The organism is Mesobacillus sp. (assembly GCF_047739415.1).
Taxonomy (GTDB): Bacteria; Bacillota; Bacilli; order Bacillales; family Cytobacillaceae; genus Mesobacillus.
The window spans coordinates 1-41,950 of sequence record NZ_JBIQOE010000294.1 but is presented as its reverse complement, the minus strand read 5'-3'; the positions used below and the strand labels follow the sequence as shown (position 1 = coordinate 41,950).

Annotated in this window: 48 protein-coding genes; 35 read left to right on the top strand and 13 right to left on the bottom strand. The window is 41.1% G+C overall.

The genetic code is table 11. The annotated features are described in order from the left end of the window. Positions 1 to 390 precede the first annotated feature (390 nt). Genes pdhA through lpdA form a run of 4 tightly spaced genes read left to right on the top strand, consistent with a single transcriptional unit; the run spans position 391 to position 5,322 of the window. Positions 391 to 1,506 carry a pyruvate dehydrogenase (acetyl-transferring) E1 component subunit alpha gene (gene pdhA, locus ACH0QE_RS23985; RefSeq protein WP_415802968.1) on the top strand — a complete coding sequence of 372 codons (1,116 nt, stop codon included), beginning with the start codon at positions 391 to 393 and terminating at the stop codon, positions 1,504 to 1,506. A gap of 3 nt (positions 1,507 to 1,509) precedes the next feature. Continuing rightward, entirely contained in the window at positions 1,510 to 2,487 is a 978-nt protein-coding gene (locus tag ACH0QE_RS23980) for an alpha-ketoacid dehydrogenase subunit beta (RefSeq protein ID WP_102262045.1), read from the top strand. 51 nt (positions 2,488 to 2,538) lie between these two features. Beyond that, positions 2,539 to 3,909, top strand: coding sequence for a dihydrolipoamide acetyltransferase family protein (locus tag ACH0QE_RS23975; protein ID WP_415802967.1), 1,371 nt, complete (start codon positions 2,539 to 2,541; stop codon positions 3,907 to 3,909). A gap of 3 nt (positions 3,910 to 3,912) precedes the next feature. Next, a complete protein-coding gene (gene lpdA, locus ACH0QE_RS23970; RefSeq protein WP_415802966.1) occupies positions 3,913 to 5,322 on the top strand; it encodes a dihydrolipoyl dehydrogenase in 1,410 nt (469 codons plus the stop codon). 144 nt (positions 5,323 to 5,466) lie between these two features. Here lpdA and ACH0QE_RS23965 read toward each other — a convergent pair whose 3' ends face one another. After that, positions 5,467 to 5,844: a small peptidoglycan-associated lipoprotein gene (locus ACH0QE_RS23965; RefSeq protein WP_415802965.1), complete on the bottom strand. Its 378-nt coding sequence runs from the start codon at positions 5,842 to 5,844 to the stop codon at positions 5,467 to 5,469. A 539-nt stretch (positions 5,845 to 6,383) separates the two neighbouring features. Between ACH0QE_RS23965 and ACH0QE_RS23960 the strand changes: the two genes are divergently transcribed. Next, complete coding sequence (locus ACH0QE_RS23960; protein WP_415802964.1) at positions 6,384 to 7,256, top strand: polysaccharide deacetylase family protein; 873 nt, start codon at positions 6,384 to 6,386, stop codon at positions 7,254 to 7,256. Positions 7,257 to 7,372: 116 nt separating this feature from the next. On the opposite strand, the gene ACH0QE_RS23955 is transcribed toward ACH0QE_RS23960, so the two are convergent. Then, positions 7,373 to 7,807: a DUF1885 family protein gene (locus ACH0QE_RS23955; RefSeq protein WP_415802963.1), complete on the bottom strand. Its 435-nt coding sequence runs from the start codon at positions 7,805 to 7,807 to the stop codon at positions 7,373 to 7,375. A gap of 159 nt (positions 7,808 to 7,966) precedes the next feature. Between ACH0QE_RS23955 and ACH0QE_RS23950 the strand changes: the two genes are divergently transcribed. Together ACH0QE_RS23950 and ACH0QE_RS23945 are read left to right on the top strand one after the other, a co-directional pair. Next, positions 7,967 to 8,266, top strand: a complete 300-nt coding sequence (locus ACH0QE_RS23950) for a DUF3055 domain-containing protein (protein WP_214738618.1) — start codon at positions 7,967 to 7,969, stop codon at positions 8,264 to 8,266. A gap of 252 nt (positions 8,267 to 8,518) precedes the next feature. Next, complete coding sequence (locus tag ACH0QE_RS23945) at positions 8,519 to 8,641, top strand: GapA-binding peptide SR1P (RefSeq protein WP_023615067.1); 123 nt, start codon at positions 8,519 to 8,521, stop codon at positions 8,639 to 8,641. A 199-nt stretch (positions 8,642 to 8,840) separates the two neighbouring features. Here ACH0QE_RS23945 and ACH0QE_RS23940 read toward each other — a convergent pair whose 3' ends face one another. Then, on the bottom strand, positions 8,841 to 10,310 hold the full coding sequence (locus ACH0QE_RS23940) for an aminotransferase class I/II-fold pyridoxal phosphate-dependent enzyme (RefSeq protein WP_415802962.1): 1,470 nt from the start codon (positions 10,308 to 10,310) through the stop codon (positions 8,841 to 8,843). Positions 10,311 to 10,532: 222 nt separating this feature from the next. Between ACH0QE_RS23940 and ACH0QE_RS23935 the strand changes: the two genes are divergently transcribed. Together ACH0QE_RS23935 and ACH0QE_RS23930 are read left to right on the top strand one after the other, a co-directional pair. Then, positions 10,533 to 11,492, top strand: coding sequence for an NAD(P)H-dependent flavin oxidoreductase (locus tag ACH0QE_RS23935; protein WP_415802960.1), 960 nt, complete (start codon positions 10,533 to 10,535; stop codon positions 11,490 to 11,492). Between the two features lie 108 nt (positions 11,493 to 11,600). After that, the gene (locus ACH0QE_RS23930) at positions 11,601 to 11,888 is read left to right on the top strand and encodes a UPF0223 family protein (RefSeq protein ID WP_415802959.1); all 288 of its coding nucleotides are present in this window, start codon (positions 11,601 to 11,603) and stop codon (positions 11,886 to 11,888) included. 174 nt (positions 11,889 to 12,062) lie between these two features. Here the strand turns inward: ACH0QE_RS23930 and ACH0QE_RS23925 are convergent, their stop codons facing one another. Beyond that, positions 12,063 to 12,683: a YktB family protein gene (locus tag ACH0QE_RS23925; protein ID WP_415802958.1), complete on the bottom strand. Its 621-nt coding sequence runs from the start codon at positions 12,681 to 12,683 to the stop codon at positions 12,063 to 12,065. A 163-nt stretch (positions 12,684 to 12,846) separates the two neighbouring features. Between ACH0QE_RS23925 and ACH0QE_RS23920 the strand changes: the two genes are divergently transcribed. From ACH0QE_RS23920 to ACH0QE_RS23910, 3 genes are all read left to right on the top strand, one after another. After that, the gene (locus ACH0QE_RS23920; RefSeq protein ID WP_415802957.1) at positions 12,847 to 13,041 is read left to right on the top strand and encodes a hypothetical protein; all 195 of its coding nucleotides are present in this window, start codon (positions 12,847 to 12,849) and stop codon (positions 13,039 to 13,041) included. Between the two features lie 313 nt (positions 13,042 to 13,354). Further along, complete coding sequence (locus tag ACH0QE_RS23915; protein ID WP_415802955.1) at positions 13,355 to 14,158, top strand: inositol monophosphatase family protein; 804 nt, start codon at positions 13,355 to 13,357, stop codon at positions 14,156 to 14,158. Next, positions 14,152 to 14,613, top strand: coding sequence for a GNAT family N-acetyltransferase (locus tag ACH0QE_RS23910; RefSeq protein WP_415802954.1), 462 nt, complete (start codon positions 14,152 to 14,154; stop codon positions 14,611 to 14,613). The genes ACH0QE_RS23915 and ACH0QE_RS23910 overlap by 7 nt, the downstream gene beginning before the upstream one ends. Before the next feature lie 110 nt (positions 14,614 to 14,723). Here ACH0QE_RS23910 and ACH0QE_RS23905 read toward each other — a convergent pair whose 3' ends face one another. Further along, on the bottom strand, positions 14,724 to 14,909 hold the full coding sequence (locus ACH0QE_RS23905) for a YlaF family protein (RefSeq protein WP_415802953.1): 186 nt from the start codon (positions 14,907 to 14,909) through the stop codon (positions 14,724 to 14,726). 152 nt (positions 14,910 to 15,061) lie between these two features. On the opposite strand from ACH0QE_RS23905, the gene typA reads away from it, so the two are divergent. The 3 genes from typA to ACH0QE_RS23890 are packed head-to-tail and all read left to right on the top strand — an operon-like array spanning position 15,062 to position 17,536. Continuing rightward, the gene (gene typA / locus ACH0QE_RS23900; RefSeq protein WP_415802952.1) at positions 15,062 to 16,897 is read left to right on the top strand and encodes a translational GTPase TypA; all 1,836 of its coding nucleotides are present in this window, start codon (positions 15,062 to 15,064) and stop codon (positions 16,895 to 16,897) included. Positions 16,898 to 16,916: 19 nt separating this feature from the next. Continuing rightward, positions 16,917 to 17,231: a YlaH-like family protein gene (locus ACH0QE_RS23895; protein ID WP_415802951.1), complete on the top strand. Its 315-nt coding sequence runs from the start codon at positions 16,917 to 16,919 to the stop codon at positions 17,229 to 17,231. 11 nt (positions 17,232 to 17,242) lie between these two features. Next, the gene (locus ACH0QE_RS23890; RefSeq protein WP_415802950.1) at positions 17,243 to 17,536 is read left to right on the top strand and encodes a hypothetical protein; all 294 of its coding nucleotides are present in this window, start codon (positions 17,243 to 17,245) and stop codon (positions 17,534 to 17,536) included. Between the two features lie 332 nt (positions 17,537 to 17,868). Here the strand turns inward: ACH0QE_RS23890 and ACH0QE_RS23885 are convergent, their stop codons facing one another. Then, positions 17,869 to 18,069, bottom strand: a complete 201-nt coding sequence (locus tag ACH0QE_RS23885) for a YlaI family protein (protein ID WP_102262061.1) — start codon at positions 18,067 to 18,069, stop codon at positions 17,869 to 17,871. A 156-nt stretch (positions 18,070 to 18,225) separates the two neighbouring features. On the opposite strand from ACH0QE_RS23885, the gene ACH0QE_RS23880 reads away from it, so the two are divergent. Beyond that, positions 18,226 to 18,681, top strand: coding sequence for a pyridoxamine 5'-phosphate oxidase family protein (locus ACH0QE_RS23880; protein WP_415802949.1), 456 nt, complete (start codon positions 18,226 to 18,228; stop codon positions 18,679 to 18,681). A gap of 170 nt (positions 18,682 to 18,851) precedes the next feature. On the opposite strand, the gene ACH0QE_RS23875 is transcribed toward ACH0QE_RS23880, so the two are convergent. After that, complete coding sequence (locus ACH0QE_RS23875; protein ID WP_415802948.1) at positions 18,852 to 19,436, bottom strand: YhcN/YlaJ family sporulation lipoprotein; 585 nt, start codon at positions 19,434 to 19,436, stop codon at positions 18,852 to 18,854. 324 nt (positions 19,437 to 19,760) lie between these two features. On the opposite strand from ACH0QE_RS23875, the gene ACH0QE_RS23870 reads away from it, so the two are divergent. Beyond that, entirely contained in the window at positions 19,761 to 21,101 is a 1,341-nt protein-coding gene (locus ACH0QE_RS23870) for a PhoH family protein (protein ID WP_415802947.1), read from the top strand. Positions 21,102 to 21,214: 113 nt separating this feature from the next. Here the strand turns inward: ACH0QE_RS23870 and ACH0QE_RS23865 are convergent, their stop codons facing one another. Continuing rightward, entirely contained in the window at positions 21,215 to 21,715 is a 501-nt protein-coding gene (locus ACH0QE_RS23865) for a peptidyl-prolyl cis-trans isomerase (protein WP_415802946.1), read from the bottom strand. Between the two features lie 187 nt (positions 21,716 to 21,902). On the opposite strand from ACH0QE_RS23865, the gene ACH0QE_RS23860 reads away from it, so the two are divergent. Together ACH0QE_RS23860 and ACH0QE_RS23855 are read left to right on the top strand one after the other, a co-directional pair. Next, positions 21,903 to 22,184 carry a YlaN family protein gene (locus tag ACH0QE_RS23860; protein ID WP_041965554.1) on the top strand — a complete coding sequence of 94 codons (282 nt, stop codon included), beginning with the start codon at positions 21,903 to 21,905 and terminating at the stop codon, positions 22,182 to 22,184. Positions 22,185 to 22,415: 231 nt separating this feature from the next. Next, positions 22,416 to 23,624: an FtsW/RodA/SpoVE family cell cycle protein gene (locus tag ACH0QE_RS23855; RefSeq protein WP_415802944.1), complete on the top strand. Its 1,209-nt coding sequence runs from the start codon at positions 22,416 to 22,418 to the stop codon at positions 23,622 to 23,624. Positions 23,625 to 23,665: 41 nt separating this feature from the next. On the opposite strand, the gene ACH0QE_RS23850 is transcribed toward ACH0QE_RS23855, so the two are convergent. After that, complete coding sequence (locus tag ACH0QE_RS23850) at positions 23,666 to 24,622, bottom strand: COX15/CtaA family protein (RefSeq protein ID WP_415802943.1); 957 nt, start codon at positions 24,620 to 24,622, stop codon at positions 23,666 to 23,668. 617 nt (positions 24,623 to 25,239) lie between these two features. Between ACH0QE_RS23850 and cyoE the strand changes: the two genes are divergently transcribed. From cyoE to ACH0QE_RS23810, 8 genes are all read left to right on the top strand, one after another. Then, positions 25,240 to 26,166, top strand: a complete 927-nt coding sequence (gene cyoE / locus ACH0QE_RS23845) for a heme o synthase (RefSeq protein WP_415802942.1) — start codon at positions 25,240 to 25,242, stop codon at positions 26,164 to 26,166. Between the two features lie 101 nt (positions 26,167 to 26,267). Beyond that, a complete protein-coding gene (coxB, locus tag ACH0QE_RS23840; protein WP_415802941.1) occupies positions 26,268 to 27,341 on the top strand; it encodes a cytochrome c oxidase subunit II in 1,074 nt (357 codons plus the stop codon). A 31-nt stretch (positions 27,342 to 27,372) separates the two neighbouring features. After that, positions 27,373 to 29,250: a cytochrome c oxidase subunit I gene (gene ctaD, locus ACH0QE_RS23835; RefSeq protein ID WP_415802940.1), complete on the top strand. Its 1,878-nt coding sequence runs from the start codon at positions 27,373 to 27,375 to the stop codon at positions 29,248 to 29,250. Continuing rightward, positions 29,250 to 29,879 carry a cytochrome (ubi)quinol oxidase subunit III gene (locus ACH0QE_RS23830; RefSeq protein ID WP_192470227.1) on the top strand — a complete coding sequence of 210 codons (630 nt, stop codon included), beginning with the start codon at positions 29,250 to 29,252 and terminating at the stop codon, positions 29,877 to 29,879. The genes ctaD and ACH0QE_RS23830 overlap by 1 nt, the downstream gene beginning before the upstream one ends. Before the next feature lie 4 nt (positions 29,880 to 29,883). Beyond that, on the top strand, positions 29,884 to 30,219 hold the full coding sequence (gene ctaF, locus ACH0QE_RS23825) for a cytochrome c oxidase subunit IVB (protein WP_415802939.1): 336 nt from the start codon (positions 29,884 to 29,886) through the stop codon (positions 30,217 to 30,219). A 149-nt stretch (positions 30,220 to 30,368) separates the two neighbouring features. Further along, positions 30,369 to 31,280 carry a cytochrome c oxidase assembly factor CtaG gene (ctaG, locus tag ACH0QE_RS23820; protein WP_415802938.1) on the top strand — a complete coding sequence of 304 codons (912 nt, stop codon included), beginning with the start codon at positions 30,369 to 30,371 and terminating at the stop codon, positions 31,278 to 31,280. 166 nt (positions 31,281 to 31,446) lie between these two features. Continuing rightward, the gene (locus ACH0QE_RS23815; RefSeq protein WP_415802937.1) at positions 31,447 to 31,911 is read left to right on the top strand and encodes a DUF420 domain-containing protein; all 465 of its coding nucleotides are present in this window, start codon (positions 31,447 to 31,449) and stop codon (positions 31,909 to 31,911) included. A 101-nt stretch (positions 31,912 to 32,012) separates the two neighbouring features. Then, complete coding sequence (locus tag ACH0QE_RS23810) at positions 32,013 to 33,191, top strand: GNAT family N-acetyltransferase (RefSeq protein WP_415802936.1); 1,179 nt, start codon at positions 32,013 to 32,015, stop codon at positions 33,189 to 33,191. A gap of 49 nt (positions 33,192 to 33,240) precedes the next feature. Here the strand turns inward: ACH0QE_RS23810 and ytvI are convergent, their stop codons facing one another. Next, positions 33,241 to 34,299, bottom strand: coding sequence for a sporulation integral membrane protein YtvI (ytvI, locus tag ACH0QE_RS23805; RefSeq protein WP_415802935.1), 1,059 nt, complete (start codon positions 34,297 to 34,299; stop codon positions 33,241 to 33,243). A 285-nt stretch (positions 34,300 to 34,584) separates the two neighbouring features. Here ytvI and ACH0QE_RS23800 point away from each other — a divergent pair, with 285 nt between their 5' ends. Continuing rightward, entirely contained in the window at positions 34,585 to 34,941 is a 357-nt protein-coding gene (locus ACH0QE_RS23800) for a hypothetical protein (RefSeq protein ID WP_415802934.1), read from the top strand. A 24-nt stretch (positions 34,942 to 34,965) separates the two neighbouring features. On the opposite strand, the gene ACH0QE_RS23795 is transcribed toward ACH0QE_RS23800, so the two are convergent. After that, positions 34,966 to 35,325, bottom strand: a complete 360-nt coding sequence (locus ACH0QE_RS23795; protein WP_415802933.1) for a YugN family protein — start codon at positions 35,323 to 35,325, stop codon at positions 34,966 to 34,968. A gap of 246 nt (positions 35,326 to 35,571) precedes the next feature. Between ACH0QE_RS23795 and ACH0QE_RS23790 the strand changes: the two genes are divergently transcribed. Both ACH0QE_RS23790 and ACH0QE_RS23785 read left to right on the top strand, forming a co-directional pair. Then, the gene (locus tag ACH0QE_RS23790) at positions 35,572 to 36,000 is read left to right on the top strand and encodes a CBS domain-containing protein (RefSeq protein ID WP_415802932.1); all 429 of its coding nucleotides are present in this window, start codon (positions 35,572 to 35,574) and stop codon (positions 35,998 to 36,000) included. Between the two features lie 319 nt (positions 36,001 to 36,319). Next, positions 36,320 to 37,396: a CAP domain-containing protein gene (locus ACH0QE_RS23785; protein ID WP_415802969.1), complete on the top strand. Its 1,077-nt coding sequence runs from the start codon at positions 36,320 to 36,322 to the stop codon at positions 37,394 to 37,396. Positions 37,397 to 37,450: 54 nt separating this feature from the next. Here the strand turns inward: ACH0QE_RS23785 and ACH0QE_RS23780 are convergent, their stop codons facing one another. Then, complete coding sequence (locus tag ACH0QE_RS23780) at positions 37,451 to 37,816, bottom strand: hypothetical protein (RefSeq protein ID WP_415802931.1); 366 nt, start codon at positions 37,814 to 37,816, stop codon at positions 37,451 to 37,453. 11 nt (positions 37,817 to 37,827) lie between these two features. Continuing rightward, positions 37,828 to 38,319, bottom strand: a complete 492-nt coding sequence (locus ACH0QE_RS23775; RefSeq protein WP_415802930.1) for a PaaI family thioesterase — start codon at positions 38,317 to 38,319, stop codon at positions 37,828 to 37,830. Positions 38,320 to 38,579: 260 nt separating this feature from the next. Here ACH0QE_RS23775 and ACH0QE_RS23770 point away from each other — a divergent pair, with 260 nt between their 5' ends. The 5 genes from ACH0QE_RS23770 (at position 38,580) to ACH0QE_RS23750 (ending at position 41,591) form a co-directional block, all read left to right on the top strand. After that, positions 38,580 to 39,692 carry an RNA-guided endonuclease TnpB family protein gene (locus ACH0QE_RS23770; RefSeq protein WP_415802929.1) on the top strand — a complete coding sequence of 371 codons (1,113 nt, stop codon included), beginning with the start codon at positions 38,580 to 38,582 and terminating at the stop codon, positions 39,690 to 39,692. Between the two features lie 215 nt (positions 39,693 to 39,907). After that, positions 39,908 to 40,303, top strand: a complete 396-nt coding sequence (locus ACH0QE_RS23765; protein WP_415802928.1) for a YlbD family protein — start codon at positions 39,908 to 39,910, stop codon at positions 40,301 to 40,303. A 14-nt stretch (positions 40,304 to 40,317) separates the two neighbouring features. After that, positions 40,318 to 40,557, top strand: a complete 240-nt coding sequence (locus tag ACH0QE_RS23760; protein ID WP_415802927.1) for a YlbE-like family protein — start codon at positions 40,318 to 40,320, stop codon at positions 40,555 to 40,557. A 123-nt stretch (positions 40,558 to 40,680) separates the two neighbouring features. Continuing rightward, on the top strand, positions 40,681 to 41,148 hold the full coding sequence (locus ACH0QE_RS23755) for a YlbF family regulator (protein WP_415802926.1): 468 nt from the start codon (positions 40,681 to 40,683) through the stop codon (positions 41,146 to 41,148). A 167-nt stretch (positions 41,149 to 41,315) separates the two neighbouring features. Then, positions 41,316 to 41,591 carry a YlbG family protein gene (locus ACH0QE_RS23750; protein WP_102262083.1) on the top strand — a complete coding sequence of 92 codons (276 nt, stop codon included), beginning with the start codon at positions 41,316 to 41,318 and terminating at the stop codon, positions 41,589 to 41,591. Positions 41,592 to 41,950 lie beyond the last annotated feature (359 nt).

The following is a 41,950-nucleotide window of genomic DNA, read 5'->3' as shown; positions in this document are numbered from 1 at the left end:
TAATAACATACCGATAGTGAATAAAATTAAAAAAGATGAAACATAGTATTTGACGGACTTATTTTCGTATTGTAAACTAAAAAACGAATGAGCGGATTGTATTAATCTATTTTTGTTTTTTACTGATACAGAATTTCGGATGCAAGAATGGTGAAATAAAAGTTTTTTTATAGTAAATCTGTGGAAAACTAAAGAATGGTGTGTTCAAATGGTGCTCCAAACAAAAGTTTTTTTAAAAAACTTCTTGAATCATTATTGATCTGCCAAGAAAAAAACAATTCAGCTCTGACATGTATTTAGAAACCCGGGGAAGTTTATCCTGATATTGGGTAACCTATTTTTGTATATTCAATTAAAATTCATGAAGTATGAAAGGAAGAGGTGGCTCTGATGGCATCTAAAACAAAAAACAACACTTATGATGCAGTGAAGCAGCTCGAAAATGTTGAAAGCCAATTTGAAATGTTCCAGATTTTGAATGAAGAGGGCGAAGTCGTAAATGAAGCGGCAATGCCTGAGCTTTCGGACGAGCAATTACAAGAATTAATGAAGCGTATGGTTTATACAAGGATTCTGGATCAGCGTTCAATTTCATTGAACCGCCAGGGACGCCTAGGATTCTATGCTCCTACAGCAGGACAGGAAGCTTCCCAGCTTGCATCTCAATTTGCACTTGAGAAAGAAGACTTTATCCTTCCAGGATATCGCGATGTTCCCCAAATGATCTGGCATGGACTTCCGCTAACGCAGGCGTTCTTATTCTCACGCGGACACTTCAAGGGTAATCAAATACCAGAAGGTGTAAATGTCATTTCGCCACAAATCATCATTGGTGCACAATACATCCAGGCAGCTGGTGTTGCTCTTGGAATGAAGAAGCGCGGAACACAGGCAGTAGCTGTTACTTACACAGGAGATGGCGGTGCATCTCAAGGTGATTTCTATGAAGGAATCAATTTTGCAGGTGCATACAAAGCGCCAGCAATCTTCTTCGTTCAAAATAACCGTTTTGCTATTTCCACTCCTGTTGAAAAGCAATCTGCTGCTAAGACAATTGCTCAAAAAGCAGTTGCAGCTGGTATTCCTGGAATCCAGGTTGACGGAATGGACCCACTTGCAGTATACGCTGCAACACTTGATGCACGTAAACGCGCAATCAACGGTGAAGGCCCAACATTGATCGAAACGATGACTTACCGTTACGGTCCACATACAATGGCTGGTGATGATCCAACTCGTTACCGTACGGCTGACCTGGACAATGAATGGGAAAAGAAAGATCCATTAGTGCGTTTCCGTAAGTTCTTGGAAAAGAAAAATTTATGGACTGAAGATATGGAAAACGAAACAATCGAAAAAGCAAAAGAAGAAATCAAAAACGCTATTAAAGAAGCGGATGATACTCCTAAGCAAAAAGTAACTGACCTTATGGAAATCATGTATGAAGAAATGCCAGACTACTTAAAAGAACAATATGAAATATATAAAGAGAAGGAGTCGAAGTAAGCCATGGCTCAAATGACAATGATTCAAGCAATTACAGACGCTCTTCGCGTAGAGATGAAGAACGATCCAAACGTACTTGTATTCGGGGAAGACGTAGGCGTTAACGGCGGTGTATTCCGTGCGACTGAAGGCCTTCAAAATGAATTTGGAGAAGACCGTGTATTTGATACACCGCTAGCAGAATCCGGTATCGGCGGATTGGCGATCGGTCTTGCGCTTCAAGGTTACCGTCCGGTTCCTGAAATCCAGTTCTTCGGCTTTGTTTTCGAAGTTATGGATTCTATTGCAGGGCAAATGGCGCGTATGCGTTACCGTTCAGGCGGCCGCTACAGCTCGCCAGTAACAATCCGTTCACCATTTGGCGGTGGCGTACATACTCCAGAGATGCACGCTGACAGCCTTGAAGGAATGGTTGCACAGCAGCCTGGACTAAAAGTCGTTATCCCATCAACTCCATATGATGCAAAAGGATTGTTGATTTCATCTATCCGCGATAACGACCCAGTCATTTTCCTTGAGCACATGAAGCTTTACCGCTCTTTCCGTCAGGAAGTACCGGAAGAAGAATACACAATTCCACTAGGAAAAGCAGATGTTAAGCGTGAAGGGAAAGACCTTTCAATTATTACTTATGGTGCAATGGTTCACGAATCATTAAAAGCTGCTGAAGAGCTTGAAAAAGAAGGTTACTCTGTTGAAGTAATCGACTTAAGAACAGTTATGCCTTTCGATATCGAAACAATCATTGCTTCTGTTGAAAAAACAGGAAGAGCAATTGTTGTGCAGGAAGCGCAAAAACAGGCTGGCATGGCTGGACAGATTGTTGCAGAAATCAATGATCGTGCAATCCTTAGCTTAGAGGCACCTGTGTTGCGCGTAGCAGCTCCAGATACAGTGTTCGCATTCTCTCAAGCAGAATCTGTTTGGCTGCCTAACTACAAAGATGTAATTGCAACAGCTAAAAAAGTACTTACATTCTAATTAAATGCTGAAATTATAAAGGTTTGAAAAAACTTAGGAGGGTGAATTCCATTGGCATTCCAATTTAAGCTGCCAGACATCGGCGAAGGTATTCACGAAGGTGAAATCGTCAAATGGTTCGTAAAACCAGGCGATAAAGTTCAGGAAGACGATGTACTTTGCGAAGTACAGAATGACAAAGCAGTTGTAGAAATTCCTTCACCTGTCGCTGGTACAGTCGAAGAAGTTTTAGTAGAAGAAGGAACAGTAGCAACAGTAGGACAGGTTCTTGTAACGTTCGATGCTCCAGGCTACGAGCACCTTAAGTTTAAAGGTGAAGAAGAAGATGCACCTGCTGAACAGCCTAAACAAGAAAAGACGGAAGCTCAGGTTCAGTCTACATTAGAAACTGGACAAAAAATTGAAAAAGAAGCGGCAGATGCACCTGCTCCTGCAGGTCAAACTGGTGCTGGCGCAGCAGCTGCACCACAAGCAGAGGTTGATCCTAACCGCAACATCGTCGCAATGCCTTCTGTCCGTAAATACGCACGTGAAAAAGGCGTTGATATCCGTCAGGTTGCTGGTTCAGGCAAGAATGGCCGCATCGTGAAAGCTGATATCGACAGCTTCCTAAGCGGAGGCGCTCCTGCAGCAGCTGCAACGGAGGCAGATCAAGCTCAGGCAACACAAGCTGAAGAGGCACCTAAAGCTGCAGCAGCTCAGGCTATTCCTGAAGGACAATACCCTGAGACTCGCGAAAAGATGAGCGGAATCAGAAAAGCAATCGCTAAAGCAATGGTTAACTCTAAGCATACAGCACCGCACGTCACTTTAATGGACGAAGTGGATGTAGCAAAGCTCGTGGCACATCGCAAGAAGTTCAAAGAAGTTGCAGCAGAAAAAGGAATCAAGCTTACATTCCTTCCTTATGTGGTAAAAGCATTAACAAGTGCATTGCGTGAATATCCTGCGTTGAACACATCTCTTGATGATGCAACTAGCGAAATCGTTCACAAGCACTATTATAATATTGGTATTGCAGCAGACACAGATAAAGGCTTGCTTGTTCCAGTCGTGAAGGACGCTGACCGTAAATCTGTATTCTCTATCTCTAATGAGATCAATGAACTTGCAGGTAAAGCTCGTGATGGCAAGCTTGCTCCAGATGAAATGAAAGGTGCTTCTTGCACAATCACGAACATCGGATCTGCTGGCGGACAATGGTTCACTCCAGTTATCAACCATCCGGAAGTAGCGATCCTTGGAATCGGCAGAATTGCAGAAAAGCCAGTAGTCAAGGATGGAGAAATTGTAGCTGCTCCTGTACTAGCGCTTTCCCTAAGCTTCGACCACCGTATGATTGACGGCGCTACTGCACAGCACGCTTTGAATCACATCAAGCGCCTGTTGAACGATCCAGAACTATTGTTAATGGAGGGGTAATAAATGGTAGTAGGAGATTTTCCAATCGAAACTGATACTCTTGTCATTGGTGCCGGCCCTGGCGGATATGTGGCAGCGATTCGCGCTGCCCAGCTGGGCCAAAAAGTAACAATTGTAGAAAAAGCAACACTTGGCGGAGTGTGCCTGAATGTGGGATGTATTCCTTCTAAAGCTTTGATCTCTGCAGGCCATAGATACGAAAACGCTTTGCATTCAGAAGACATGGGGATCAAAGCGGAAAACGTAACGCTTGATTTCTCTAAAGTTCAGGAGTTTAAAGCTGGAGTAGTCAAAAAACTAACTGGCGGAGTCGAAGGTCTATTGAAGGGCAATAAAATCGATATCGTAAGTGGTGAAGCTTATTTTGTCGATTCCAATACGATTCGTGTAATGGATGAAAATTCAGCCCAGACTTATACTTTCAAAAATGCGATCATCGCTACTGGATCCCGTCCAATCGAGATTCCAGCTTTTAAATACTCGAAGCGCGTCCTTGATTCAACTGGAGCACTTAATCTTCAGGAGCTTCCAGAGAGCATCGTCGTTATTGGCGGAGGCTACATTGGAACTGAGCTTGGCGGAGCATACGCAAGCTTTGGCACTAAGGTGACAATTCTTGAAGGCGCAGACGAAATCCTTAATGGATTCGAAAAGCAAATGTCAGCTCTAGTAAAACGCAACCTGAAAAAGAAGGGTGCAGAAATCATCACTAAGGCACTTGCAAAGGGTGTCGAGGAGACCGAGTCTGGCGTAACAGTTGCGTATGAAGCAAACGGTGAAGAGAAGAAAATCGAAGCAGACTACGTGTTTGTCATGGTAGGAAGAAAGCCTAACACTGACGAACTAGGACTTGAGCAAGTTGGCATCGAGATGTCTGACCGTGGCGTTATTAAAATCGACAAACAGTGCCGCACAAGTGTAAGCAACATCTACGCGATTGGTGACATTGTCGAAGGACCGCCACTTGCACACAAAGCATCTTATGAAGGTAAAATTGCTGCTGAAGCCATCGCTGGACATCCTTCAGAAATCGACTACCTGGCAATCCCGGCAGTTGTATTCTCTGATCCAGAATTAGCATCAGTTGGTTATTCTGAAAAGGAAGCGAAAGATGCAGGCATCAATATTACAGCATCTAAATTCCCATTTGCTGCAAATGGCCGTGCGCTTTCCCTCAATCAGACAGACGGCTTCTTGAAGCTGATCACACGTAAAGAAGATGACATTGTCATCGGTGCTCAAATCGCTGGTCCGAATGCTTCTGACATGATCGCAGAGCTTGGTCTTGCAATTGAAGCAGGCATGACTGCTGAAGACCTGGCAATGACAATCCATGCCCACCCAACTCTCGGTGAGATTACCATGGAAGCTGCAGAAGTAGCACTTGGAAATCCGATTCATATCGTAAAATAAACATAAAAAAATCCTTTCCAGATTAGATGGAAAGGATTTTTTATTTTTGGTTGATTTCGCATTAACTATAAGCAGCATTTTGAAGGACTTCGGGGGCTTTAATTCTACCTGTTCCCTATAGGTAATGAATTTGAAACAAGAGCCTTATTCATTATTCAGGACAGCTGATAGAGGTTCGATAATCTGATCCTTTGTTACATTGCCATTCACATTGGCAAGTACTTGATCCTGATGGACAACCAGGATTGCAGGGAACTGTTTTACCTTAAAAAGGTCATAGTATCTATTGGCGTTTGCTGCGGAAATGACAATAATTTTATCAAATTCGGCAGGATATTCTTTCTTTAATTCAATAATAGCATCATAATAGGATGCTTCTTGTTTATAGTTCTCATCATCGGAAAAGAAAACGACTTGTTTTATATCTTTATTTAGCTCCAATTGATCTGAATCGTTGACTGGGTTGCATGAAGCCGTAAGAAATAGGAACGTAGCGACAAAAACAAAAGACAAACTTTTCATTTATCTTTGCCTCACTTTTTTTCGGATTGTTGTTTCGCACGAGTAACTGGTTGTCCATATTCTATCACAGCAATTTCCAAAAGAATGGAATGTTATTGAATTGTTACATAAATGAAAAATATCCAAACCAACCGGACATATACTAGTAAAAAGATCTGAATGTTTATCTTACAGTGACTTGGGAAAAAGATAATTTAGACATGGTGGTGGAGGGTTTGAAGGTGTATACAGTATTGCTGCTTCAATTAATTATCTGGAGTGGATATACCTTAATAGAATGGCTATCCAAACACGATCATCCGATTTATAATGGTATTATGTTCTTGGTGTTTTTCTATTTAGCTATAATAATAGGCAATAATATAGTGAAATCGGCGAGAAAAACCTTTTTTATAACGGTCTTGAGCCTTGCCATTTATGTATCACTTCATATGACAATGTCTTTTATTTCTTCTTTATGGATCTCTTGAAATACTGAGTCTAAAAAAGTTAAGCCATCAGCCTTGTCAGCAAAGATAAACCAGCAGGAGGGGAAAATCTTGAAAAGAACGTTGTTATTTGCGGTTTCAGCATCAATTATTTTAGCTGGATGTGGAGCCGCAGAAGAAGCGCAGAAACCAACTGGAACAAGTGAAGAAGCTAAAGAGCAGATCCAAGAAGAGGAAAAAGCCGCAGAGGAAAAGCCGGAAACAGAAGGTACAGTAGCGGTTGAGGATTCTTCTGAAGATGTTGCAGAGAGTGAAGAAGTAGTACAAGCAGCACCTCAGTATGAAATGAAGAGTGATTTCTCTATTCAAAATATCGAAAACCCTGATGAAAAAATAGTTTTATTGACAATTGATGATGCACCAGACAAAAATGCTCTCGAGATGGCCAAAACATTAAAAGATTTGAATGTAAAAGCCATCTTTTTTGTGAATGGCCATTTCCTTGACACTCCTGAAGAAGGGGAAGTCCTGAAACAGATTCATCAAATGGGCTTTCCGATTGGAAACCATACATATAACCATAAGTCTTTGAGAGAATTATCTGAGGAACAACAAAGGAAAGAGATCGTAGACCTTAATGACAGGGTTGAAGAACTTATTGGCGAAAGACCACAATTTTTTAGGGCTCCTTTCGGAATGAATACTGACTATAGCAAGCAGCTGGCCGCTGATGAAAAAATGCTGCTTATGAATTGGACCTACGGATATGACTGGGAAAAGGATTATCAATCAAAGGAAGCTCTCGCAGATATTATGGTTAATACACCATTGCTCCGGAATGGGGCGAATTTGCTGATGCATGACCGGCAGTGGACAAGCGCTGCCCTTGGTAATATCGTAAAAGGCTTGCAAAATAAAGGGTATAAAATCGTCGATCCTGAGCTTATAAAAACACCCGCAAATAAAGAAACGGCTGCTCAATAGCAGCCGTTTTGATCTTTTTATTCTTTTTAGTGGAATTTGTAACTTGTGTTCCGAAACCTGTATGCTGCGAATGCAGGTAAATGTTCAAAAAGTATCAGCCAGGTGAAAAAGAACCTTTATTTACGTGGATAGAAGTACATAACTCTCCCGTTGAATAAATGGAGCTCGCCCTGCAGTTTTTTACCGATAAACTTACTGAATTCGTTTGCTTTTCCCTTGTCCCCAGCAGTCGCTGTTGGAGGCAGGGTAATTTGTATGTATGATTGCTCGCGTTCTGTTCCGTCTTCGTCAGCAACTTTTTCTTTATCAACGCCGATTAAAATTGCATTATAACGGTCCTGGGATGATTGCAGATAGAACCATGTGCCTTTCCCATCTTCTTTTTCCTTGAGATCATAAGGAAATGCTGAATTTTCATAATTCCAATCAACCTGGTCGCCTGTTTTAGCAGTTATTTCCTTATAGTAATTAAATAAATCCTTCAGTTCTTCGGTGGAAATGGCTTGCTGAGATGATGATGGAACAAGTTTTATATAAGCATTACTAGACATCGTCCAATCCCCTTTTCCTATCTATTCACCATCATTTTATCACTCCTGAAAAAGCATTGACAATAGAATAAAAGCTTTTTAGTTTCTAATGCACTTGCCTTTTTGTCAAAAATAAATTATAATAATATTCTAAATATTTAATTAAAAAGGAGGAGGCATATGGAACTATTCGAAAAGCTTTATGATGAGCATGAAAAGGTTCACGTCAGGTTTGTGGGGTTCACTACTAATGACACTCGTTATGACTTTGGGATTGTCTCTACCAACATGTTTTTCGGAAAACCTCTGGTAGTCTGCATGCAGACGGGGCGTTCGGCACTCCTCGACCCTAAGGACATAGAAGACGTAGAATATTTACAGAAAGCATTCCATATTACAGAAGTCCGGCAGGCTGAGGACCTTGCATTATTTTTCAATGAAGAATTGCCAACAGCCCCGTTCCAGACTCAATACGAATAAGCGGGAAACGAGAGCAGGCCAAAAGGGCCTGTTTTTTGGGTTTATTGGCACCTTTAAATTAGTATTTACGCAAAAAGTGTCATACTAATTGTTTTTTAAACATATATTGTGGGTACATATAACAATAAATACCTAATAAAAAACCAAAGTGTTATACAGTTTAGGCTTGAAATCTTAATAGTGTTATAATAATATATAATTAGAAGTTGATAAAACGCTTTCAAAATTCAAAACGAAAAGGAGTTTGAAAATATGGGCACAATCGTTTGTCAAACTTGCAATGCAACAATTGACCATTTCGAAGATGAGAAAGTAACGGTATTATATTCAAAAAAATGCAACTGCTGCGACCATGAAGGTGCAGAGGAAAGATAAGAATAGATAAAAGGGCATGCATCCTGCATGCCCTTCTTTTTTTACAAGATAAGAAAGTGTAAATTTTCACTTCGAGAGTTGTCTAGCTCCAGCACCTAGCCCCTCGAGTCGCCACGGTCCTGTCAATGAAGTCAAAGAACGACTTCACTGTCAGGCCCTCCAGCGCTTGTCGGGGCTGAACAAGGCGCTTGCGCATTTCTTATCTGATTGCTTTGTGTTCCTTGATTACCCTGAAGGATTTAAGTTCATCATCTTCTGGGCCTTGTACTGGAAGGCCGGCTTCCATATTGGTCTTGATATATATAAGGTTTTCTTCGGTAATGATTTCTCCTGGAATGAAAATTGGAATCCCAGGTGGATACACCATTACGAATTCTGCAATGATCCGTCCTTCCGATTCCTCTACAGGCACCACTTCGGTATCGGCGTAGAAGGCATCCCGAGGTGTCAACGCCAATAACGGAATGTCAGGAAGCATAACTTCAGCATGCACTTTCTCAGCAAGATGGTGGAATTCTTTTGAAAGTTCACGTAATGCCTGAACTAGAATTTCAGCTTCTTTTTGAGTGTCACCAGGGGTGATGATGCAAAGGATATTATACAAATCTGAAAGTTCAACTTCGATATTGTATTTTTCGCGAAGCCATTTTTCGACCTCGTATCCAGTAATATTCAAATCTTTTATGCTTATCAGTACTTTCGTTGGATCAAAGTCATACGTAGCGTTTGTACCCAGCAAATCTTCTCCCGGGCAGTAAAGATGCTCGATGTCATTAACCTGTCCCCGGATCCACTGCGCCAATTTAATGGTGCGGTCAATGATTTCTCTTCCTTCAATAGACAGCCTTCTTCTCGCAGTATCCAGTGATGCGAGCAAGAGATATGAAGTAGAGGTAGTTGTCAGCATGCTGATAATTGATTGAACGCGCTTTGACGATACCAAACCTTCTTTTACATTCAGGATCGAGCTTTGCGTCATTGATCCTCCGAGCTTATGAACGCTCGTTGCTGCCATGTCAGCGCCAGCTTGCATTGCTGAAAGCGGGAGATCTTCATGGAAGTGGATATGGACGCCATGGGCTTCATCCACCAGAACTGGCACATCGTAAGAATGGGCAATCTCAACAATTTTTTTCAGGTCAGCAGCAAAGCCAAAATATGTTGGATTGATCACAAGCAGACCTTTTGCATCTGGATGCTGTTCTAGCGCCTTCTCGACCGAATCAGTTGAGATTCCGTGAGAAATTCCGAGCTTCTTATCTATCTCAGGATGGATGAAGATTGGAATGGCACCGGAAAAAACAATAGCTGACATAATCGATTTATGCACGTTTCTCGGTACGATGATCTTATCTCCAGGTCCGCAAACTGTCATGATCATGGTCATGATTGCGCCGCTTGTTCCCTGTACTGAAAAGAAAGTATGATCGGCACCAAATGCTTCAGCGGCCAGCTCCTGAGCCTGTTTGATGATGCCTTTAGGAGAATGCAGGTCATCAAGGGGCCCGATATTGATCAAATCGATAGACAGTGCATTATCACCAATAAATTCTCTGAACTCCGGGTCAATACCGCTTCCTTTTTTATGACCGGGAATATGGAACTGAATCGGATTATTTTCTGCGTGTTTTAATAGGCTGGTAAACAACGGTGTCTCTTTTTGTGACAATTGATGATCACACCTCTTTATTGTATTGGATTTCCTTATTTATAGGTTATGATTAGGTTTTGCTTTTGAAAAAATAAAACACATGCATTATAGCACTAATCAAGGTGTTTGCAAAGAAATTCAGAATATCAAGAAAGACCTGAATCAAAAAAATTAATAAACAGGAAAAAGAGCTATAAAAATAGAAGTTATATTGAAACAAGCATGAGAGGGAGAGAGAGTATGAACTGGAATACTGACGTAACGAACCTATTAGGTATACAATACCCAATTGTCCAGGGAGGTCTTGCCTATCTGGCGTATTCAGAATTGGCCGCAGCTGTATCCAATGCTGGAGGATTGGGGCAGATAACAGCAATGTCCCTTCCCGATCCTGACGCGTTAAGGAATGAAATACATAAAGTGAGAAAGCTGACTGACAAGCCATTCGGAGTCAATTTTGCGATCGGACAGCATGGCCGGCCGTTTTCGCATTATCTGGAAGTAGCTATTGAAGAAGAAGTTCCTGTAATTTCGATGACTGGGGGAAACCCGGCACCAATTTTTGAACAGTTAAAAGAAACAAATATTAAAAAACTTGTTCTTGTGGCTGCAAAAAGGCAGGCGCAGAAAGCAGAGGAGCTGGGAGCGGACGCAGTCATGGTAGTCGGCCAGGAAGGCGGCGGACATCTAGGAAAGAGCGATATCGGAACGATGGTGCTTATTCCTTCCGTTGTTGATGCAGTCAATATACCTGTAATCGCATCGGGAGGGATTGGAGACGGACGAGGGCTGATGGCGGCATTAAGCCTTGGCGCACAGGGCATTGAAATGGGAACCCGTTTCATAGCTACTAAAGAATGTGTCCATGCGAACGAGCTATACAAGCAAAAGCTTGTTGAAGGTACCGAAAATGATACCACTGTAATAAAAAGGTCTCTCGGGATGCCAGCAAGAGCGATTGCCAATCCATTAACAGAAAAAATCATCGAAATAGAGAAGCAAGGTGGCGGTTATGAAGATTTAAAAAACCTGATCAGTGGAAGTGCAAACCGCAAGTATATATATGAAGGTGATGATGAAAATGGGTTCGGCTGGGCTGGACAGGTGATGGGGTTAATCAAGGACTGTCCTACAGTAGCTGAGTTATTTGCCAGAATTATCAACGAAGCTGAAGAAATAAGAACAAACTGGAGTAGATGAAGCTCCGATTCCTTGCGCTCAATAATAAATAACGGTAAAATCGATTAACATACAAGGAATGCACTGGGGCAGAAGGTTCCTGTCATTGCACAAAAAGCAGGTGAATTAATGGAATACCAATATCCAATAGACTACACATGGTCCACAGATGAAATTGTTGATGTCATCCACTTTTACGAATGTATTGAAAAAGCATATGAAAAAGGCATCGATCGGGATGCATTGCTCAACGCTTACAGACGTTTTAAAGAAATAGTGCCAGGAAAAGCCCAGGAAAAAACGCTTTTCAACGAATTTCAAGAAGTAAGCGGCTACGTACCATACCAGGCAGTAAAAGCAATTAAAGAAACCGGGTCAGGTGAAAAGATAAAAGTAGTTCAGAAAAGAAAAAAATAGAATCAGTTTAAATATGAGGAAAGAGCCCACGCAAAATGGGCTCTTTCTTTTGTCTAGCTCCGGCTCCTATTTCCTCGAGACGATTCGGTCCTGCCAATGAAGTCAAAGAACGACTTCATTGGCAGGCCCTCTAGCGCTTGTCGGAAATGGGCAGTCGCCTACGCATTTCATGGTTTATGCCAATTTATATAGGGGTAATATTTCTTTAAATACAAACTCAATTTTAGAGAGCATTTCATCACCGCTTAGTTTGACGGCTTGTTCACGAGGAATGTTCAGACCGCATAGGATTTCAGCTTTTTTAACAGTTTGAAGGCGATTGAACATTGAGAGAAGGTCTTCCTTGGAAAGCTCACTGTGAATCGTTGCTTCAGGCTTCATATGATCGATTGACCAATAGAAATCCTTAGGAGTGCGGGTGTAGATGGAATCAATGTTATCTTCAAGTTTTTTACCGATTGCTTCCTTCTCAGGTGCTTCGTATATAACAGCAAACCAGATAAAGACATGGGTTTCCCACAAACCAATCTGGAAATGAGGCAGCATCTTATAGCCTCTTGGATTGCTGGCGAAAGCTACCCACGTATCTTTAGGCGGATTCTTCGTTCTCCGGGCATGTTTTGCAACATGGTAATGCATTTCATCACCAGCAATGCTTGAAAGCGTTGGAGCGAAGTGTTGGCCGAGGTCTTCCAGCTTAGGTCGGATCTGGGATTTTAAGGCATCCATTCTTTCGTCGAGCCCGTCTATTTTAAAAACATCGAAATCTGCTTGTTCAAATCCTGAAAATGACAATATAAAAACCTCCTAGTACTTTGTCAAATATTGTAGCAAAATCTTTATAAAAAAAGAAGCGACAGGCATTTTTCCGAGTCCTGGGTATACGCACAAATTTGTACCACAGCCAATTGGAAATTCATACAATAATAAAAAACAGAAATTATAGAGGAGTGTAAAAATGAAACAACTTATAAATTCAACAAGGAAGAGAAATGGTGAGCTCCAGAGGACAGCTGTACTACGTTTGGAAATGGATTATGAATTAGCCACCCTTTTTGACGCAATGACGGATTCTGATAAATCGAAAATGAAAGAATGTAAACAAAAACTCGAACGAATTCGACAAGAATTATTACGTTTAAAAGCTCTGTAATAGCTATAATGTTTTACGAAAGAAGAAGGTAAGGTATGATGGTGAGAATAATGGAAAACTGCAGCAACCGAGACACTTGACGAACTCCTGTAAAGCTGAAGGAGTTCGTTTCTTATGTCCTGGTGGTCTCTAAATGTCCGAAAAGGTGTCACGATTACGGATAAGGTCATTTAGCATCTAAAGAATATTTGCATGTTATGGAGATGGCAGGGGGAATCCTAATACTTGATGAATATGAACTTAATCCGATAAGCTAAAAATAGATTCCTAAAGCTTGTTTGGTCGTAAAAATCTATGAACGGGGGAAAGCTGAATGGAATATAATCTGAAAGAAATTGATACATATGCGAAGAGTTGGATCAAAGAGGCTGGTGAAAATATCAGGGCTTCTTTTCCGAAGACTTTGAATGTCACATCAAAATCAAATCCGAATGACCTGGTTACAGATATAGATAAAGGAACAGAGCAATATTTTATCGGGAAAATTAAAGGTACTTATCCTGACCATCGTATCATGGGCGAGGAAGGGTATGGAGACGAAGTGAAGTCTTTATCAGGAGTCGTGTGGATTATAGATCCAATCGATGGAACAATGAATTTTGTTCATCAACAGCGAAACTTTGCGATTTCAATCGGCATCTATATCGATGGGGAAGGAATGATTGGTCTTATCTATGATGTCGTCCATGACGAACTCTATCATTGTGTAAAAGGACATGGAGCTTATTTAAATGAAAAATCTATTCCGAAACTTACAGAAGCCAAAGTGAATGAAGCGATTATTGCTCTCAATGCTACCTGGGTAGCTCCTAATAAACGGATAAATCACGAATTACTTATCCCCCTTGTAAAGGATGTAAGAGGAACACGTTCTTATGGTTCAGCGGCTATGGAAATGGTGTATGTCGCAACGGGGAGAATAGATGCTTATCTGACTCCAAGGCTTGCACCATGGGATATTGCAGCTGGGATCATCATAATAAAGGAACTTGGTGGAGAAACTACGGACCTTAGAGGAGAAGAACTGGATCTTCTCAAGCAGAGTTCTTTGTTTGTTTCAAAACCCGGTCTGCACGGTGAGATACTGAGTAATTATCTTAAGGATGGAAAATGGTAATTTTAACGTGGCAGCAATTAAAAAAAACAGATCTGCCGTTTTTTGAGGAATTAATATCTTCAAGTGCTAAGTGGAGGAAAAAAGAGCTGAAGGATTTATCCTTAGAAGATTACATTGGGCAATATGATGATTTGTCAGGTGAATGGAGGGTATGGGAGGAGAAAGAAAGTCCTGTTGCGGTTTCTTATCATTTGGAATCTGCTCCTTCCAATCAAAAGCCATGGCTTGGCACCATATTGGTGAAAGCAGAGGAAAGAAGGAGGGGAGTTGCATCGGCGATTATGGACCAGCTCTCCGATGAATTTATGGACATTGGGCAAAAGGCTCTTTTTGCCGCTGTCCCTATCGAAGAATACGAGTGGTCCAACTTCCTAACAGACTGCGGCTTTGAACAATTCAAAACAGAAGAAAACAAGGGCGAAACCTATTTGATCATGGTCCGCCCCTTCGAATGACCGGCTGGAAATCCAGCCGGTTTTGTTATTGAGAAATCAAAAATTACGGTTTTGCTTTGTCCCAAAATAAGATTCGAAATAAAAAAAGGGCAGAGCACACGTTACTGAGTCTAAAGTTCTCCTGCTTCTCTCATCTTTTTTTTCTTTTTAAACCCGAATCCCATTACCAAAACCAATGCGATAATACATGCGAACGTACCGGCAACGCTTCTTTCACCAATGGCGATTCCAATACCAATCATGCATGAAGCTGCTGCAAATGCGAAAAATAATAATGGCCATTTTATCTGATTCAAGGTGAATCCCCCATTCGACATTTGGTGCAAATAATAATATATTTAATTGTACATTAAAATGCTTATAGGTTTCCACTCTTATTGTGTTATAATATGTAAGTTGTGTAAAAAGCCAAAAGATAAATTATGATATTAAAGGCAGGGTGACTTTTTTGAAATTACGAGAAGATATTAGAAATATAGCGATCATTGCCCACGTTGACCATGGTAAAACGACATTGGTCGACCAGCTTCTGAAGCAATCAGGCACATTCCGTATAAATGAGCATGTGGAAGAGCGTGCGATGGATTCAAACGATTTGGAAAGAGAACGAGGAATTACGATCCTCGCGAAAAATACAGCTATTTCTTATAATGATACACGTATCAACATTCTTGATACTCCTGGACACGCTGACTTCGGCGGCGAAGTTGAGCGTATCATGAAAATGGTTGATGGCGTATTGCTAGTTGTCGATGCATACGAAGGCTGCATGCCGCAAACACGCTTTGTTTTGAAGAAAGCTCTTGAACAGCATTTAACACCAATTGTTGTTGTTAATAAGATTGACCGTGACTTTGCTCGTCCTTCTGAGGTAGTTGATGAAGTCCTAGACTTGTTCATCGAACTAGGTGCGGATGAGGATCAGCTTGAGTTCCCGGTTGTTTATGCATCTGCAATTAACGGTACAGCAAGTATGGACCCTGAAAAACAGGATGAAAACATGCGCGCATTGTATGAGTCCATTATCGACCATATCCCAGCTCCTGTTGATAACCGAGAAGAGCCTCTTCAATTCCAGGTAGCACTTCTTGACTATAATGACTATGTTGGCAGAATTGGTATCGGCCGTGTATTCCGCGGAACGATGAAAGTTGGCCAGCAGGTAGCATTAATGAAGCTTGACGGTTCAGTAAAACAATTCCGTGTTACAAAGATTTTTGGTTTCTTCGGTCTGAAGCGCCAGGAAGTACAAGAAGCTCATGCAGGGGACCTAATTGCTTTATCTGGAATGGAAGATATCAATGTCGGTGAAACTGTATGTCCATTTGACCAGCAGGATCCACTGCCGGTTTTACGTATCGATGAGCCAACATTGCAAATGACATTCTTGGTCAATAACAGCCCGTTCGCCGGCCGTGAAGGTAAATACCTGACTGCGAGGAAGATTGAAGAGAGATTACGCGCACAACTGCAAACTGACGTTAGCCTTAGAGTAGACAACACTGATTCTCCGGATGCGTGGATCGTTTCAGGACGTGGAGAACTTCACTTGTCTATCCTAATCGAAAACATGCGTCGTGAAGGCTATGAGCTTCAAGTGTCAAAACCTGAAGTTATCGTAAGGGAAATTGATGGAGTAAGATGTGAGCCAGTTGAACGTGTTCAGATCGATGTTCCTGAAGAACATACAGGATCTATCATGGAATCAATCGGTGCACGTAAAGGCGAAATGCTTGATATGATCAACAATGGAAGCGGCCAGGTTCGATTGATTTTCAATGTACCGGCACGCGGACTTATCGGTTACACAACAGAATTTTTAACATTGACTCGCGGATATGGTATCATTAACCATACATTCGACAGCTACCAGCCAATGCTCCAAGGCCAGGTAGGCGGACGCCGTCAGGGTGTTCTTGTATCAATGGAATCAGGGAAGGCATCTACTTATGGTATCATGCAGGTAGAAGACCGCGGAACGATTTTCGTTGAGCCAGGAACTGAAATTTATGAGGGCATGATTGTTGGTGAGCACACTCGTGAAAATGATATAACTGTTAATATCACGAAGGTAAAGGCAGCAACTAATATTCGTTCTGCTAATAAGGACCAGACATCTGTCATCAAGAAGCCAAGACTCATGACTCTGGAAGAATCTTTAGAATACTTGAACGATGACGAGTATTGCGAAGTAACTCCAGAATCAATCAGACTCCGTAAAAAGATTCTTGATAAGAATGAGCGTGAAAGACAGGCGAAAAAGAAAAAATACGCTGAAGCTTAATTAAGTAGGGGGAAGAAGTATGGATGTAAGCCAGAGATTATCATTTTTTGCAGCATTATTCAGGGTAGATGAGAACCCAACGGTAGGCATGTGGATGCTATACCTGACGATTGCCGCTCTGAGCATCCTTGTTTACAAACTTGGGTTTGCACAGAAGCTGCCATTGCTGAAAAGTATCATCATCTATGGATTTTTATTGCTTGGCTCTACAGTCCTAACCTTCCTTGCTATTTTCCTTCCAATCACGGAAGGACTTGTGGTCGCAGCATTAATCCTGGTCATCTACAAGCTCAGGCTGCGACAGCATAAAAAAGCAGAAGCAAATGTTAAATAGGAGTTGGCGATATGAAATCACTCCAGGATGCAATTTATAATTGGCTGACAATCAAAATTGTCAGCGATGCTCGGCCAGAAGATACAGCAGCTCAAGAAACTACACAGTTATTTGATCAAATTCTTGCCGAAGAACATAATGTTGAATCTAAAGAATTAAAACGGGACGCACTAATGTACTATGTCACTGTCGTGCAGGAAGGCAATTCTAAAGAATACCGTTTCCCGCGTGACCTGATTGAAGTCATGATTGACCAAATCAGGCAAGAGCCAGACAAATACGTTAACTATCCTGAAGAAGACTGAAAAAATCCGCCCGGAAATGGGCGGATTTTTTGTTGTAGATTCATGGTGCTTTGGCTTGAGCTGATAGCCCTAAAGCTGTCAAAATAAAGCTCGTATTATGAGGCACGAAGCAAAAAGCTGTCAAGATATGTACGGAATTGTGACAGGTTTGAAGTGCAAAGTAGAAAAGCTGTCAGAAAAAGCTCGGGATTGTGACAGGTTTGGAGTGCAAAGCAGAAAAGCTGTCAAGAAAAGTACTGATTTCAGACAGATTTGAGTCACCAGACTCATAAGCTGTCTGAACCAGCCTCAGATTTCGTTCAAAAGCTTTATTTAGGTGGGCAAATCACCAATCACCAATCATCCTTCTTAACGCGGGAACGGTACAGCTTGAAATTCCCTGTTGCTATTCGGTTGTTTGTCTTATCAGCAATTCGTTCATTACAAGGATCGCACATATATGTATGGATCGGCCGATTTCGAAGCCGCTTAGCCTGAAGGGTATCGCTGTTAATATTCTCGATTTTGTCGCACAGTACACATTTGACTCTCATTCTTACACCTCTTATTAATAATTATCGTACATAGCCTGATTGAGTTTTGATTATATTATAGTATATCATTGTTTGCAGCCTTAGCAGGAAAAATCATTTGATTTGCCCTGCTTAAAGAGTTCGTAGTACTATTATGATAGTTTAAGGAGGGTGAATATGGCAAATCAAGTAGAACCTAAACTAATCAAACCGTTGGTTGATGAATTGCAAAAAGAGCGTTTTGTCACCTTGGCGACAGTTGATCATGAAACCGGTGGCCCGAATGTCAGCGCGATTTCCTGGGTGCTTGCAAAGGACGAGGGTACCGTTTATTTTGCAGTGGATAACCGCTCTCGGATCATCGAGAATATCAAGAGTAATGACAAAGCAGTAATCAACCTTATCGCAAATGAATCTACATATTCAATTAGCGGAACGGCTAGCGTCAAGCAAGAAAAACTTGAAGGTGTACCTTTGAAGCTAGCGTTAGTCGAAATCAATATCAGCGAAGTTAGGGACGTTATGTTCTATGGATCAAAAATCGTCGCTGAACCTCAATATGACAAGACATACGACAAAGATGCAGCAGCGCGTCTTGATAAGCAAGTAATGGATGCAATGAGAAAAGCTTAGTCGATTGACTAAGCTTTTTGTCATTGTATAAGAAAGTATTTACACTTAGTTTAGTGTCCAACTCCGGCGTCTAGCCTCGAGACGCTTCGGTCCTGCCAATGAAGAAAGAACGTCTTCACTGTCAGGACTTCCAGCGCTTTTCGGGGCTGGACAAGGCGCTTGGGCTTTTATTATTTATGGTAGTTAGATTGTTGTTCCTGGTCCTTCTCTAATTGTTTTTGTTCTTCTTTGTTAAGCTTCTTCTTAGGATCTTCAGTCGGGCTTTTAGTCTGCGGTTCAATCATGTCTGCTGGTACCTCTGGCATAACTCTTCCGGTTATATCTGAAAGTTCGTTCATAATACCCTGGATTGGCTGGCCGTTTTGTATATCCTCTGATATCTCCCTTAATCTTGCTGTGATATCAGGATCGGCAACAACGACTGCGCGTGCACCCTTAGGGTCCTTTTTTAAGGCTTCAGCCACCGTATATTTAACAGTGTCTACCTCTGACCTCTCCATTTTATCATTTACGTCGATACCTACAATAGCATAGCGACCAACCACTACAGCCGCAGCATCATCAACATTCGGGATGTGAGTGGTCAAGTCAACAAGATGTCGGGAAATCTCCTGGCCAGATTGGCGGTCAACTTCCTTGATCGCACTATTCTGGACCTTGACCTTGTGATCTTCGTCAGTTTTATTTGCGTTGTTCTGCCCATTGCATGCAGTCAATAACAACACAAACGAAATTGCAGCAACCAATCTTATCATCGATGATCCCCTCCGGTTATTTAAAAAAGTCCTTAAATCCATTAGTAATGTAAATGAAGAAGGCAGTTTCGCATTGTATATTCTTTCCGGTAAACTTTTGCCTTTGCATTCCAATAGTCTTCCAGGCCCTTTGGAAGAGAGCGCTGAAGTAAGTATGCGGCAGGCAACAAAGCTAATGACAAATACAACAAAAAAAGAAATGCTCAAAGGTTATTGTGCAAAATATCTTCTATCTTTATTCAAAAAGTCATATATTTTACCAAAGTCCCGGCCAAGGCTGCCAAGTTGGCCAATGTCGAGATCAATAAGGCGGGAGGCATCAATTTGAGTAAAATATACGTACTGGATACAAACGTCTTACTACAGGATCCGCACGCGATTTTTTCCTTTCAAGACAATGAAGTTGTCATACCTGCTGTAGTTCTGGAGGAAGTGGATTCAAAGAAAAGATATATGGATGAGATTGGGCGCAATGCGCGCCAGGTTTCAAGGCTCATAGACGGAATGAGGGAGACAGGAAAGCTGCATGAGAAAATCAATCTTGAAGGTGGAGGGACGCTCAGGATCGAGTTGAACCATCGATCCTTCCATCAACTTCAGGAAATCTTCGTTGAAAAGACAAATGACAATCGAATATTGGCTGTTGCAAAAAACTTAAGTCTTGAAGAAGAAACGAAAGAAGATGGGCGTCCAGTTATCCTTGTCAGCAAGGATGCGCTTGTTCGAGTAAAGGCAGATGCAATAGGGCTGATTGCTGAAGATTTTTTAAGTGACAGGGTAGTGGAAATTAACCATCTGTATTCGGGCTATGCAGAAGTGTATATACAGATAGAGGAACTAAATCGTTTTTATGAAAAAGGAGAGCTTAACATCTCTGACTTAAAAGGGCAAAACTTTTTTTACCCAAATCAGTTTGTGATCATGAAGGACATTCTCGGAAGTTCTGCATCTGCAATAGGTATGGTTGATACAAAAAATAAAAAAGTGAAAAAGCTTATTTTTGAACATGAGGGTAAGCACGCATGGGGAATCAAGCCAAGAAATGTTCAGCAAATTATGGCCATGGAGTTGCTTTTACGTCAAGACATGCCTTTGATCACATTGATAGGGCGTGCAGGTACAGGAAAGACATTGCTCGCTCTGGCATCAGGTCTTCTTCAAACTGAGGACTTGGGAATTTTTAAAAAGCTGCTTGTAGCAAGGCCGATTGTGCCAGTAGGTAAAGATCTGGGCTTTTTGCCTGGAGAAAAGCAAGAAAAGCTCAGACCGTGGATGCAGCCTATATATGATAACCTTGAATTCCTTTTCAATACGAAAAAACCGGGCGAACTTGATGCCATACTGGCAGGGATGGGTTCAATCGAGGTAGAAGCATTAACATATATAAGGGGAAGGAGCATCCCGGACCAATTCATTATCATTGATGAAGCGCAAAACCTGACTAAGCATGAAATCAAAACAATTCTGACGAGGGTAGGGGAGCGCAGTAAAATTGTCTTGATGGGTGACCCTGACCAGATTGACCACCCATACCTTGATGCCTATAATAATGGGTTGACTTATGTGGTTGAAAAATTCAAAGACCAGCAAATCGCGGGTCATGTCCAGCTCGTTAAAGGAGAAAGGTCATCTCTTGCCCAGCTTGCAGCCGATCTTTTAAATTAACTATTGGCGTATACTGGAATCTGAGATGTCAAATATAACAAAAACAAAACGGGTAGAGGGACAATAAATTAACGGGCACCCTCCTGGGATGCCCGTTGGCAGTACCTTACATATTATTCTATGGTAAAGCCGGTAACATTTTTGATTGGATTCTCCTTATTGGAACCATCCTGGTAATATACATGAAGCGGTCCGTCCTCTTTTAAAGGTTTGCCGTCCTTCGAAAAACCGAGGATGAGGCCGGAAGCTTCTTCGAGTGAAAGTGATATCTGGTCATTTTCCCCATATTCAATCACTACATTCTTCGCTGTCTGCTCTGGTTCAGCATTAACAAGAAATGGCTTGAATGGTATACCGAAAGTGCCAGTCAGGACTTTTTCTTTTTCGAACTTCACTTCTGTTTTGAGGGTTGGTGGATAGACTGCACCCTCCATAATTTCACGATCCCAATGTTTTGAAACTGACTTCGTATACTCTTCAAGGGCATCTCCGCGTTCCTGGTCTTCGCTGAAATATGTATTCAAGTCTACTTTTCGATCATCGAAAATCCATACACCCGGATCCAAAGTGATCTTGTATTTGACTTTTCCTTTGATTGGGATGATTGTTTCCATAATTCCCTCCTGAAACTTTACATATTATTAATTCAGTATAGCGATAATTTTGTGAGTTGTCATTTCAACCCATCTATAGCACGTTAACCATTAATATCTGCATCCTTAATATTCTTGCTTTTTTGTCCACTTAAGGGTAAAATTTAAAGATAGGATTGGGTAATCGCTCGGAAACGGGGGGATCAAGTTGGCGTCTGATATGATAATCAACCATCAGGAAAAAGCCCATGCCTTGTTAAAGGCTGACGCTGATAAAATTTTAAAGCTGATCAAAGTGCAAATGGATAACCTGACAATGCCTCAATGCCCTCTTTATGAAGAGGTTTTAGATACGCAAATGTTTGGATTATCAAGAGAGATAGATTTTGCAGTAAGACTCGGCTTAATCGAAGAATCAGATGGAAAAGTAATTCTCGACCAGTTGGAGCAAGAGCTTTCCATATTGCATGAGGCTTCGTTAAAAAAATAAATCCTAAAAACTCAAACAGTCCTAATCGATTGTTTGAGTTTTTTTGTGAGGCATTTTCCGTACACATTGTTAAGTTTTTTAATTCTTTTTCCAATTCAATTGTCTCCTTGAAGCTGCATTACACTTCTATGACAATATATTAAGAATTCCATAACTTTTCCTTAAACAAAGGCAGGATATTTCAACTTATAGTAGAATAGATTAAACAACTTAGAAGATGGGGAAGAGACGATGTTTAAAAAAATACTGAAATCCTATGACTATTCATTGATCATTGTCGTTGCGCTCTTGTGCTTGTTTGGCCTTGTCATGGTTTACAGTGCCAGCATGGTCACTGCCATCCAGAGGTATGATTATCCTAGCGATTTTTTCTTTCAAAAACAGAAGTTCAACTTATTTCTTGCAACAATCTTGTTTGTGGTAGCGGCATTCTTCCCATACAAGGCGATGAAAAGCACTAAGGTTTTATTGCCGATGGTAGTGTTTATCCTGGGTGGACTAGGTGCGCTGTTTTTATTTGGTAAAGTGACGAACAATGCATTGAGCTGGTTTGAAGTTGGAGCAAGAAGCCTGCAGCCGTCAGAGTTTGCAAAGTTAAGTGTAATCATTTATCTATCAGCCGTATATGCTAAAAAGCAAACCTACATAAACCAGTTTAATAAAGGGGTTGTACCACCTCTTGTTTACTTGATTTTAGTATGTATGCTAGTGGCAATTCAACCTGACTTCGGTACAGCAGCAATTATTTTTGCTATTGCTTCGACAATAATTATTTCTTCTGGGATGAACCTGAAGAATATCGCCAAACTGATTTTCTTTGGACTTGGATTCCTCGCTCCTTTCGTTCTGTTCCTTCAGGATGAAATCTTTTCAGAAACAAGGATAGGCAGATTTACTGCTTACAGCAATCCTTTTACAGATGAACAAAATACAGGCTATCATCTAGCCAATTCCTATTATGCTATTGGTTCAGGCGGCTTGAAAGGCCTTGGTCTTGGCGAAAGTGTCCAGAAGCTTGGGTATTTACCTGAGCCTCACACGGACTTCATCATCGCAATTATCTCCGAGGAGCTGGGGATTTTTGGTGTAGGGTTTGTGTTGCTGAGCCTTGCATTCATCGTCTTAAAAGGAATTTATATCGGGCTTAAGTGCAAGGATCCTTTTGGCAGTTTGCTTGCAATAGGGATTGCCAGCATGATTGGGATTCAGTCCTTTGTCAATCTTGGTGGAGCTTCAGGTGTTATTCCACTAACAGGTGTTCCATTGCCTTTTGTGAGTTATGGAGGTTCGTCCTTGCTGCAGCTCGCAATTGCTACCGGCATACTGGTGAATGTTTCGATGTTCGTTAAATACGAAGAGAAGTATAAGAAGGATAAGACAGCCCAGCCTAAGCCTGTAAAAGCTGTTGTTAACCAAAATTCGTTCAAGTTCAGGTCGTAATTATAGAGAAAATAAAAAGCTGCAGCATCTGCTGCAGCTTTTTATTTTACCGTTGCCGGAGAAAGATCAACGGGTTTAGGATTTTGTACTCTTGCGGCATTCTTGTTGCTCCTGGAAACCAGCAGGATAAAGTAGCTGAAGACACCAAACAGAACAGAAATGAAGAAAGCGTGTCCCAGCGCAATGTACAGATTCAATCTTGTGAAGATAATTAATGCGCCGGCAATGACTTGCAGTGACACAAGGACCATTGCGATGATCCAACCCCAGTATAGGACTTTCTCATGCTTGTAGTGTTTGACGGCAATGTAGGTGACATATGCGATCCAAATAAAAATGAATCCTGCTGCGGCTCTGTGTCCCATTTGTACCCACTCGTAAATGTTGGTAGGAAGGAAGGAACCGCCATTTGTACATAATGGCCAGTCTTTACAAACTAGGCTGGCATTCATATGCCGGACCAGAGCACCACTATAAACCACCGTGTAGCTGTAAACGGAAAGTCCGATAATATGGAACTTCATTCTTTTATCAATGACTAATTTTTCAGCATGGAATTTTTTATCCACTTCAAAAATAAGCATGGTCAATAAAAGTACAGCGGCAAAAGAGATGAGCGAAATACCGAAGTGAAGTGCCAGTACAAAATCAGATTGTCCCCAAACTACAGCAGCAGCGCCTATCAATGCCTGGAGAACAAGGAAGAAAAAAGAGAAAACAGCCAAGAACTTCGTTTCGCGTATATGCCCAATAGCCTTCCATGTCCAGATGGACAATATGAGTACCATAATGCCTACGCTGCCCGACACTAACCTGTGGGCAAGTTCAATTACCAATTCGGGAGTAATATCCGTAGGAACGAATTCTCCATTACAAAGGGGCCAGGACTTGCCGCAGCCCGCTCCGGATTCAGTTTTGGTAACCAACGCTCCCCCGAGCAAAACAAAAAGCATCCCAATCGTGGTTAAAACAGCCAGCCACTTAAGGGAACGATTCATGATCATCACCTGCTTATTTAAAGTTCGATAAGTTGTCAAATTATAAACTTGACATGTATAATAGAAGAAGCTTGTAGAAAATAAAAAAATCTACCCCTATAATAACGAATTTTGACGAAAAAGGATAGAAAGCAATACTTAAGATACTACACAATAATAGTTAATATTTCAATACTTTCTATTATAGTTGGACAATACCTAGTATTATAGGTAAAATGCTCAAGGCAGCAATAAGGCCTGAAAAATGATGAGTTTACATACCAGCAATTTTACAGTCATGAAAATATTATCCAAGAATATGTATATTCGTAAAAAAGAAGACATCCAAACAATCTAGTATTAACAAGTCAAAATTCCTTGCAATAAAAATAAACTTTATGGATAATGGCGGTAAGACACAAATTATTCAAATTTTGTTCAAAAAAAATTCACAAAAAAGTTGTGAAGTGTGATTTAATATACAACGTAGGCTTTATTTTTCTACACAAACATTTAACAGCCTTTACACGTTGAGAATAGTGAAAACTATCCGGAATATAAAGTACAAATACTCTTCTTTTTTTTGTAAAAATTTCGTCTCTGGAATTTTGAAGGAAAAGGGATGAAGGAGGATATGGATGTCTAATTCAAAAGCTTTATCAGAAGCTGTATTAGAGGACGGACAGCCTGCAGTCGTGGAGAAGACGATGTTGAAAGATTTTCTTGCCCTCATTAAAGTAGGAATTGTAAATTCCAATGCTATGACGACTTTTACTGGATTATGGCTAGCTCTTCATTTTAGCGGAGCGCGCTTTCTGGATAATATTGATTTAATTCTAGCGACATTGATAGGTTCATCATTGATTGTCGCCGGCTCTTGCAGCCTGAATAACTACATCGATCGGGATATCGACCATTTAATGGAGCGAACAAAAGACAGGCCGACTGTAACTGGAAAAGTCCAGCCAGGAAAAGTGGCCTTGATGAGCTTCTTGCTGATCGGGATTGGAACCGCGTTTTTGCTTACAACTACCATAACAGCTGCTGTAATCGGGTTGTTTGGCGTTTTTAGTTATGTAGTTCTCTATACATTGTGGTCAAAACGAAAATATGTCTCCAATACAATTGTCGGCAGTATCTCAGGAGCAGTTCCACCGCTAATCGGCTGGGCTGCAGTGGACGCCAACCTGGACGTAATGGCTTGGATGCTTTTTGCCATCGTTTTTGTTTGGCAGCCACCACACTTCTATGCCCTGGCAATGAGAAGGGTAGAGGAATACCGTGCAGCTGGTATACCGATGCTTCCAGTCGTAAAAGGGTTCAAAGCGACCAAAAGGTCGATTTTCCTATGGATAACAGCCTTGCTGCCGTTACCATTTTTTCTTCCTGAACTTGGAATTCCATTCGTGATTCTTGCAACGATCCTGAATATTGGATGGCTTGTTTTGGGAATCTACCTTGAAAAGCTTAAAGATGATATGAAATGGGCAAAACTGATGTTTGTATATTCTTTACAATACTTAACTGTCATGTTTGTCGCTATGGTAATTGTCACACTTATTTAACCTTTGTTAGGAGATTCACTCTTTGATGAGAGAGAATTTTCCCATATATTTTTTACAACAAAATTTATAAGATTTTTTCGAAAGAGGGGTTTAATTAAGCTATGAAGATGCTTGCTAAATGGCGTCTGCTGTCACTGTTCACATTGATGGCATTAGTCTTGTCTGGCTGTGGTGAGCCATACCTGTCAACATTAAGACCTGCAGGTGAAGTTGCTCAATCTCAGTATGAACTTATGTTGTTGAGCACGGCGATTATGGTGGGGGTAATTGCTGTCGTCACAATCATTTTTATCTATGTCATTATGAAGTTCCGCAGGAAGAATGACAAGGAAATCCCAAAGCAGGTCGAGGGAAGCCACAAGCTTGAGATTCTTTGGACTGTTATTCCGATCTTATTGCTTCTAATTCTTGCTGTTCCTACAGTTGCTGCAACATTTAAGTTGGCAGATGTTTCCCCAATGGAAAAGAAGAACGCTGAAGGAAAGACTGATGCACTAGTAGTCAACGTTCGCGCGAATCTTTACTGGTGGGAATTTGAGTATCCAAATGAAGAGATCATCACCAGCCAGGAATTGGTAGTCCCTACTGATGAAAAGGTTTACTTTAACCTTACGGCTTCTGATGTAAAGCACTCCTTCTGGATTCCATCTGTTGGTGGGAAGATGGATACGAATGTAGACAACGTCAACAAATTTTGGCTTGAGTTTGACAGTAAAGGAGCAAATGAAGCTGGCGGACTTTTCTACGGAAAATGTGCTGAGCTTTGCGGACCTTCACACGCATTGATGGATTTCAAAGTGAAAGCTTTGCCGCGCGCTGAATTCGATCAATGGGTAGCAGATATGCAAGGTGTTAAAGAACCTGCTAAGGCAGAAACTGCAACTGCACAACAAGGAGAGGAAGTCTTCAACAACAGCTGTATCGGATGTCACGCGGTTACTCCGGCAAACACAGCTCCAGAAGCAGCCCGTGTTGGTCCTAATCTGACAAACTTTGGAGAGCGTTCACGCGTAGCTGGTGTTCTCGACATGTCTGAAGAAAACATTAAAAAATGGCTGAAAGACCCAGAAGCATACAAGCCTGGCAACAAGATGACCGGCAAATATGCTGATCTTTCACCAGAAGAACTTGATGCATTAACAGAATATCTGATGGGCTTGAAAGTCCAGAAATAACAGGGGATTTGTTTGAAAGGGAGGTAAAACTGTGAGTACCTATGCTCAAAAAAAAGGATTCGGCGCAACTTTGTGGGAGTACCTGACAACGGTTGACCATAAGAAAATCGCGATTCTTTATCTTATCGCTGGCGGATTCTTCTTCATCCTTGGTGGGCTTGAAGCTCTATTTATCCGTATCCAGCTCGCTGTACCTAATAATGATTTTGTAAGCGCAGGTTTTTATAATGAACTCCTGACGATGCACGGAACAACCATGATTTTCCTTGCAGCGATGCCGCTGGTGTTCGCATTTATGAATGCTGTCATGCCACTTCAAATTGGTGCGCGTGACGTTGCGTTTCCATTCTTGAACTCTTTAGGATTTTGGTTATTCTTCTTTGGTGGAGTATTCCTTAACCTTTCATGGTTCCTGGGAGGAGCTCCAGATGCTGGTTGGACTTCATATGCTTCTCTTGCAATGGAGTCTGAAACGCATGGTATTGACTTCTACGCACTTGGTTTGCAGATTTCAGGTGCGGGTACACTAATCGGGGGGATTAACTTCCTTGTAACGATCATTAACATGCGTGCCCCGGGAATGACTTATATGAGAATGCCGATGTTTACTTGGGCAACATTTGTAACATCAGCTCTTATCCTATTTGCTTTCCCTCCACTGACTGTTGGTCTTTTCTTAATGATTTTTGACCGTATGTTTGGTTCTAATTTCTTTGATGTAACAAATGGCGGTAACACAATTATCTGGGAACACCTTTTCTGGATCTTTGGTCACCCGGAAGTTTATATCTTGATCTTGCCGGCTTTTGGTATTTTCTCAGAAATCTTTGCGATTTTCTCTAGAAAGCGTCTATTCGGTTACTCATCCATGGTATTCGCGACTGTATTAATCGGTTTCCTTGGATTCATGGTATGGGCTCACCATATGTTCACAACTGGTCTTGGACCGATCGCAAACGCGATTTTCGCAGTAGCGACAATGGCAATCGCCGTTCCTACAGGTATCAAGATTTTCAACTGGATGTTCACGATGTGGGGAGGAAGCATCAAGTTCACAACTCCGATGCTTTGGGCAATAGCCTTCATTCCTTCATTCGTTGCCGGTGGTGTAACTGGAGTCATGCTGGCATCAGCTGCAGCTGACTATCAGTACCATGACAGCTACTTCGTTGTCGCTCACTTCCACTACGTTATCGTTGGTGGTGTAGTATTCGCATTATTTGCAGGTGCACACCTGTACTGGCCAAAAATGTTCGGCACAATGCTGAACGAAACATTGGGTAAGGTTACGTTCTGGTTGTTCCTGATTGGTTTCCACCTGACGTTCTTCATCCAGCACTTCCTGGGATTGATGGGTATGCCACGCCGTATCTTCACATTCCTGCCTGGACAGGGACTTGAACTAGGAAACTTAATCAGTACAATTGGTGCCTTCTTTATGGCTGTAGCTGTTATTGTTTTATTGATTAACGTAATCATCACACAAGTTAAAAATGAAAAAGTTGGGAATGACCCATGGGGAGACGGCCGTACACTAGAGTGGGCGATTGCATCTCCACCGCCATTCTACAATTTCAAGCAGCTTCCGCTTGTACGCGGACTTGATGCTTACTGGCTGGAGAAAATGGAAGGCAAGAAGGGCATGACTCCTGCAGAACCGCTTGGCGACATCCATATGCCGAATAACTCTTTCATTCCTTTCGTTATATCACTTGGTCTTTTCATCGCAGCATTTGGTGCAATGTACCGTGCTGAAACAAGCTGGGGGTTACTAATACTGATCCTCGGTTTGGCAGTAACTCTGGGAGCCATGTTCGTTCGTTCTATTAAAGATGATCATGGATTCCATATTCATAAAGAAGACTTAATGGACGATGATAATGATAATGATAAGGGGGCAAAGGCATAATGCAAGCTGAAGAAAAATTCACTTATGAAACATGGCCTGCGGAGCCTGAAAAAGCAACCCTCGAAGCAAAAAACAAGTTTTTGGGCTTCTGGTTCTTTCTTGGCGGAGAGACAGTATTGTTTGCGACTCTCTTCGCAACCTATCTTGCATTGAAAGATAAGGTTCCAAGTGCTGAACATGCACTTGCCAAGGATATCTTTGAAATACCACTTGCTTTTACGGCGACAATGCTTCTTTTAACAAGTTCTTTGACAAGTGTATATGCTATGTACCATATGAAGAATTTCAATTTTAAGAAGATGCAGCTATGGCTTGGATTTACAGTACTTCTAGGTGCTGCATTTCTGGGTCTTGAAATTTACGAGTTCTATCACTATGTTCATACCTTTGGACACACGTTTACAAGTAGTGCCTTCGGATCTGCATTTTATACGCTAGTTGGCTTCCATGGAGCTCACGTGGCATTTGGTTTATTGTGGATCATTACTCTGATGGTCCGCAACTCCAAGCGTGGGTTGAACCTTTACAACGCTCCTAAGTTTTATGTGGCCAGCCTTTACTGGCACTTCATCGACGTTGTATGGGTATTCATCTTCACGGTTGTATATCTAATGGGAATGGTGGGATAAACTGATGGCTAATCAACAACCAAGTTCAGGGAACCCAAGAGTTGACATCGAATATCGACGCAAAAAAAGCGCCGAAGAGATGAGATACCAAATCGTTACCTTTGCATTGATGATTTTCTTGACACTTGTTGCTTTCGTTGCAGTTGGATATGAAGGATTCTCAGGCTGGTTCACAGTTCCGTTCATCCTTCTGCTTGCTGTGATTCAGGTAATCTTCCAGCTATACTATTTCATGCACATGAGCCACAAAGGGCATGAAGCACCTGCATTGTTCCTTTATTCTGGAGTAGTTGTAGGAGCTGTAACAATCCTGGCTTTCACAACAATAATCTGGTGGTAATATGACTTGAAGAAAAAATCGGCTTTTAGCCGATTTTTTCTATGTAAGCGAGTATACTAACATTTAATGGCAGAGCCGTTCTATTGAAGTACCATACCTTTGGAAGTATAATGAAAGTAAAGTTCTTAAACAGGACGGGGTGAAATACAATGCTTACTTTAGATATATTTGGATTCAGAGCATTATGGAGTCCAGTATATTTTCTTGTGATGGCAGCACTATTAGTTGCTTATTATCTGGTTGTCTACAAGTACTATGATCGGTTCAAGGACGGTGTACCTGCAACACGAAAGCAGGCTGTTTATTTTACATCAGCTATCATCGTGCTTTATATCATTAAAGGTTCGCCTGTCGATTTGATGGCACATATCACTTTTTACATGCACATGATCCAGATGGCAGTGCTTTACCTTGTAGTACCTCCATTATTGATTTTCGGCTTGCCTGATTGGCTTTGGAGATCGTTTTTATCACTTCCGATAGTCGATCCGCTATTTCGCTTCTTCACGAAGCCGCTTATTGCCTTGATCATGTTTAATGGAATATTCTCTATTTACCATATTCCACTGATTTTTGATTTTGTTAAAACAGATATGTGGCTGCATGCAGGTTACACATCGGTGCTATTTATACTTGCGATGTTCATGTGGTGGCCTCTTGTCAATAAGTTGGAGGAGTATCAGACATTATCCGGTGTTAAAAAGATGGGGTATATCTTTGCTGACGGTGTTTTAATTACACCAGCGTGCGCTTTGATCATCTTTGCCGATACACCAATGTATGCAACTTTTTCTGACCCGAATGCATGGGGCGAAGCTTTGAAATTATGTGTACCGCCTACAATGCTTTCGAGCCTGGATCTCAGCGGTCCGGAAACCTTCAGTTCTATTTCGCTTCTGCATGATCAGCAGCTTGGAGGAGTAATCATGAAGGTCATTCAGGAAATCGTCTATGGTATCTTCTTGGGATATGCGTTCTTCCAATGGTTCCGAAATGAAGAGGATCATCAAGCTGAACAGGATGCTATCAATCTTGCGAGCGCGCCACAGCCAGTAAAGTAATAATGATTTTAAAAGCTTCCTTATTGGGGAGCTTTTATTATTGTTTAATAAGGGTTTTCACTCTGTAAAAAAAATTATCAGTTAACAGCAATCAAAGATTGAAAAAAAGAGACAGGTAACCTACAATTAATTTTATGGAGAAATAATGATTGAGAGGTACATATATATGTCTAATTTACCGATCCTGCCGACAATCAGCACTACATTTATTGTTTTAAGTGCGATTACCGTGGCAATTGGCTGGGCCCAAATAAAACAAAGAAAGATTGAAAAGCATCGCAAGACTATGACACTGGCTGGTATATTCGCCATCATATTCTTCGTGATTTATGCTTCAAGGACGATTTTCATTGGAAATACATCATTTGGTGGACCTGATGATATCAAGATTTACTATACGTTGTTTTTAATTTTCCATATCACACTTGCTACTATTGGAGCTGTCCTTGGAATTATCTCGCTTTACACAGGATATAAGAACAAGCTTGAGCGTCATCGTAAACTTGGACCTGTCACCAGTGTTACCTGGTTCTTTACCGGTATCACGGGTGTTGCAGTTTACCTGCTTCTATATGTGTTCTACAAAGGTGGAGAAACAACTTCAGTCATCAAGGCCATACTCGGAACATAGCGGACTTTAAAACATTGCTAACAGCAATGTTTTTCTTGTTTTTGAAGGTATTCCTCCTTCAATAGGCGAATCTATTAGGTTGTATAAAGGGGGGGATTTGCTTGGATATTAAAGTTTTATCAGAAGAACATTATCTGGAGTCAATGAATTTATCAATGTATGCTTTTCAGTATAAAGTACCGGAAAGTGATATTTCTAAACGGTTGGAAACCCTTAAAAAACATCGCTTGCTTGGGATCTTTGAAGGAGAAGAGCTTGCTTCCAAATTGCATATTCTTTCTTTGAATGTGAAGCTGGGGCAACTGGATTGGAAAATGGGTGGCATTGCCGGAGTCGCTACCTATCCTGAGCATAGACGTAAAGGGTATGTTAATGCCTTAATGAAAAGGGCGCTGGAGGGTATGGATCAGAGTGGGAATATTGTTTCTTTCCTTCATCCATTTCAGATCGATTTTTATAGAAGGTTTGGTTGGGAAATCATTTCAGACAACAGAAAGATCACTATCGAAAAAATAAATCTAAAACCGGTAGATAGACAATCGGGAAATATTAAAAGACATACAAAGAAGAATCACTCATTGGATATCGAGAGGGTCTATGAGCAATATGCAGCAATGCATAGCGCGATGTTAGCAAGAGATTCGGAATGGTGGCGCACAAGTATATACGGTGAACAAACAGCTGCTGTTTATTATGATTCAAAAAATGATGCTACAGGATACGTGTTATACGAGATTAAAGATAATGTAATGAAGGTTGAGGAATACGTTTCTCTAACCCATGAAGCGAGAAAGGGACTGTGGAATTTCATTTGCCATCATGATTCAATGGTAGATCGAGTGGAAGTGCTTTTATCAGTACATGACCCATTCCCTTACTTTTTAAAGGAGCCTAAGCTCAAGACTGAAATTTATCCATATTTCATGGGTAGAATTGTCAATGCTGAGAAAGCATTATCTAGCTATCCTTTTAACAACAGCACTGATGTGAAAAAGATGTTTCTGCATCTGGATGATGCAGCTGCTCCATGGAATACAGGGACATATATAATGGGGCAGGAAGGAATTACATTTCACCCTGTGAAAGAAGGTAGTACCTGTGTAACTGCTCCAAAGCGCGGACTGCAATTGAACATCAACACTTTAACAGCCATGTTATTCGGCTATAAACGTCCTCTTGAATTATTTGAGCTAGAACTGCTTAAGGGAGACATCGATGAAGTTAAGGAGTTGGAGCATGCAATCCCAGCATTCAAGCCATTCTTCTATGATTTCTTTTAAAATTGAATAATAATATACCCGGATGCTAGTTCATCCGGGTTTTGTTTAGTTATATTTTAAATTTAAATTTTATAATTCCAGCTTCTTTGGCTGAATTGAATCCGATCAAGAGCAATGGTCCAATGACAAACCCCATGAAGCCGAATAACTTCAGGCCAAGATACATGGCAATCAGTGTAGAAAGTGGAGAAAGGCCTATATGGCTCCCCATTACCTTAGGCTCCACTGTTCGCCTGATAATCAGCAAAATAACCGCCAGGACCGCCAGCTGGGTTCCAAGGGCTATATTGCCTGTGGCCAGGTGGAAGATTGACCAAGGCGCCAAAATGACGATTGAGCCTATCAGCGGGATAAAATCAATCAGCCAGATGATAGCTGACATGACAATTGCATATTCCGGAGTGATGAAAAGCAACCCAATCAGGGCTACGATAAAAATAATCACACTCACCAAAAATTGTGCCTTCAAAAATCCGAATACGACATAAGAAAGCCGGGATGTCATGAAGTGTACTTTGTCTGCTGTTCTTTCTGTTAAATGGCTGTAAACACCTTGCCTTAAAGCTGGCAGCTCCAGCAAGAAAAGAAACAGGGCAATCAAATAGACAAGGAAGCTGATCAGAAAATTCGGAATGTAGGTTAGCAATGCTTTCAAATTATCTATATTGATAAATGCGATCATGTCATTCTTGAGTTTATTGAGAAAGTCCTCTGCCCGGTTGCTTATTTCAGTTACAACTTCCCTTGGAAGGTCATTGGCAGCTTCCACAAAACTATTTTCGGCCTTATACCAGGCATTCGTAATTTCATTAATATAGACTGGAGTATTATCAATCAAGTCAATTGCCTCGGTGACTGCTGTGGTAGTCAGGAAATACCCTGCAACCATTATGAGCAATACAAATAGGAGGAAAATTGCCAATACTGCCAGGCGCCGCCCGCTCTTGAATCTTTTCTGGAAGTATACCACTGCAGGTTCGAGAAAAAGGGCGGTGATTAAAGCAGCAATCAACGGGATGGATACCGGAAGGATAATGTAAAGGATAGCTGCAACGGCGATGGTGATTAATGCAATAATGATAGTTCGTTTAGTAAAAATACCGGACAAGTGAAACTCCTTTCTATACTCATGAAGAGTATATACCTCTAAAAAGCATTTATTAAGGGCACTTAAGCCTTATATTTCAAAAAGCGCAAAAAATTCCTTAACAATTAAATTATAGTACGCATTTAATATAAGAAACAACAAAAATCAGCTATAACCCACGTCTTTTTGTAAACTTTGATGATTTTTATGCTGACGGATTCACTTTAATAACGTTAGATCGCTATTCCATCTCTATGTATGCATATGAACATCAGGTTTCGGACCTTAACTTTTAGGGGTGAGGCAATGAAGAAGTCAGGGAAAATCATGTCTCAACAAAATAGAGAGGTATGCCGTGCGGTCTGTGCAATTGTTAATGCCAACATAAATGAAAGCGGCTTTTTTCAACAGTCGGGGCTTAAAACCAGGATTTCAGGATTACGAAGAAATTCATTTGCTGACAATGGGGTAATTGTTGAACTTGATCAGGGTTATGTAAAAATTAAAGTATATGTTGACACTATTGTTGGGGAGTACTCTATCCTTCTAAATGCCAGGGAGCTTCAGAAAAACATAGAAGAGGAGATTGTGCAGCTTACTTCTATTTTACCGAAAGAGATTGATGTCATCATAACGGGCATTAATGTAAAAAAGACGCATTGAATGCGTCTTTTTTACATTATGATATTAGAGTGCGAATTTCTCTACTTCTGCTTTCACATCGTTTAAAAGCTTTTCACACTGGCTGACAAGAGCTTTCGGGAATTGTTCACCTTCACCATATTCAACGCCATGTGGATAATAATGTTTGCCTAACAAAGGAGTCATCAGCTGAATGATTGCTTTATGTGAGCCGATATCACCTTCATGGGCATAGCCCTGGACACGTAAATAGAATGTGCCTTCTTTAACCACAATCTTTTTGTCATAGGTTACTCGCTCATAGTCCCATTGACCCTCACGCACTAGACCGTGCTCTAACATAACCTCATCAAGACGGTTCAAGTCCGCCTTCAGGTTTTCAATACCTGTATTTTCGAATTTCATCCTATTCCCTCCTAAAAACACACTGCAGTAATATCGCCTAAAATAGATTATATCTCAAATTTAATAATAGTAAAAATATGCTTAAGTTGCAATGAATATAAAAGCGAATTTATCTGCTTTCACTCTTTCTGCTTCCATGGGGAAACTGAATACATAATAACAATTAATTAATTGATGGCATAATTAGCATGATTCAGGCAACCCTAACTGTGAGTAGGCAAGCTTCGATATAAGGAGGAAATGAAAGTGCGTAAAATCCGTGAAATCATGACTAGCGATGTGGAAACATGTACTTTGTTGGATAATGTATTTGAAGTTGCGGTCAAAATGAAAGAATGGAATGTTGGATCAATCCCCATCGTTGACAATGATAAGCTCGTAGGCATGATCACCGACCGGGATATTGTCATTAGAGGAATAGCAGAAAAACATCCGCCATCGTCAAAGGTTGAAACGGTCATGAGTGACCATCTTGTTACAGCGACACCGGATATGTCCACTAAAGATGCAACCAGGCTTATGGCAGAACAGCAAATTAGAAGGCTGCCAGTAGTAGAAGGCGATAAATTAGTAGGGATTGTAGCGCTTGGTGACTTTGCTGTAAATGAAATGACAGACGAACAAGCACAGCACGCCCTATCAGAAATCTCTGAGCCAGGAAACCACATGCAATAGTCTAGGGCACTCATATTGGGTGCCTTTTTGTTATCATTCTTTCTATAGTTGTTCAAACCTTTGTATGTAATGGTGATTGTTTGATTTTACTTTAAGCAAACCGTATGTTAAAAGTAAGTTAATCAGAGAGACGCAAGATATATGTCATTCATGTTAAAGATTATTATTTTTTTTTGACTCGGATGGAACACTTCTATTAAAAAGAACCCTATAAATGATATAATAATTTCAAAAAATCACTCATATAGTGATAGAGAGAATAGTGTCTTTTGACTCACACCAGTGTGGCTTGCCATACTCAACAGAAGGGGGGATCTACCTGCGAACTATTTTTAGGATTTTAATTTTTGCCGCAATTTTTTTACTTATTGGTTTATACATGGGATTTAACAAGGAAGATAATGAGGAATTGGTAATTGAACAGAAGTCGGCCCCTAAAGAGGATGAATCTCTCGACAAGGTTATCGATGAACAAAATATTAGTGAGGGCATTGACCAGCCTGCACAGGGAGTTGGTTCCCTATTAGGTAAGGATATTGATTCTCTTAAGGCTACATTAGGTGAACCATCCAGGGTTGACCTTTCAGCCTATGGCTTCCATTGGTGGATTTTTAACAATGACCTTGACCAATATATCCAGGCTGGTGTCCTGAATGGCAAGGTTGTTACCGCATATGGGATTGGCCCTTCGGTGAATGTACAACCGTTTAAGATTGGACAGCCAATCGAAGAAATCTTTTCAATGAACGTGATTGAGCCTGATGTTACGTTTGAATATAATGGAAGCTCCTATAAATTCGAGCTTTCCGAGCAGGATATGAACACACGACCCATTATAAAAATGGGTGAATACTTTGTTCAGCTTTACATTGATAAATTCACTAGTTCCGTCTCAAGCATCCGGTATATGGACAAGGAAACAATCGTCAAGCAGCGTCCATATGAAATGGTCTACAGGGGAACTTTGATAGAACCGCCTGTATTATCTGAAGGGGATTGGGTCAGGATTGAGGCTGGTCTCGAAAAACAAATCCTTGATATTACAAATGCAATCAGATCAAGGCATGAACTGCCAACGCTGGAGTGGGATGAGAAAACGGCAGAAGTCGCATATGCCCATAGCAAGGATATGGCAATTGAAGACTATTTTTCGCATGAGTCGGAAAAGTTCGGAGATTTATCGGAAAGGCTAAATGCAGCGGAGATCTTGTACCAAGTGGCTGGGGAAAACATCGCCGCTAATTATACGGATGGGCCAGCAGTTGTCGAGGGATGGCTGAATAGTGAATCCCACCGTGAGGCGTTATTGAATGAGGAATTTTCACATCTTGGAGTAGGGGTATATCAGATGCATTATACCCAGAACTTCTTGAAAATGTGGGAGCAGCAACAGTAATTGCTATTTTACATTTATACATTATGTACAGCGAAGGAGCATGGACCAAAGAGGTCATGCTCCTTCGTTCTGCTTGATTGCCCTGTTAATTGAAAAGAAGCCTTGCTTCCAGTTGCCGTAAAGATGTACCATTTCCCCTTCATTGAATCGAGGTGGAACTGCCCCTTTTCTCAATGGAGTCACTTTTTTTACGGTTACCTCCTTTAAGCCTGTGTTGATTTTCAAAACTGTAACATGATTATACCGATGATAATAAAATCGTTCTTTATAATCATGAACCCCTATGATTTTTCCGCTAACGATCGCTTCCTCAGGAATATTCTCCAGTTTGAGCCATTCCTGGAAATTTGCCTGCATTTCTTTTTTCGTCAACCAATAAAAATAGGCAAGGACAATCGGAATTACAATCGCTGTAACCATTCATGATCACCTTATTTATGCTGTTTTTTTACAACGAAGAAGCTTCCGGAAGAGTGAGCGATCTTTCTGCCATCGGACCTGAATACATCCGCTTCAAGGACAACGGTACTTCTTCCTTTATGAATCAGCGTAGCTTTGCAATGAAGATTGCCGCCGATCCCTGGCGCAAGATAATGGATGTTAATCTGTGACGTGACAGCTGCGTAACCTTCTGGCAGCAGCTTATTGGCGAGTGTTCCCATCGCCGTGTCGAGTATCGTGGCAGTAAAACCGCCATGTACTATGCCAAGGGTATTATCGAGTACATTTGTAATCGGAATATCAATTTCACAAGTTTCATGATCGAGTCTCCTATCCATATGCAGAAGCCCATCGATATACGTACTGTTTTTCCCGTTTAGTTTATTTTTAACACCGGATAGTACCGTTTTGAGGGCTTCAAGTTCCTGCTCGCCTGATAACGAGATGCATTCGTCTAAAAGCTGTTGCAATTCTTTTTCCACTATACTATTACCTCTTTCTGAATGGCTCTGTTCTTATAATTTCGAATGAATATCATTATTGTAAAAAAGCCATCTTATAATCTGTTTTTTATTTTAACACATTGGCTCTTTTAACGTACTCCGAAAGAAGCCTCCCTCTTCAAGCGTGTGAAGGGCATAGCCCAGCGGTAAGGGGGAGATGAATTTTGGTTGGGTGATAGCTCAAAGTTTATTTTTATGGTATAATCAGAACATATATTCGTGTGAGTGGGTGATTTGATATGGCTAAACAAAATAAAGCATACAAGTTCAGAATGTATCCAACTGATGAACAGGCGATCTTTATACGCAGGACCTTTGGTTGTGTTCGCTTCGTCTACAACAAAATGTTAGCTGAACGAAAAGAAACGTATGAATTACTAAAAGAGGATAAAGAAGCATTGAAGCAGGTGAAACATCCAACGCCTGCCAAGTACAAAAAAGAATATGAATGGCTAAAGGAAGTAGACTCGTTAGAGCTGGCGAACGCCCAACTAAATTTGGATAAAGCTTTTAAAGCATTCTTCAAGGGGAATGCCAAGTTCCCAAAATATAAAAGTAAACGCCACAAACAAAGTTACACAACAAATGTTGTAAACGGGAATATTCAATTGTTGGATGGTCATATCAAATTACCTAAATTGAAAATGGTCAAAATCAGACAACATAGAGAGATCCCTGCGAAATACAAAATCAAATCATGTACCGTATCGACGACGTCATCAGGAAAATACTATATTTCTATCCTTACAGAGTACGAGAAGGAGATTAAAAGCAAAGAAATTGAAAAGATTGTTGGATTAGATTTTGCGATGGATGGGTTGTTTGTCGATAGTGAGGGTGAGAAAGCCAATTACCCAAAGTTTTATCGGCGAATGCTGGAAAAATTAGCAAGTGAACAACGTAAACTTTCCCGTAAAAAGAAAGGCTCTTCGAATTGGAATAAACAGCGTATTCGAATAGCTAAAATCCAAGAGAGAGTCGCCAATCAACTCAAAAATTTTCTTCATCACAAATCAAAAGAATTAGTCACTAACTATGATGCTGTTGTGATTGAAAATTTAGACATGAAAGGTATGTCACAAGCACTAAAATTCGGAAAAAGCGTTGCAGACAACGGTTGGGGTATGTTCACATCATTCTTGCAGTACAAACTAAAAGAGCAGGGAAAACAGCTGATCAAGATCGATAAATGGTTCCCATCCACCAAAACTTGTTCGAGTTGTGGAAATACCCAGCCAATGCCTATGGCAATGAGGACATACACTTGTTCGTGTGGGGTAAATCTGGATAGAGACTACAATTCAGCACTCAATATAAAAAAGGAAGGCATTCGCTTATTAGCAAGTGCCTAGTGAAATATAAACTCTTGGAACAAGAGGGTTAGCTTGGTCCATTTCGTCAGCTACCAAAAGTGGCGATTACCCAAGAAGCCCCCACTTCAAGCAACCTGTAAGGGTGGTAAGTGGTGGGTAGTTCACAGCACAAGGTTGACTTCTAAAATTCCTCACCAAATATAATCATTTTCATATGCTATTATAGGCATTTGTTACACTGTGAGGTGAAAGCTATGGCCAAAAAGAAACTTCATCCCTCTGTTGAAAAGTTCAAGGAGTTCGTGAAAGCCCACCCTGAGCTCGTGCAGGAAGTCAGGAAGGGAAATACAACCTGGCAGGAAATGTACGAAGATTGGTACCTGCTTGGTGAGGAAGATCCAAAATGGACTAACAAGAGCAATAATGACAAGGACGAAAAAAGTGAAGAAAAGAAAACCGATTGGTTAGGGACGATCATGGGTGCTGTGAAAAATATGGATCCCGATCAGGTTCAAGGACAAATTCATAACATTAGCCAGGCACTCGGAGCGATTCAGGGCGTGCTTTCTCAGTTCCAGGGAAGCAAAGGGGGACAACAGGCACCTAAAAGTTCAGGCCCTGCACATCCTTTCTCATTCAGGCAGGATTAGAATGGAGGCTAACAATGCGTAAAGATGTCATGGAGCAATTACGAACGAATAAAGAGCTGATAGAGTTCGTCCGAGCCCAGCCCGACTGGTACAGGAAGCTGAGCAGGGACCCAAGGGATATTTATTCTGCGCAGATCGCCGCGTTGCACCATTTTGAAAAAACGATCCCGCATAAGGTTCAGAAGTTCTCCAACAATATCCAGATGGCATCGATGATGATGCACATGTTCTCAAGCATGAATTCCCAATCATGACAAAGCTTTCTTCTGAACGAGGAAAGCTTTGCTAGCTTTTAGATGCCGGAATAAGCAGGCATGCCAGGGCTTTTAGATGATGACGGCTGGAAAGTTTAGCTTTTCTGGCAGTTTCATGGTAAAATGAGGTTCGGAGGTGAGTCAGCATTGCTTGCTGTTACATCAGAAAGAGTACTATTGTTGGAAGAAGCTGAACAGTTAGTCAGCATGATTTTACAATCTGATATTGCCGAGTATTATCGGGAATGTTTATATAATGTTAAAAATAATCCGGAGACACAAAGGAAGGTCCGTGAATTTGTGGACATGAAGGAACGCTATGAAGAGGTTCAGCGTTTCGGAAAGTACCATCCTGACTACAAGGAAGTCATGGGCAAGATCCGGATTGTAAAAAGAGAGCTGGACATGGATGAGGTTATTGCCGAATTTAAGAAAGCGGAAAATGACTTACAGAGCCTGCTTGATGAGGTTAGTGTGATCATCGGCAGAGCCGTTTCAGAGAGTGTGAAGGTTCCTACCGGAAATCCATTCTTCGAAAGCTCTTGCGGAGGCGGCTGCGGCAGCGGAGGAAGCTGTGGGTGCTCTGCTTAGATTAACGAGAAAAAGCATGGGGATCCCATGCTTTTTTCTTTTGATTTTAGCTTTGTTTGAGCCCAATGTTGATTTTAGACTGTGTTAAATGGGATTGATTATTGAAAAAACTGGTTTTTGTGTGCTAGACTAGTACAAAGCAAACGTTTACCGAAGGGGAAAAGAATATGATAGGACAGAGGCAGGGAATCATCGTCTGGCTGTATTCATTAAAGCAGGCCAAGATGCTCAGAAGATTTGGAAATGTTCATTTTGTCTCGAAGAAATTGAAATATGCAGTGATTTACTGCAATCTCGATGAGGCAGAGGCGCTGATGGAAAAAATCAGTTCATATTCGTTTGTTAAAAAGGTGGAACCTTCATACAAACCATTCTTAAAGATGGAATTCGAAAATTCTTCCCCTGATAAGGCAAAAGAATATGATTATAAGATGGGAATATAGAGACCGTGCCAGAATAGCGCACGGATAGCAGAAAAAGGTGAGGGAATCCTCACCTTTTTTATTTCTATATCAGAAAGTATAAACTTTTTACACTTAGATTAGTGTCTAGCTCCAGCGCCTAGCCAGTTTTCATCCTTGAGAGTGCTTCCTCGTGCATCTTGCGAGAAGCGTTAGCTTTGAGCAGCTCGAGTCGCTTGTCTAGCTGCGGCTCCTAACTCCTCGAGACGCTTGTCTAGTGTCGCCTCCTAGAAACTCCGAAACTTCAACTCCGCCGTCAGAAGCAAAAAGCGCTTCTTTGTCGGAGTCTCCAGTTTCTGCGTTTCTGGGCAGTCGGCTATACTTTTCTATTTCGGTCCTGC

Bases quoted from the DNA above. Each gene is read 5' to 3' on its own strand.
- pdhA (WP_415802968.1), top strand. From the start codon at position 391: ATGGCATCTAAAACAAAAAACAACACTTATGATGCAGTGAAGCAGCTC.
- ACH0QE_RS23980 (WP_102262045.1), top strand. From the start codon at position 1,510: ATGGCTCAAATGACAATGATTCAAGCAATTACAGACGCTCTTCGCGTA.
- lpdA (WP_415802966.1), top strand. From the start codon at position 3,913: ATGGTAGTAGGAGATTTTCCAATCGAAACTGATACTCTTGTCATTGGT.
- ACH0QE_RS23965 (WP_415802965.1), bottom strand. From the start codon at position 5,844: ATGAAAAGTTTGTCTTTTGTTTTTGTCGCTACGTTCCTATTTCTTACG.
- ACH0QE_RS23955 (WP_415802963.1), bottom strand. From the start codon at position 7,807: ATGTCTAGTAATGCTTATATAAAACTTGTTCCATCATCATCTCAGCAA.
- ACH0QE_RS23950 (WP_214738618.1), top strand. From the start codon at position 7,967: ATGGAACTATTCGAAAAGCTTTATGATGAGCATGAAAAGGTTCACGTC.
- ACH0QE_RS23945 (WP_023615067.1), top strand. From the start codon at position 8,519: ATGGGCACAATCGTTTGTCAAACTTGCAATGCAACAATTGACCATTTC.
- ACH0QE_RS23935 (WP_415802960.1), top strand. From the start codon at position 10,533: ATGAACTGGAATACTGACGTAACGAACCTATTAGGTATACAATACCCA.
- ACH0QE_RS23930 (WP_415802959.1), top strand. From the start codon at position 11,601: ATGGAATACCAATATCCAATAGACTACACATGGTCCACAGATGAAATT.
- ACH0QE_RS23920 (WP_415802957.1), top strand. From the start codon at position 12,847: ATGAAACAACTTATAAATTCAACAAGGAAGAGAAATGGTGAGCTCCAG.
- ACH0QE_RS23915 (WP_415802955.1), top strand. From the start codon at position 13,355: ATGGAATATAATCTGAAAGAAATTGATACATATGCGAAGAGTTGGATC.
- ACH0QE_RS23910 (WP_415802954.1), top strand. From the start codon at position 14,152: ATGGTAATTTTAACGTGGCAGCAATTAAAAAAAACAGATCTGCCGTTT.
- ACH0QE_RS23895 (WP_415802951.1), top strand. From the start codon at position 16,917: ATGGATGTAAGCCAGAGATTATCATTTTTTGCAGCATTATTCAGGGTA.
- ACH0QE_RS23890 (WP_415802950.1), top strand. From the start codon at position 17,243: ATGAAATCACTCCAGGATGCAATTTATAATTGGCTGACAATCAAAATT.
- ACH0QE_RS23885 (WP_102262061.1), bottom strand. From the start codon at position 18,069: ATGAGAGTCAAATGTGTACTGTGCGACAAAATCGAGAATATTAACAGC.
- ACH0QE_RS23880 (WP_415802949.1), top strand. From the start codon at position 18,226: ATGGCAAATCAAGTAGAACCTAAACTAATCAAACCGTTGGTTGATGAA.
- ACH0QE_RS23875 (WP_415802948.1), bottom strand. From the start codon at position 19,436: ATGATAAGATTGGTTGCTGCAATTTCGTTTGTGTTGTTATTGACTGCA.
- ACH0QE_RS23865 (WP_415802946.1), bottom strand. From the start codon at position 21,715: ATGGAAACAATCATCCCAATCAAAGGAAAAGTCAAATACAAGATCACT.
- ACH0QE_RS23855 (WP_415802944.1), top strand. From the start codon at position 22,416: ATGTTTAAAAAAATACTGAAATCCTATGACTATTCATTGATCATTGTC.
- ACH0QE_RS23850 (WP_415802943.1), bottom strand. From the start codon at position 24,622: ATGAATCGTTCCCTTAAGTGGCTGGCTGTTTTAACCACGATTGGGATG.
- cyoE (WP_415802942.1), top strand. From the start codon at position 25,240: ATGTCTAATTCAAAAGCTTTATCAGAAGCTGTATTAGAGGACGGACAG.
- coxB (WP_415802941.1), top strand. From the start codon at position 26,268: ATGAAGATGCTTGCTAAATGGCGTCTGCTGTCACTGTTCACATTGATG.
- ACH0QE_RS23830 (WP_192470227.1), top strand. From the start codon at position 29,250: ATGCAAGCTGAAGAAAAATTCACTTATGAAACATGGCCTGCGGAGCCT.
- ctaF (WP_415802939.1), top strand. From the start codon at position 29,884: ATGGCTAATCAACAACCAAGTTCAGGGAACCCAAGAGTTGACATCGAA.
- ctaG (WP_415802938.1), top strand. From the start codon at position 30,369: ATGCTTACTTTAGATATATTTGGATTCAGAGCATTATGGAGTCCAGTA.
- ACH0QE_RS23815 (WP_415802937.1), top strand. From the start codon at position 31,447: ATGTCTAATTTACCGATCCTGCCGACAATCAGCACTACATTTATTGTT.
- ACH0QE_RS23800 (WP_415802934.1), top strand. From the start codon at position 34,585: ATGAAGAAGTCAGGGAAAATCATGTCTCAACAAAATAGAGAGGTATGC.
- ACH0QE_RS23795 (WP_415802933.1), bottom strand. From the start codon at position 35,325: ATGAAATTCGAAAATACAGGTATTGAAAACCTGAAGGCGGACTTGAAC.
- ACH0QE_RS23780 (WP_415802931.1), bottom strand. From the start codon at position 37,816: ATGGTTACAGCGATTGTAATTCCGATTGTCCTTGCCTATTTTTATTGG.
- ACH0QE_RS23770 (WP_415802929.1), top strand. From the start codon at position 38,580: ATGGCTAAACAAAATAAAGCATACAAGTTCAGAATGTATCCAACTGAT.
- ACH0QE_RS23765 (WP_415802928.1), top strand. From the start codon at position 39,908: ATGGCCAAAAAGAAACTTCATCCCTCTGTTGAAAAGTTCAAGGAGTTC.
- ACH0QE_RS23760 (WP_415802927.1), top strand. From the start codon at position 40,318: ATGCGTAAAGATGTCATGGAGCAATTACGAACGAATAAAGAGCTGATA.
- ACH0QE_RS23755 (WP_415802926.1), top strand. From the start codon at position 40,681: ATGAGGTTCGGAGGTGAGTCAGCATTGCTTGCTGTTACATCAGAAAGA.
- ACH0QE_RS23750 (WP_102262083.1), top strand. From the start codon at position 41,316: ATGATAGGACAGAGGCAGGGAATCATCGTCTGGCTGTATTCATTAAAG.